Genomic DNA, 56,775 nt, shown 5'->3' on the forward strand with positions numbered 1-56,775 from the left:
CACCATGGGTAAAGGATGTTAAAAAGTGTTCACCATGTCCCCGAACACCTGTCTACCATGTCCCCGGACTGTACACAGGGAGAGGGCCGGGGTGAGGGCACCAGACCGCACCCAATCATGCACCTCATTCCCTTCACACAATCATCATCCCCCTGACCCTTTACTGTCACTTATCTGTAAACAAACAGTTATTTTTCTGTCATTCGAGCATGTCATGTTACCTCGCGAGCATAAAACGCGTGATATCGCGCATCCGGCACAATAAGAGAGATGACAATGACATCGTTACGACACACAGCTTTGGGTCTGGCACTGGGTCTGGCTTTTGCGACGAACGCAATGGCTGTGACCACCATTCCGTTCTGGCATTCCATGGAAGGCGAGTTGGGTAAAGAGGTTGACTCCCTGGCGCAGCGTTTCAACGACACCCACCCGGATTACAAAATTGTGCCGGTGTACAAAGGTAACTACGAGCAGAGCCTGAGCGCGGGCATCGCCGCCTTCCGTACCGGCAACGCGCCTGCGCTGTTGCAGGTTTATGAAGTGGGCACCGCCACCATGATGGCCTCCAAAGCCATCAAGCCGGTGTATGAAGTGTTCAAAGAGGCGGGTATCAACTTCGATGAATCCCAGTTTGTGCCGACCGTAGCGGGTTACTATACCGATTCCAAAACCGGTCACCTGCTGTCCCAGCCGTTTAACAGCTCCACGCCGGTGCTGTACTACAACAAAGACGCCTTCAAAAAAGCCGGTTTAGATCCGGAGCAGCCGCCAAAAACCTGGCAGGACCTGGCCGAATACACCGCGAAGCTGAAAGCGGCGGGCATGAAGTGCGGCTACGCCAGCGGCTGGCAGGGCTGGATCCAGATTGAAAACTTCAGCGCCTGGCACGGCCTGCCGGTGGCGACCAAAAACAATGGCTTCGACGGCACCGATGCGGTACTGGAGTTCAACAAGCCGGAGCAGGTGAAGCACATTGCACTGCTGGAAGCACTGAACAAGAAGGGCGATTTCAGCTACTTCGGGCGGAAAGACGAATCCACCGAGAAGTTCTACAACGGCGACTGCGCCATTACCACCGCCTCGTCCGGCTCGCTGGCGGATATTCGTCACTACGCCAAATTCAACTACGGCGTGGGCATGATGCCGTACGACGCTGACGTGAAGGGCGCGCCGCAGAACGCCATCATCGGCGGGGCGAGCCTGTGGGTTATGCAGGGTAAAGACAAGGGCACCTACAAAGGCGTGGCCGAATTCCTCGACTTCCTGGCGAAGCCGGAAAATGCCGCCGAGTGGCACCAGAAGACCGGCTACCTGCCGATCACCAAAGCCGCGTACGATCTGACCCGCGAGCAGGGCTTCTACAGCAAAAACCCGGGCGCGGACATCGCGACGCGTCAGATGCTGAACAAGCCGCCGCTGCCGTTCACCAAAGGCCTGCGTCTGGGCAACATGCCGCAGATCCGCACCATCGTGGATGAAGAGCTGGAAAGCGTGTGGACCGGGAAGAAAACGCCACAGCAGGCGCTGGATTCCGCAGTAGAGCGCGGGAATCAGCTGCTGCGCCGCTTTGAGCAGTCGACGAAATCGTAATTTGTGATTCGCCCGGTGGCGCTGCGCTTACCGGGCCTACGACGTGCCCCATCCAGGCCGGGTAAGGCGCAGCCGCCACCCGGCATTGTTCAGGAACCCAATCTCCATGTCCTCATCCCGTCCGGTGTTTCGCTCCCGCTGGCTGCCGTACCTGTTGGTCGCGCCTCAGCTGGTCATCACCGTTATCTTCTTTATCTGGCCTGCGGGCGAAGCGCTGTGGTACTCGGTACAAAGCGTCGATCCGTTCGGGCTCTCCAGCCAGTTCGTCGGGCTGGACAACTTTACCGCGCTATTCCATGACAGCTACTACCTGGACTCCTTCTGGACGACGATGAAGTTCAGCGCGCTGGTGACCGTCAGCGGCCTTGTTGCCTCGCTGTTTTTCGCCGCGCTGGTGGACTACGTGGTGCGTGGCAGCCGCCTGTATCAGACCCTGATGCTGCTGCCTTACGCCGTGGCCCCCGCCGTTGCCGCCGTGCTGTGGATCTTCCTGTTTAACCCCGGACGCGGGCTGATTACTCACTTCCTGGCAGAGTTCGGCTACGACTGGAACCACGCCCAGAACAGCGGTCAGGCGATGTTCCTGGTGGTGTTCGCCTCGGTGTGGAAGCAGATCAGCTATAACTTCCTGTTCTTCTTTGCCGCGCTGCAGTCCATTCCGCGCTCGCTGGTGGAGGCCGCCGCGATTGACGGCGCAGGGCCGATTCGGCGCTTCTTCAGGCTGTCCCTGCCGCTGATTGCCCCGGTGAGCTTCTTCCTGCTGGTGGTTAACCTCGTCTACGCCTTTTTCGACACCTTCCCGGTGATCGACGCCGCCACCGCGGGCGGCCCGGTCCAGGCGACCACCACGCTGATTTACAAGATCTACCGCGAAGGTTTTGCGGGGCTGGATCTCTCTGCTTCTGCCGCCCAGTCCGTCGTGCTGATGTTCCTCGTCATCATCCTCACGGTGGTGCAGTTCCGCTATGTTGAAAGTAAGGTGCGCTACCAATGATTGAGAACCGTCGCGGGCTGACGATTTTCAGCCATACCATGCTGATTTTAGGGATTATCGTCATCCTGTTCCCGCTGTACGTGGCCTTTGTCGCCGCCACGCTGGACACCAAAGCGGTGTTCGATACGCCGATGACGCTGATCCCGGGCGGGCATCTTTTCGAGAACATGAAAACCATCTGGACCCAGGGCGTGGGCGCCAATAGCGCGCCGTTCTGGCTGATGATGCTCAACAGCTTCATCATGGCGTTCGGCATTACGGTTGGCAAAATTACGGTGTCGATGCTCTCGGCCTTCGCCATCGTCTGGTTTCGCTTTCCGCTGCGTAACCTGTTCTTCTGGATGATTTTCATCACCCTGATGCTGCCGGTGGAGGTGCGTATCTTCCCGACGGTTGAGGTGATTGCCAACCTGAAGATGCTGGACAGCTACGCGGGCTTAACCCTGCCGCTGATGGCCTCGGCGACCGCCACCTTCCTGTTCCGCCAGTTCTTTATGACCCTGCCGGACGAGCTGATTGAGGCCGCGCGCATCGACGGTGCCTCCCCGATGCGCTTCTTCCGCGACATCGTGCTGCCGCTGTCGAAAACCAACCTTGCGGCGCTGTTTGTGATTACCTTTATCTACGGCTGGAACCAGTACCTGTGGCCACTGCTGATTATTCAGGACGTCAACCTCGGCACCGCCGTGGCGGGCATCAAAGGCATGATTGCCACCGGTGAAGGCACCACCCTCTGGAACCAGGTGATGGCGGCGATGCTGCTCACCCTAATCCCACCCGTAGTCATTGTTTTAGCCATGCAGCGCGCGTTTGTCCGCGGCCTGGTCGATAGCGAGAAATAAGATGGCAGGTTTAAAACTTCAGGCAGTTACCAAAAGCTGGGACGGTAAAACCCAGGTCATTCAGCCGCTGACGCTCGACGTGGCGGACGGTGAATTTATCGTGATGGTCGGCCCGTCCGGCTGCGGGAAGTCCACGCTGCTGCGCATGGTGGCGGGGCTGGAGCGCGTGACCTCGGGGGACATCTGGATTGACCGCCAGCGCGTCACCGAGATGGAGCCGAAAGACAGGGGCATCGCGATGGTGTTCCAGAACTACGCCCTCTATCCGCACATGAGCGTGGAAGAGAACATGGCCTGGGGGCTGAAAATCCGCGGCATGGGCAAAGGCCATATCGAGGAGCGCGTGAAAGAAGCCGCGCGCATTCTGGAACTCGACGGTCTGCTGAAGCGCCGCCCGCGCGAGCTCTCCGGCGGCCAGCGCCAGCGCGTGGCGATGGGGCGCGCCATCGTGCGTGACCCGGCGGTATTCCTGTTCGACGAGCCGCTGTCTAACCTCGACGCCAAGCTGCGCGTGCAGATGCGCCTTGAGCTGCAGCAACTGCACCGTCGTCTGAAAACAACGTCTCTGTACGTGACTCACGATCAGGTCGAAGCCATGACTCTCGCCCAGCGCGTAATGGTGATGAACAAAGGCGTTGCCGAGCAGATTGGCACCCCGGTGGAAGTGTACGAAAAACCGGCCACCCGCTTTGTGGCGAGCTTTATCGGCAGCCCGGCGATGAACCTGCTGGAAGGGCGCATCAGCAGCGCGGGCACCCACTTTGAACTGGAAAGCGGGATGGCGCTGCCGATCAACTGGTACTATCGTGGCTACGCCGGGCGTAAGATGACGCTCGGTATCCGCCCCGAGCATATTGGTTTAACCTCTCAGGCGGACGGCGGCGTGCCGCTGGTGATGGACACGCTGGAGATGTTGGGTGCAGATAACCTGGCGCACGGACGCTGGGGCGAGCAAAAAATTGTGGTGCGCCTGGCGCATCAGGAGCGCCCGAAAGCGGGCAGCACGCTGTGGCTCCACCTGCCGGAAAACCATCTGCACCTTTTTGACGGTGAAACAGGACAACGAGTATGAGCAACTGGCCTTATCCCCACGTCGTCGCCCACCGTGGCGGCGGTAAGCTGGCCCCGGAAAACACCCTGGCGGCGATCGATGTCGGCGCGCGCTACGGCCACACGATGATCGAGTTCGACGCCAAGCTGTCGAAGGACGGCGAAATTTTCCTGCTGCATGACGACAATCTTGAACGCACCAGCAACGGCTGGGGCGTGGCGGGTGAACTGCCGTGGTGCGATCTGCTGAAGGTGGACGCCGGAAGCTGGTATAGCGGCGAGTTCAAAGGCGAACCGCTGCCCCTGCTGGCGGAAGTGGCCGATCGCTGTCGCCAGCACGGCATGATGGCGAACATCGAAATCAAACCGACCACCGGCACCGGGCCGCTGACGGGCAAAGTGATTGCCCTTGCCGCGCGCGAGCTGTGGGAAGGCATGACCGCGCCGCTGCTGTCGTCGTTTGACATCGACGCGCTGGAGGCCGCACAGGCAGCTGTACCTGAGCTGCCGCGCGGGCTGCTGCTGGAAGAGTGGCGTGAGGACTGGCGTGAACTGACGGGCCGCTTAGGCTGCGTCTCGATCCATCTGAACCACAAGCTGCTGGATGAGGCGCGGGTGAAAATGCTGAAAGACGCGGGTCTGCATATTCTGGTCTACACCGTTAACAAACCCCAGCGCGCAGCCGAGCTGCTGCGCTGGGGCGTGGACAGTATCTGTACCGATGCGATTGACCAGATCGGCCCGAAATTTATTTATTGAGCATACTGCCGTTCTGCTGGGTCGGCAGCATATGCTGCTGACCGCTGCTTTGCGACATCCCGCCCCCTAACATCCCGCCGTTTTTATTTGGCAGCGGCTGCTCGCGCACCTGTCCCTGCTGCACGCGCTGGGTGTTGGCGTTCATCTGGTTTTGCAGGCTCTGCTGCTGCATCTGGGTCTGCGTTCTCAGCTGCTGATTGAGCATCCCTTTCTGCTGCTGTTGCTGGCTCATCATCTCGGTCTGCATACGCTGCTGGCTCGGGATGACATAACCCTGCTGGTTCGGGTTGTTCATGGTGTTGAGTGGCTGTGCGAGCGCGGCAAACGGGATCAGCGCCGCAATAATCATCAAGCGTTTCATTGTCATTTCCTCCTCTTGAGGCCTCTCTTAAGTTTACCCTGATTTCACCATGACGATGATTTTTTAGGAGTTGTGAACCAGGCTTAAGCGGGGAATATGGATCCCTTCACCTGGAGAACAATAATCATGAAACCAACCTTCTTGCGCTGGGTCGCCATCGCCGCGCTGATGGCAGGCGGCACATTTACCGTGGCGGCCAACCCGCCCGCCGCTCCTCCCGTCTCTTACGGCGTGGAGGAGGATGTTTTTCACCCCGTGCGGGCCACGCACGGCATGGTGGCCTCGGTTGACGCGCTGGCGACCCAAGTGGGCGTCGATATTCTTAAGCAGGGCGGTAACGCGGTGGATGCGGCGGTCGCGGTCGGCTATGCGCTGGCGGTAACGCATCCGCAGGCGGGGAATCTGGGCGGCGGCGGCTTTATGATGCTGCGCACCAAAGACGGCAAAACCACGGCCATCGACTTCCGCGAAATGGCGCCTTCTCAGGCGTCCCGCGATATGTTCCTCGACGACCAGGGCAACCCGGACAGTAAAAAATCCCTGACCTCGCACCTCGCCTCCGGCACGCCGGGCACCGTTGCGGGCTTCTCGCTGGCGCTGGAAAAATACGGCACGATGCCGCTGAACAAGGTGGTGCAGCCTGCCATCAGGCTGGCGCGGGAGGGTTTTGTGGTCAATGACGCCCTGGCGGACGACCTCAAGACCTACGGCAGTGAAGTCATTCCCAATCACGAAAACAGCAAGGCGATCTTCTGGAAAGACGGTGAACCGCTGAAGAAGGGCGATAAGCTGGTGCAGAAGAATCTCGCCAAAAGCCTGGAGCTGATTGCGGAGCACGGCCCGGACGCGTTCTACAAAGGGGCGATTGCCGACCAGATTGCCGAAGAGATGCAGAAGAACGGGGGGCTTATCACCAAAGCGGATCTGGCGGAATACAGGGCGGTGGAGCGCGAGCCGATTAGCGGCACCTACCGCGGCTACGAGGTGTTCTCCATGCCGCCGCCGTCTTCCGGGGGCATTCACATCGTGCAGATCCTCAATATTCTTGAAAACTTTGATATGCACAAGTTCGGCTTCGGCAGCGCGGATGCCATGCAGGTGATGGCGGAGGCGGAAAAACGCGCCTATGCCGACCGCTCGGAATACCTCGGCGATCCGGACTTCGTGAAGGTGCCGTGGCAGGCGCTGACCAACAAGGCGTATGCAAAATCCATTGCCGATCAGATCGACATCAACAAGGCTAAGCCGTCGAGCGAGATCCGCCCCGGCAAGCTGGCGCCGTATGAAAGCAACCAGACCACGCACTTCTCGGTGGTGGATAAAGACGGCAATGCGGTGGCGGTGACCTACACGCTCAACACCACCTTTGGCACCGGGATTGTGGCGGGCAACAGCGGCATTCTGCTGAACAACGAGATGGATGACTTCTCCGCCAAGCCGGGCGTGCCAAACGTCTACGGGCTGGTCGGCGGCGATGCGAATGCGGTGGGGCCGAAGAAGCGTCCGCTGTCGTCCATGTCGCCAACCATCGTGGTGAAAGACGGGAAAACCTGGCTGGTGACCGGCAGCCCTGGCGGGAGCCGCATCATAACTACCGTGCTACAGATGGTGGTGAACAGCATCGACTTTGGCATGAACGTCGCCGAGGCGACCAATGCGCCGCGTTTCCATCATCAGTGGCTGCCGGATGAACTGCGCGTGGAGAAGGGCTTTAGCCCGGACACCATCAAGCTTCTGGAGCAGCGCGGACAGAAGGTTGCGGTGAAAGAGGCGATGGGCAGCACCCAGAGCATTATGGTGGGGCCAGACGGCGCGCTATTTGGCGCGTCGGATCCGCGTTCGGTGGATGATTTGACGGCGGGGTACTGATTATTCCCCTCACTCTAACCCTCTCCCCAAAGGGGAGAGGGGAGTGTGTCACTTCATTCTCGCCATGAAGTACGCGTCCACATATTCGCCGTTGCGCAGGGCGTAGCGCTTGCCGGTGCCTTCAATTACGAACCCGTGCTTTTTGTACACCGCGATTGCCGGTTCGTTATCAACAAATACCGTTAACTCAATGCGATCGACGCGCAGCCAGTTGTCGCACATATCAATCATGGTTCGCATCAGCGCGCTGGCAACGCCCCGATTTTGCCATTGCGCACCCACACAAATACCGAAATCGGCAACGTGGCTGCGACGCGGGCGTTGTGCGACGGCAATGCACAGGTGCCCGGCGACGGTCCCGTCGATACAAGCCACCAGCTGTTTAATGCCGGGCTGATCGGTTAGCCGGTCATGCCACATCTGCTCTGAGGGATGAGGAACCTGTAGCGTGTTGTGGTACACCTCCGGCTGGGCGTGGATCTGACGAATGGCATCGTAATCTCTCGGTTCAGCGTGGCGTATCACTATCTCACTCATTCCTTGTTCCTCAGTCGGTTAAAAGTCCCCTCCAACATCAATGACTTTAAAATTTGAGTCAACCGCTATTTTTTGCAAAAAGTATTGGACAAGTGCGAATGAGAATGATTATTATTGCTTTGCATTCAGGAGGACCCCTACGGGAACCTGAAAGCACGACATTGCTCACATTGCTTCCAGTATTACTTTAGCCAGCTTCTCGCTGGCTTTTTTTTTGTTATGGTTAGATTCAGTAACCTTCCAAAAGGACTGAGCCATGACACTACATTGCGCATTTATTGGATTTGGCAAAAGCACCACGCGTTACCACCTTCCGTATGTCCTCCACCGTAAAGACACCTGGCATGTGGCCCATATCTACCGCCGCCGCGCGAAGCCGGAAGAGCAATCCCCGCAGTACTCCCACATTCACTTCACCAGCGATCTTGATGAAGTATTGAATGACCCGCAGGTAAAGCTGGTGGTTGTCTGCACCCACGCCGACAGCCATTTTGACTATGCGAAACGCGCGCTCGAAGCGGGCAAGAACGTGCTGGTGGAAAAGCCGTTCACCCCGACCATTGCCGAAGCGAAAGCGCTGTTTACGCTGGCGAAAAGCAAAGGGCTGACCGTCACACCGTATCAGAACCGTCGCTTTGACAGCTGTTTTCTGACGGCGAAAAAGGCGATTGAGAGCGGCAAGCTTGGCGACATTGTGGAAATCGAAAGCCACTTCGATTACTACCGCCCGGTGGCGGAAACCCAGCCCGGCCTGCCGCAGGACGGCTCGTTCTATGGTCTGGGCGTACACACCATGGACCAGATCATCTCCCTGTTTGGCCGCCCGGACCACGTGGCTTACGACATCCGCAGCCTGCGCAACAAAGCCAATCCGGACGACACCTTCGAGGCCCAGCTGTTCTACGGCGACCTTAAGGCTATCGTTAAAACCAGTCATCTGGTGAAAATCGACTACCCGAAATTTATCGTTCATGGCACCAAAGGCTCGTTCATTAAGTACGGCATTGACCAGCAGGAGACCAGCCTGAAGGCCAACATCATGCCGGGCGAACCGGGCTTTGCGGCGGACGATTCCGTGGGCGTGCTGGAGTATGTGAACGATGAGGGGGTGACGGTCAAAGAAGAGCTGAAACCGGAAACCGGCGACTATGGCCGCGTCTATGATGCGCTATATGAAACCCTTACCAGCGGCGCGCCGAATTACGTCAAGGAATCTGACGTTCTGACCAACCTTGAAATCCTTGAACGGGCCTTCGAACAGGCTTCTCCTGCCACGGTAACCCTCGCGAAATAAGCAAAAACGGCTCCTCTGGGCTTGTTCATAATTTTTGAACAGAGGAGTCAATTTTCACCCTCTATGATCCCCGACCGTTTGAGTCCACACTTACTCCATCGAAACGAACTGAGGGTGAAAACAATGATCTACTTACGCAAAGCAAACGAACGCGGTCACGCAAATCATGGCTGGCTGGACTCATGGCATTCATTCTCGTTTGCCGACTACTACGACCCGAACTTCATGGGCTTCTCCGCGCTGCGCGTGATTAACGACGACGTGATTGATGCAGGCCAGGGCTTCGGTACCCACCCGCACAAAGACATGGAAATCCTGACCTATGTGCTGGAAGGGGCGGTTGAGCACCAGGACAGCATGGGCAACAAAGAGCAGGTGCCGGCGGGCGAGTTCCAGATTATGAGCGCGGGTACCGGGGTGCGTCACTCTGAGTACAACCCGAGCAAAACGGAAAAACTGCACCTGTATCAAATCTGGATCATTCCAGAAGAGACCGGCATCACGCCACGCTACGAGCAGCGCCGCTTCGACGCGAAACAGGGCAAACAGCTGGTGCTGTCCCCGGACGCGCGTGAAGGTTCCCTGAAAGTGCATCAGGATATGGAGCTGTACCGCTGGGCGCTGGCGAAAGACGAGCAGTCCGTGCACCAGATTGCCGCCAACCGCCGCGTCTGGATCCAGGTGGTGAAAGGGGAAGTGTCTATCAACGGCACCAAAGCCACCACCGCCGATGGTCTGGCCGTCTGGGATGAGCAGGCGCTCTCCGTGCACGCCGACAGCGAAAGCGAAATCCTGCTGTTTGACCTGCCTCCGGTCTAAATAATTTCTCAACCTTCCCTTTAAACGGGGAAGGTTGAGCTTTGTCCGTGATAAACTGAGCAAATCTCTCACTTCAAGATTTCTCAGGACGATGAAAAAGAAACGCCCCGTACTTCAGGATGTCGCCGATCGCGTCGGTGTGACCAAAATGACGGTCAGCCGTTTTTTACGTAACCCGGAACAGGTTTCCGTGGCGTTGCGTGGCAAGATTGCCGCCGCCCTTGATGAACTGGGTTATATTCCCAACCGCGCCCCCGATATTCTCTCCAATGCGACCAGCCGTGCGGTGGGCGTTCTGCTTCCTTCCCTGACCAACCAGGTTTTCGCTGAAGTTCTGCGCGGCATTGAAAGCGTCACCGATGCGTTTGGCTACCAGACCATGCTCGCTCACTATGGGTACAAGCCGGAACTGGAAGAGGAACGTCTTGAATCAATGCTTTCCTGGAACATTGACGGTCTGATTTTAACCGAACGTACCCACACTGCCCGCACGCTCAAAATGATTGAAGTCGCCGGTATTCCGGTGGTGGAGCTCATGGACAGCCAGTCGCCATGCCTCGACATCGCCGTTGGGTTCGATAACTTTGAAGCGGCTCGTCAGATGACAGCGGCGATCATCGCCCGCGGTCATCGTCATATTGCCTATCTGGGTGCGCGTCTTGATGAACGTACTATCATCAAACAGAAGGGATACGAGCAGGCGATGCTCGACGCAAATTTAACCCCGTACAGCGTGATGGTGGAGCAGTCCTCATCTTACACCTCGGGTATTGAGCTGATGCGTCAGGCACGACGCGAGTATCCGCAACTGGACGGTATTTTCTGTACCAACGATGACCTTGCGGTCGGTGCAGCGTTCGAATGCCAGCGTCTGGGGTTGAAGATCCCTGAGGATATGGCGATTGCCGGCTTCCACGGCCACGATATTGGTCAGGTGATGGAGCCGCGTCTGGCGAGCGTTCTGACACCGCGTGAACGCATGGGCCGCATTGGTGCAGAACGCCTGCTGGCGCGCATTCGTGGAGAGACGGTTACCCCTAAAATGTTAGATTTAGGTTTCACCTTGTCACCGGGTGGATCTATTTGAACTGACAAATTTGAAGTAGCTCACACTTATTCACTTCGCGCACGTTTGGATATTGCTTCTCTTTTGCCCCAGCAGGACAATGTTACCGATAACTGTTACCCGTAACAATTGACTGAGGGACACCCTTTGAGCACGACTAATCACGATCACCACGTTTACGTCCTGATGGGCGTGTCCGGTAGCGGTAAATCTGCCGTGGCGAGCGAAGTGGCGCATCAACTTCAGGCTGCGTTTCTTGATGGTGACTTCCTCCATCCGCGCAGCAACATCATGAAAATGGCCTCCGGCGAACCGCTGAACGATGACGACCGCAAACCGTGGTTGCAGGCGCTGAATGACGCCGCGTTCGCGATGCAGCGCACCAACAAAGTTTCCCTGATCGTCTGCTCCGCGCTGAAAAAAACCTACCGCGACCTGCTGCGCGACGGCAATCCGAACCTCTCGTTCATCTACCTGAAAGGCGATTTCGGGGTGATTGAAAGCCGTCTGAAAGCGCGTAAAGGCCACTTCTTTAAAACCCAGATGCTGGTGACGCAGTTCGAAGCGCTTCAGGAGCCGGGTGAAGATGAAAAAGACGTCTTAGTGGTTGATATCGATCAGCCGCTGGAAGGTGTTGTAGCCAGCACCATCGAGGTCATTAACAAAAGGCAGTAAGTTTTGAGTACATTAACGCTAGTTTTGACAGCAGTGGGTTCGGTATTGCTGCTGCTGTTTTTAGTGATGAAGGCGCGTATGCACGCTTTCGTTGCTTTGATGGTGGTTTCTATTGGTGCAGGTCTCTTTTCCGGTATGCCGCTCGACAAGATCGCCGCGACGATGGAAAAAGGGATGGGAGGCACGCTGGGCTTCCTGGCGATTGTGGTCGCGCTGGGCGCGATGTTTGGCAAGATTCTGCATGAGACGGGCGCGGTCGACCAGATTGCCGTCAAAATGCTCAAATCCTTCGGGCACAGCCGCGCGCACTACGCGATTGGCCTGGCCGGTCTGATTTGCGCACTGCCGCTGTTCTTCGAAGTGGCGGTGGTGCTGCTCATCAGCGTCGCCTTCTCCATGGCGCGCCATACCGGCACTAACCTCGTGAAGCTGGTCATTCCGCTGTTTGCGGGCGTGGCGGCGGCTGCGGCGTTTCTGCTGCCAGGGCCGGCGCCGATGCTGCTGGCCTCCCAGATGCACGCCGACTTTGGCTGGATGATCCTGATTGGCCTGTGTGCGGCCATCCCGGGGATGATTATTGCCGGGCCGCTGTGGGGCAACTTCATCAGCCGTTACGTTGAGCTGCACATCCCGGACGACATCTCCGAGCCGCACCTGGGCGAAGGCAAAATGCCGTCATTCGGCTTTAGCCTTTCTTTGATCCTGCTCCCGCTGGTGCTGGTGGGCCTGAAAACCATCGCCGCGCGCTTTGTGCCGGTCGGTTCTGCCGCGTACGAATGGTTTGAGTTCATTGGTCACCCGTTCACGGCGATTCTGGTGGCGTGTCTGGTGGCGATTTACGGCCTGGCGATGCGCCAGGGTATGCCGAAAGACCGCGTGATGGAGATCTGTGGTGCGGCGTTGCAGCCTGCGGGTATTATCCTGCTGGTGATCGGTGCCGGCGGCGTGTTCAAGCAGGTGCTGGTGGATTCCGGCGTGGGCCCGGCTCTGGGTGAAGCACTGACCGGAATGGGCCTGCCGATTGCGGTAACCTGCTTCGTGCTGGCTGCGGCGGTGCGTATCATTCAGGGGTCTGCAACCGTGGCGTGCTTAACCGCCGTGGGTCTGGTGATGCCGGTGATTGAACAGCTGAACTACTCCGGTGCCCAGATGGCCGCACTGTCTATCTGCATCGCGGGCGGGTCAATTGTGGTCTCTCACGTTAACGACGCTGGCTTCTGGCTGTTCGGCAAGTTTACTGGCGCCACCGAAGCGCAAACGCTGAAAACCTGGACGCTGATGGAAACCATCCTCGGCACCACCGGGGCCATTGTCGGGATGATTGCCTTTACGCTGCTCAGCTAAATGCAATGATTTAACAAGGCAAAAAAGGCCCGGTAGCGTCAGCGCTTACCGGGCCTTTTTTATTATCCAGGGCATCAGGCCGGGCCATAACCCGGCATTGTGTTACTCGCCCTGCGTCGCGCTCTCAATCGTCAAGCGCACATCCGACGTAATCAGTTCAGCCAGCATCTGGTAAACCTTCAGCGTCTCTTCCGGCTCGGCATCGCCCGTATCGCTGATGAAGCCTTCGTCACGCAGCGTCAGCACCAGCGAGCTGAATACCGCCTTGTCGAAGAATTCCGGGGCGTTAATGCCGTGCAGAACGGACAGGCGCTGCGCCAGCGTCCGGCTCTCTTTCTCCAGCGTGCCGCGGTTGATGGACGGGTTCGCGCTCAGCAGCCAGAACGTAATGGCGTAGCGCTGCAGCGTTTCGCGCGCACCGGCCGCCAGCAGTTGCAGGGTACGGGAGCGTGACGGATTGATGTGCAGCTCGTCGTTCGCAACGGTGATCAGCCCCTGACGGCGCAGCTCTTCCGTCAGTTTATCCAGCTCAACGGCCAGCTCTTCCTTGCTCCAACGCAGGAATAGCTCCGCTTTAAGCATCGGGTAGAGCGTCTCAACGTGGCGCAACAGCTCCTGACGTGAAATACGGCGATGCTGGGTGATAATGGCCGCCATGAGCGATGGCAGCATCAGCATATGAGCGATGTTGTTGCGGTAGTACGTCATCAGTACGGCCTGCTCGCGCGGTAGAATGATGATATCGCCGATCGTATCTTTCTCGACTTCGAACTTGTTCATCTGCAGCGCGTGATCGATAAGCTCGCTGGCGGTAGCAGAAGGAGCTGTCGAATCAACTGAGTATGGCACGTTGCGCATCATGTCCAGATAGCAGTCCAGCTGCTCAGTGAGCTGTTCACGGGTCAGGGAACGCTGACGTGAAGCCAGCAGCGCCGTACAGCACAGGTTCATCGCATTGGCCGCACCGGCGTTGTTAATGCGCACCATCAACTCGGACGCGATACCGTTCACCGTTGGCGTCAGCCAGGCCGGACGCACCGCTTCGATAGGATCGATAGACTCGCGCCAATCCGGAACATGATGGTTCAGATACGTCATCAGCGGCATCGGCTCGCCAAAGTTTACGTAGCCCTGACCCAGGTTGCGTAACTTGCTCAGGCCGCGCAGCATCTGCGGCAGGCTCTCTTTTTCTTTGGTCGCGCCGCGCAGTTCTTTGGCGTACGTGCCCACTTCCATCACGTGCTCATAGCCAATGTAAATTGGCACAAGCGTGATTGGACGCGTACCGCCGCGCAGCATCGCCTGAATGGTCATTGACAGCGTGCCGGTCTTCGGATCGAGCAGACGACCGGTACGGGAGCGCCCGCCCTCCACGAAGTACTCTACGGAGTAGCCGCGGCTGAACAACTCGCCGAGATACTCGCGGAACACGGTGGAGTAGAGCTTGTTGCCCTTGAAGGTACGACGAATAAAGAACGCACCCAGGCGGCGGAAAATCGGGCCTGCTGGCCAGAAGTTCAGGTTAATACCGGCGGCAATGTGCGGCGGTACCAGTCCCTGGTGATAGAGCACGTAGGAGAGAAGCAGGTAGTCCATGTGGCTGCGGTGGCAGGGGACATAGACAATCTCATGGCCATCGTGCGCCAGTTGACGTACACGCTCAGCGTTATGCACGTTGATGCCCTGATACAGGCGGTTCCAGGTAAAGCCGAGAATACGATCGGACAGGCGAATCATCTCGTAGGAGAAGTTCGCTGCGATCTCTTCCATCAGCGCAATGGCGTTCTGCTGGGCTTTCTCATGGGAAATTTTCTTGCTGCGCGCTTCGTCTTCAACGGCGCGGGCGATCGCTTTGGAGGCCAGCAGCTTGTTGAACAGGTCCTGACGCGCCGGAAGACGTGGCCCTACGGCCGCCAGGCGCTGACGGGCGAAGTGCATACGCGCCACGCGCGCCAGTTTTTGCGCGATGATCTTGTCAGTGCCGTGCTCGTCCGCCATTCGGCGAAGGGAGACGGAAGGGGAGAAGCGCACAAAGCTGTCGCGTCCCAGCCAGGAGACCGCGAAGAATTTCTGGATGCCGTTAAGCATGCGCAGCGGCGGGTTCTCTTCGCCTTTTTCGCGGCCCGGACGGCGACCAAACATCACCGATACCGGCACCATCTGCACATCCAGGTCAGGATTGCTGCGGTGCAGGTCGAGATAGTCGTGGAACAGCTTGATGGACTCTTCTTTCGGTGTGTAATAGGTAAACACGCGTGGCCCGCCGTGAATGAACACGTAGCGCGGCAGCAAAGTGCCGTCAACTTCCAGTGGTTCAAGCGGATCGGGTAAATCATGCGCCAGACACTGGGCACGGAGCGTTAGCAGGTCTGCCTTAGAGTTATAAGGCAAAACGTACATAATAGGGCGCGACGTATCGAGCCCCAGTTCCAGCGCGGGTTCTGCTGGGATAGACTTGCTTTTTACCAGTATGCTTAATGGTAAATTAAGTAATTTGTAGTAAATTCGTGGCCAGCCGGACATAAACGATGTAAAGCCTCTGGTTAATAATGCAATTGCGGCGCAAGGATAACAGAAAGCGCGCAAAATTTCTGTTGTTACCCGTCATACTTCAGGCGGCAGCGAAACGCGCTGCAGCTCCTGTTACTGACGCTCTTTTTTAAAAAAGGTTCTTTTAATGGCCAATAATACCACTGGGTTGACGCGTATCATCAAAGCCGCCGGCTATTCATGGAAAGGTTTCCGTGCCGCGTGGGTCAATGAAGCTGCTTTTCGCCAGGAAGGTGTCGCCGCTATCGTCGCGGTTATCATCGCCTGTTTCCTTGATGTAGATGCCATTACCCGCGTGCTTCTCATCGGTTCCGTACTTCTGGTGATGATAGTGGAAATTCTCAATAGCGCTATTGAGGCCGTGGTCGACCGGATCGGCTCTGATTTTCACGAGCTCTCTGGCCGCGCGAAAGATATGGGCTCCGCCGCTGTCCTGCTGGCGATTATCACCGCAGCCATTACCTGGGTCACGCTGCTTTGGTCACATTTCCGATGATGCTCGAGGAATAATTAAGTCCCTGGTTTTTTGTGCAGTTTTTGGTTCCAAAATCGCCTTTGACTGTATATACTCACAGCATAACTGTATATACACCCAGGGGGCGGAATGAAAGCATTAACGACCAGGCAGCAAGAGGTGTTTGATCTCATTCGGGATCATATCGGCCAGACGGGTATGCCACCCACGCGTGCGGAAATCGCGCAGCGTCTGGGTTTCCGTTCTCCGAATGCTGCCGAGGAACACCTGAAAGCGCTGGCGCGTAAGGGTGTGATTGAGATTGTGTCAGGCGCGTCGCGTGGTATCCGCCTGCTGGTGGAAGAAGAGACGGGCATTCCGCTGATAGGCCGCGTTGCTGCAGGTGAACCGCTGCTGGCACAACAGCATATTGAAGGTCACTACCAGGTCGATCCTGGTATGTTCAAGCCGAGCGCTGATTTTCTGCTGCGCGTTAGCGGGATGTCGATGAAAGACATCGGCATTCTTGATGGCGACCTTCTGGCCGTTCACAAAACGCAGGATGTGCGAAACGGCCAGGTGGTGGTTGCGCGCATTGATGACGAAGTGACCGTTAAGCGCCTGAAAAAACAGGGTAACACTGTTCAGCTGTTGCCCGAAAACAACGAGTTCACCCCGATTGTGGTCGACCTCCGCGAACAGAGCTTCTCTATTGAAGGTCTGGCTGTTGGCGTGATTCGTAACGGCGAATGGCTGTAATCTCTTCCTGACAGGCTACGCTTTCGCTGTAGCCTGCTTCATTTACCCTTCCCGGTATCTCTCATGTCACTGCTGACGGCATCTGATAAGGCATTGTGGCGTCTTGCCCTGCCGATGATTTTCTCCAATATCACCGTGCCCTTGCTGGGTCTGGTCGATACGGCCGTTATTGGTCATCTCGATTCCCCTGTTTATCTTGGCGGCGTGGCGATTGGCGCGACGGCAACCAGCTTTCTGTTCATGCTGCTGCTCTTTTTGCGTATGAGCACCACCGGGCTCACCGCACAGGCGTATGGTGCGAAAGATCCGTTACGTCTGGCGCGTGCGCTGGTGCAGCCGCTGATCCTGGCGCTTGGCGCGGGGGTACTCATTGTTTTACTGCGCACGCCCCTGATAGACCTTGCGCTCCATGTTGTTGGTGGCAGCGAGGCGGTACTGGAGCAGGCGCGTCGCTTCCTTGAAATCCGCTGGCTCAGCGCGCCCGCTTCGCTGGCAAACCTGGTTCTGCTGGGTTGGTTACTGGGTGTGCAATACGCCCGTGCGCCAGTGATTTTGCTGGTCGTGGGAAACCTTCTCAACATTGTGCTCGATCTCTGGCTGGTGATGGGCCTGCATATGGACGTGCGCGGTGCGGCACTGGCGACGGCGATTGCCGAATACGGAACCTTACTCATTGGGCTGTGGATGGTCTGGCGCGTGCTGGCCCTGCGCGGGATATCCCTTGTAATGCTGAAAAGCGCATGGCGCGGCAATATCCGTAAACTGCTGGCGCTCAACCGTGACATCATGCTGCGCTCGCTTCTGCTACAACTCTGTTTTGGCGCATTGACGGTTTTTGGTGCCCGTCTTGGGCCTGAGATCGTTGCGGTGAATGCGGTCCTGATGACATTGCTGACGTTTACCGCCTACGCGCTGGACGGCTTCGCCTACGCCGTTGAGGCGCATTCCGGGCAGGCGTACGGCGCGCGGGAAAGTGGCCAGCTTAGGGATGTCTGGCGGGCAGCCTGTCGACAAGCGGGACTGGTGGCACTGGCGTTTGCACTCATTTATGCCTGTTTTGGCCGTGACATTATTGCATTACTCACTTCGATCCCGGCTTTACGTGAACTGGCGGACCACTACATCGTCTGGCAGGTGATCTTGCCGGTGGTGGGGGTGTGGTGTTATCTGCTGGACGGCATGTTTATCGGTGCGACGCGCGGAGCGGAAATGCGCAACAGTATGGCGGTTGCGGCGGCGGGGTTTGGTTTGTCGCTGCTGACGCTTCCGTGGCTGGGTAATCACGGTTTGTGGCTGGCGCTTGCGGTCTTTCTCTCCCTGCGCGGCCTCTCGCTTGCCTTTATCTGGCATCGCCACTGGCAAAATAATACCTGGCTTCCTTCCCGTCACGATATATCGTGACGGTTAAAGATTCCGAATATGAAATCAACTGCCGAATCCTCAACTACAATTATTATCACGTCCAGCAGAAAAGAACGTAACGGACGTTACGACCCGACGCTTAACTAAGAGGACACGATGATGAATAAAGACGAAATCGGCGGCAACTGGAAGCAGTTCAAAGGTAAAGCGAAAGAACAGTGGGGTAAGCTGACTGATGACGATATGACCGTCATTGAAGGCAAGCGCGATCAGCTTGTCGGTAAAATTCAGGAACGTTACGGCTACGCGAAAGATCAGGCGGAAAACGAAGTCAAAGACTGGGAAACCCGTAACGACTACCGCTGGTAGCGCTGAATAACCCACAGAGGCGGCTTAAGAGCCGCCTTTCTTTTGCTGCTAACGCGGCTTTTTCTTTATCAGAATTGAGTGGTCGTGCTGACACGCATCCTGATGTCGACAGGCTTCCACCTCAACGCATGCAGAACACAGCCCGTGCGCTTCAATCACGTTATGACGCAGGGCAAAACCCATTTTTGCCGCCAGCGTGTGCATAATGTCCTCTACGCCTTCCGCTCCCTCTTCTTTCACCACGCCGCAACGATCGCAGATAAACATGGCCGATGTATGCGTTGGCTGATCGAAAAGATGGCACAGGACATAACTGTTTGTGGATTCGACTTTATGCACAAACCCTTGTTCCAGCAGGAAATCCAGCGCGCGATACACCGTGGGAGGTTTAGCCTGCGGCTCGCTTTCGCGGAGCAGGTCGAGTAGATCGTAGGCGCTGATCGCCCCCTGTTGCAGGCTCATCAGGCGCAAGACTTCAAGGCGCTGCGGGGTCAGGCGCACATTGCGTTGCGCGCACAGCTTTTCGGCCTGCGCTAACAGCTCTTTTGTGGACTTATCCATTTAGCACCTCGGATGTTCTGGGAGATAAAACCCTCACTTTATCATGTTCTGGCAAAAACACCGATATCCGCCAGGCTGTGCTATACCTGACGCATCGCAAACCGGGAATGTAACAATGAAAAAACCAGACTGTATCAAGCACTGGCGCGACGTAGAAGGGCCAGATGACGCCACCTACCCCGACAGTAACGAGCTTTTTTCCATCGGATCGCCGCTGGCGCGCAGCCTGGGCCTCAGGCGTATAGGCATTCATCATGAACGTTTACCGCCGGGGCGTCGGACGTCCTATCCCCATGCGGAAAGTGACGAAGAAGAGTTTATCTACGTGCTTGAGGGCTATCCTGAAGCCTGGATTAATGGCTATTTGTGGAAACTCGAACCCGGAGACAGCGTGGGCTTTCCCGCCGGAACGGGGGTGTGCCACACCTTTATCAACAACACCGAGGAAGAGGTTCGGCTACTGGTGGTGGGGGAGGCCAACAAGAAGCACAACCGCATCTACTATCCGCTCAATCCGGTTTATGCCGCCACGCGGGAAGATCGCTGGGTAGACCATCCGCCACAGTTTTTTGGGCCGCACGATGGAAAACCTGGGAAAAAATAATTTCCTCTTCTATAAATATTGAGGGCCGTCACAAATTACAACAGGCCGTAAGGAAGTTTTACTTAGGGAATGAATTAGCGGGTCTTTTTATCTTTATTCACAGCAATAGTTCGCGCCTGTTTGGGGGATAACAGACAGGGGTTATTTCATAACAGACTATAAGACGGGCATACTGTGAAAAAACATTTTAAATTTTCGGTGGTTAGCATCGCTGTCTCCTTGTTTATGGCAAATCAGGCGGGAGCAGCCAATACCTGGACAGAATCACGTAGTGACGCGATGGGGGGCACCGGCGTTGCTTCGGGCAATTATGGTAGCGGGGCGTTAATTAACCCCGCGCTGCTGGCAAAGGCAAAACCGGACGATGACGTGACGGTTATTTTGCCATCCGTTGGGGTGCAGGTAACGGATGAGGACAATCTTCAGGATGAGATTGATACCATCAACGACAAAATCAATCACTATAAGGATGTGGTTGATAACCTTACGCCAATCGAGGTTATTACTAATCCGTTAGGCTCCATCAACCAGTTCCAGGGCGCGGCCAAAGATCTGGCCGATGAGCTGGACTATCTCAAGGGCAAAACCGCTCGCGCGACGGCAGGAGCAGGCCTTGCCGTGAGTATCCCTAACGATGTGCTTTCCGTGGCCTTTATGGCGAAAGGGTACGCCCATGGCCGGGTAAGTTCGTCTATCGACCAGCAGGATATTGATTATCTGCGCGGTATTCAAAGAAGCAATCTGGTGGCTGCCGGCGTTGCCCTGGACGCTGCGCTGAACGGCACGGACCAGATCACTAAAAACCTCAACTCAACGGCGTCCGGTCGGGCGGCGATTATCTCCGACTACGGTATTGCCGTTGCCCGCCAGTTTGACCTTGGCGGCGTTCCGGTTTCCGTGGGCGTGACGCCAAAACTGCAAAAAAGTTGGATCTATAACTACACCACCTCGATCTACGATTACGACAGTAATAAGTGGAACGATAGCCGCTACCGTACAGACGATACCGGCTTTAACGTCGATGCCGGTATTGCCGCTGATTTTGGCGAAAACTGGACGGTCGGCGTGAGCGGGCAAAACCTGATGTCGCGCGATATCGACACCAAAGATATCCGCATCCGCAACGGGCGTACGGGGGAAGTGGTGAGCTATAAAGACACCTACCAGATCCGTCCGCTGGTGACCGCGGGCGCTGCCTGGCACAACGATCTGGTGACCCTGACCGCCGATGGCGATCTGACCGAAACCAAAGGCTTTAAGAGCGAAGATACGTCGCAGTATGTTGGGGTCGGTGCTGAAGTGACTCCGCTGAGCTGGCTGGCTGTGCGTGCCGGTTATCGTGCGGATATGAAAGGGAACGACAGCAACGTCTTTACCGGCGGTGTCGGTTTCGCGCCGTTCAATACCGTTCATGTTGACCTGATGGGCCTGTATGGCGAGGACGAAACCTGGGGCGCAGGGGCTCAGCTGAGCATGACGTTCTAAAGTACACCGGAGGCGCTGCGCCTCCGGCTTTTCTTTGTGCTATAGTAGCGCCCCTTTTCCACCAGATGCTTAAAACTTCGCCATGTCGTCAGAACACCAGACCGCTTTTCCTGCACACCGTTTCTCTATTGCGCCAATGCTCGACTGGACGGACAGACACTGCCGCTATTTCCTGCGCCAGCTCTCCCGCCATACGCTGCTGTACACCGAAATGGTGACCACGGGCGCAATTATTCACGGTAAGGGCGACTACCTGGCATACAGTGAAGAAGAGCATCCGGTTGCGCTGCAGCTGGGGGGCAGCGATCCGGTCGCGCTGGCCCAGTGTGCAAAGCTGGCGGAAGAACGCGGCTACGACGAGATCAACCTGAACGTCGGCTGCCCTTCCGACCGCGTGCAAAACGGCATGTTCGGCGCCTGTCTGATGGGCAACGCACAGCTGGTGGCGGACTGCATCAAAGCGATGCGCGATGTGGTCTCCATTCCGGTGACGGTCAAAACCCGTATCGGCATCGACGACCAGGACAGCTACGAATTCCTGTGTGATTTCATCAATACGGTGTCAGGGAAAGGCGAGTGTGCGATGTTTATCATCCACGCCCGCAAAGCCTGGCTTTCAGGCCTTAGCCCGAAAGAGAACCGTGAGATCCCGCCGCTGGACTACCCGCGCGTGTACCAGCTGAAACGTGATTTCCCGCACCTGACGATGTCAATCAACGGCGGTATTACGTCGCTGGAAGAGGCGAAAGCGCACCTTGAGCATATGGATGGCGTGATGATTGGGCGCGAGGCGTATCAAAATCCGGGCATTCTGGCGACGGTCGATCGCGAAATCTTTGGCGTTGCAGGCGCAGACACCGATCCGGTTACCGTCGTGCGTGCCATGTACCCTTACATTGAGCGCGAGTTGAGCAATGGCACCTATCTTGGCCACATCACCCGCCATATGCTTGGCCTGTTCCAGGGTATTCCGGGCGCGCGCCAGTGGCGTCGCTACCTCAGTGAGAACGCGCATAAAGCCGGTGCCGATATTGAGGTGCTGGAACATGCGCTGCGGCTGGTGGCGGATAAGCGATAATTTCGCTAAAAGATCGTCAAATTCACCACGCCCTGCGGATCCTCGCGGGGCGTTTTGATTTAAGAACAATAGGTTAGCTTTGGCATGATTCTTGTAATGATTGCAGCATCATTCGGGAACTCGTGGGAGAGCACCATGCTTGAACTACTTTTTGTGATTGGCTTTTTTGTCATGCTGATGGTCACGGGCGTGTCGCTGCTCGGCATTCTGGCCGCGCTCGTTGTGGCTACGGTAGTTATGTTTATCGGCGGATTATTTGCCCTGACGATCAAACTGCTGCCGTGGCTGCTGCTGGCTATCGCCGTGGTGTGGGTAATACGGGCGATTAAAGCGCCAAAACTGCCGACTTATCAGCGCAATAACCGCTTCCGTTACTAAGGTATTGAGGGGTTCGTCACATACTTGTAACTTTTCCGGCAGCATGGCTTAGAACAGAATAGGATTTACTTATCGAATCTGTCACTATGGCTGCCGCTACAGAATTCATCGAGCTGTACCCTACATACAGCCGAACTAAAAAAAGAAAGGGCTTCCCACGGGAAGCCCAATTTCTTTTTGGGGGTCAGGGAATTAGCAGACTTGAACCCTGCGTCGCCCGGCTTTCCAGCACCTCATGCGCGCGCTGCGCATCGGTTAGCGGGTATTTCTGCGCATCCGCCACATCCACCTTAATCACGCCGCTGGCTATTAGCGAGAACAGCTCGTTGCTGGCTTCCTCCAGTTCTTCCCGGTTGGTGATGTAACCCTGCAAAGAAGGGCGCGTCACGTACAGCGACCCTTTCTGATTCAGAATGCCGAGATTGACGCCGGTGACAGCGCCTGAGGCGTTACCAAAGCTCACCATCAGTCCGCGACGCTGCAGGCAGTCCAGCGACGCTTCCCAGGTGTCTTTCCCCACCGAGTCATACACGACGCGTACTTTTTTGCCGCCGGTGATCTCTTTCAGCCGCTCGACAATGCTCTCTTCCCGGTAGTTGATCACCTGCCACGCGCCCGCGTCCAGCGCACGCTGCGCTTTTTGCGCACTGCCTGTGGTGCCGATCAGCTTCGCGCCTAAGGCTTTCGCCCATTGGCAGGCAATCAGCCCCACGCCACCGGCGGCAGCATGGAACAGGAACTGCTCATCGGGCTTAATTTCGTAGGTTTTGCGCAGCAGGTAATAGACCGTCAGCCCTTTCAGGAATGAGGCGGCCGCCTGCTCAAAGGTGATGGCGTTCGGCAGCAGGGCGGCTTTGTCCGCCGGGACGTTGTGGATGGAGCTATAAGCGCCCAGGGCAGACTGTGCATATACCACACGATCGCCTTCTTTAAAGTGCTTAACCGCACTGCCCACTTTGCTGACGATGCCGGCCGCCTCAGTGCCCAGGCCGCTCGGCATTGACGGAGGCGGGTAGAGACCGCCGCGAATATAGGTATCAATGTAGTTAATGCCGATAGCTCTGTTTTCCACCTGAATTTCGTTCTCGCCAGGCGCAGCGGGGGTAAACTCCACCGCTTTCAGCACTTCAGGACCGCCGTGTTTCTGGAACTCAATGCGCGTTGCCATGCTCCCTCCGTAAGAAAAATATGGTAATCTTTCGACCCACTCTTTATCTCGGTAACTCCATTCACTATGGCAGGAAACAAACCCTTCAACAAACAGACTGAACCTCGCGAGCGTGATTTCCAGGTCGCAGGGTTAAAAGTCCCGCCGCACTCGATTGAAGCGGAACAGTCGGTGTTGGGCGGTTTAATGCTGGATAACGAACGCTGGGACGACGTCGCCGAGCGCGTAGTGTCTGAAGATTTCTACACCCGTCCGCACCGCCATATCTTTACCGAAATGGCGCGCCTGCAGGAGTCCGGCAGCCCGATTGACCTGATCACGCTCGCGGAATCGCTGGAGCGTCAGGGGCAGCTGGACAGCGTCGGCGGCTTTGCCTACCTGGCAGAGCTGTCAAAAAACACGCCAAGTGCGGCGAACATCAGCGCTTACGCCGACATCGTGCGCGAACGTGCCGTCGTTCGCGAGATGATCTCGGTAGCGAACGAAATCGCCGAAGCCGGATTCGACCCGCAGGGCCGCACCAGCGAAGACCTGCTCGACCTTGCTGAGTCCCGCGTCTTTAAAATCGCCGAAAGCCGTGCCAACAAAGATGAAGGCCCGAAAAACATCGCCGACGTGCTCGACGCCACCGTTGCGCGTATAGAGCAGCTTTTCCAGCAGCCGCACGACGGTGTGACCGGGGTGAACACAGGCTATGACGATCTGAACAAAAAAACTGCCGGTTTACAGCCGTCGGATTTAATTATCGTCGCGGCGCGTCCGTCGATGGGTAAAACGACATTTGCGATGAACCTCGTCGAAAATGCGGCGATGCTACAAGATAAGCCCGTACTTATTTTCAGCCTTGAGATGCCCTCTGAGCAGATCATGATGCGTTCTCTGGCATCGCTGTCGCGCGTGGATCAGACCCGCATCCGTACCGGCCAGCTCGACGACGAGGACTGGGCGCGCATCTCCGGCACCATGGGCATTTTGCTGGAAAAACGGAACATCTATATCGATGACTCCTCCGGCCTGACGCCGACGGAAGTGCGCTCCCGCGCGCGCCGCATCGCCCGCGAACACGGCGGTATCGGCCTTATCATGATCGACTACCTTCAGCTGATGCGCGTCCCGTCGCTCTCCGACAACCGTACGCTGGAAATTGCAGAGATTTCCCGCTCGCTCAAGGCGTTAGCTAAAGAGCTGCACGTGCCGGTAGTGGCGCTGTCGCAGCTGAACCGCTCTCTGGAACAACGTGCCGACAAGCGCCCGGTCAACTCCGACCTGCGTGAGTCCGGCTCCATCGAGCAGGATGCCGACTTAATCATGTTTATCTACCGTGATGAGGTTTATCACGAGAACAGCGATCTGAAAGGGATCGCCGAAATTATTATTGGTAAGCAACGTAACGGCCCCATCGGTACGGTACGTCTGACCTTTAACGGCCAGTGGTCGCGTTTCGACAACTATGCCGGTCCTCAATATGATGATGAGTAATTTCTAAGGAATTCAAATGCAAGCGGCAACTGTTGTTATTAACCGCCGCGCTCTGCGACACAACCTGCAACGTCTGCGTGAACTGGCACCTGCCAGCAGGCTCGTTGCAGTCGTGAAAGCGAACGCTTACGGACACGGTCTTCTTGAGACCGCGCGAACGCTCCCCGATGCCGACGCCTTTGGCGTCGCCCGTCTCGAAGAAGCTCTCCGCCTGCGCGCAGGCGGCATTACGCAACCGATTCTGCTCCTCGAAGGCTTTTTTGAAGCCTCGGATCTGCCGACCATTGCAGACCAGCAGCTGCACACGGCGGTACACAACGAAGAACAACTGGCCGCGCTGGAAACGGCTGAACTGAGCGAGCCGGTTACCGTCTGGATGAAGCTCGATACGGGCATGCACAGGCTGGGCGTGCGTCCGGAAAACGCGGAGGCGTTTTATCAGCGTTTGTGCCAGTGCAAAAATGTGCGTCAGCCGGTCAATATCGTCAGCCACTTCGCCCGTGCCGATGAGCCCGAATGCGGCGCAACCGAGCAGCAGCTTGATATCTTCAACACCTTCTGCGAAGGCAAGCCGGGAATGCGCTCCATTGCGGCATCCGGCGGCATTCTGCTGTGGCCGCAGTCCCACTTCGACTGGGCGCGTCCGGGGATTATCCTGTATGGCGTTTCCCCACTAGAGAATAAACCCTGGGGGCCGGACTTAGGCTTTAAGCCGGTGATGTCGCTGGTATCAAAGCTGATTGCCGTGCGGGAGCACAAAGCGGGCGAGCCGGTGGGTTACGGCGGTACCTGGACCAGCGAGCGCGACACGCGGCTTGGCGTGGTGGCGATGGGCTACGGCGACGGCTATCCGCGCGCGGCACCAACGGGCACGCCGGTGCTGGTCAATGGTCGTGAAGTGAAAATTGTCGGCCGCGTGGCGATGGACATGATTTGCGTGGATCTTGGGCCCGGCGCGCAGGATAAAGCGGGCGACGATGCGGTGATGTGGGGTGAAGGTCTGCCCGTTGAACGCATTGCTGAGATTACAAAAGTGAGTGCTTACGAACTTATTACGCGTCTGACGTCGCGGGTGGCGATGAAATACATCGACTGAGCTTTAACGGGATGCGATGCATCCCGCTTCTGTTAACATCCCCTCGATCTTATTCCGCTTCCGGTTTATTGTTGAAAACCCTGCCTCATAATAATCCGGAGAACATCGCGTGTTTCAGAAAGTAGACGCCTACGCCGGCGACCCTATTCTCTCCTTGATGGAGCGTTTCAAAGAAGATCCTCGCAGCGATAAAGTGAACCTCAGCATTGGTCTTTATTACAACGAGGACGGCATCATTCCTCAACTGAAAGCCGTTGCCGAAGCCGAAGCACGTCTTAACGCAACCCCGCACGGTGCTTCGCTTTATCTGCCGATGGAAGGGTTAAACACCTACCGTAATACGATTGCGCCGCTGCTGTTTGGTGCGGACCACGCGGTGCTCGTGCAAAAGCGCGTGGCGACTATCCAGACGCTGGGCGGCTCGGGTGCGCTGAAGGTAGGCGCAGATTTCCTGAAAAAATATTTCCCGGATTCCGGCGTGTGGGTCAGCGACCCGACGTGGGAAAACCACGTGGCCATCTTTGAAGGTGCGGGCTTTAAGGTCGAGACCTATCCGTGGTTCGATAGCGAAACCAATGGCGTGCGCGTCGAAGCGCTGCTGGAAAAACTGAACACCCTGCCGGCGCGCAGCATCGTGCTGCTGCACCCATGCTGCCATAACCCGACCGGGGCGGACCTCACCAATGCCCAGTGGGATGCGGTGATCGAGGTGCTGAAGGCACGTAACCTGATCCCGTTCCTCGACATCGCCTATCAGGGCTTTGGCGCGGGCATGGAAGAAGATGCTTACGCCATCCGCGCCGTTGCCAGCGCCGGGCTGCCAGCGCTGGTCAGCAACTCCTTCTCAAAAATCTTCTCTCTCTACGGCGAGCGCGTTGGTGGTCTGTCCGTGGTGTGTGAAGACGCCGAAGCCGCGGGGCGCGTTCTCGGCCAACTGAAAGCGACGGTCCGCCGTATTTACTCCAGCCCGCCGAACTTTGGTGCGCAGGTGGTGGCGACCGTTCTGGGCGACGAACAGCTGAAAGCTACCTGGCTTGCGGAAGTGGAAGCGATGCGCAAGCGCATTCTGTCGATGCGTCAGGAACTTGTTAACGTGCTGAAAGAGGCGGTGCCGGGGTATAACTTCGACTATCTGCTCAAGCAGCGCGGGATGTTCAGCTATACCGGACTGAGCGCGGCACAGGTCGATCGCCTGCGTGACGAGTTCGGCGTCTACCTGATCGCCAGCGGCCGTATGTGCGTGGCGGGCCTGAATGCCGGCAACGTCCAGCGCGTGGCGCAGGCGTTTGCTGCTGTAATGTAAATGCTCACTAACCCAGCCCTCTCCCACCGGGAGAGGGCTGGGGTGAGGGCATCAGACCGCATAAACACGTCCCCCGGCACTTTGTGATCGTCTTCTTTTTATTCATCTTTATAAGTAAAAACTCCTTTCCTTCCCCTCCCGCTGGGGTTATGGTCGGATAGATTTTTGACCATCCACTCAAAATATAAAGATAACAAACTGAATATTCAGGGGAAAATATGCGCAAGATCACACTGGCGCTCAGCGCCGCCTGCTTATTGTTCTCGCTTAATAGCGCCGTCGTCGCGCGAGCTTCCGCACCGACGCCGCTTTACACCGGTACCACCGCCGCCATCCTTGCCGAGCAGGCACCCATTCACTGGGTTTCCGTGGCCCAAATCGAAAACAGCCTGGTGGGCCGCCCGCCAATGGCCGTGGGCTTCGACATTGACGATACCGTGCTGTTCTCAAGCCCTGGCTTCTGGCGTGGCAAGAAAACATATTCTCCGGACAGCGAAGCGTATCTGAAGAACCCGGAGTTCTGGGAAAAAATGAACAACGGCTGGGATGAGTTCAGCATTCCGAAAGAGGTGGCCCGCGCGCTGATCGCCATGCACGTTAAGCGCGGCGACAGCATTTTCTTTGTCACCGGCCGTAGCCAGACCAAAACGGAGACTGTATCCAAAACCCTGCAGGACGATTTTCAGATCCCGGCAGCCAGCATGAATCCGGTCATTTTTGCCGGTGATAAAGAGGGACAAAACACCAAAACCCAGTGGCTGGAGCAGAAAAACATCAAAGTGTTCTACGGTGATTCGGATAACGACATTACCGCGGCGCAGGATGTGGGAGCCAGAGCGATCCGGGTGCTGCGTGCCTCTAACTCGACCTATCGACCGCTGCCGATGGCAGGCAAGTTTGGCGAGGAGGTGATTGTTAACTCCGAGTATTAGTTCTTGAGCGGCGGGTTTGATTCTTTTTTGAACAAATCCGCCGCTGCGGGTTTTACCTTTCGCCTTCTTGCTGCACACTTAGAAAGATTCATCTTTCAGAACGGAGCAGCTCATGTGGTATCAACAGACCCTGACCTTAAGCGCTAAACCCCGCGGGTTTCACCTTGTGACGGACGAAGTCATCGGGCAACTCCGCGACCTGTCGCGCGTCAAAACGGGTTTACTGCATCTGCTGCTTCAGCACACGTCAGCCTCCCTCACGCTTAATGAAAATTGCGACCCTACCGTCCGGTCTGATATGGAACACCATTTCCTGAAGACGGTTCCGGACAACGCCCCCTACGAGCACGATTATGAAGGCGCAGATGACATGCCTTCGCATATCAAATCTTCTCTGCTGGGCGTATCGCTGATGCTGCCGGTTCATAACGGGCGGCTAATGCTGGGAACGTGGCAAGGGATCTGGCTGGGAGAACATCGCATTCACGGTGGTTCGCGTAAAATTATCGCAACGCTACAAGGGGAATAAAGATGACAATTTCGGAGATACTTCAGTACTGCATGAGCAAGCCTGGCGCGGAACAAAGCGTTCACAGCGACTGGAAAGCCACGCAGATCAAAGTGGGAGACGTGCTGTTTGCGATGGTGAAAGAGGTTGAAGGGCGCCCGGCGGCGTCGCTGAAAACCAGCCCGGAACTGGCGGACCTATTACGTCAGCAGCATGATGATGTGAGGCCGAGCCAGCACCTCAATAAGGCGCACTGGAGTACCGTTTATCTGGACGGCTCGCTGCCCGGCTCGCAAATTTACTATCTGGTGGATGCGTCCTACAAGCAGGCGGTTGAGCTGCTGCCGGAAGCGACCCGACAGCAGCTCTCCGTGTAACAATTACAGCAACGGTTTAAGGAAGCGCGCGGTGTGCGAGGCTTCGCACTCTGCAACGGTCTCTGGCGTACCGGAGACGAGGATTTCACCCCCGCCGCTGCCGCCTTCCGGGCCGAGATCGACAATCCAGTCCGCGGTTTTAATCACGTCCAGATTATGTTCGATGACCACAATCGTGTTGCCCTGATCGCGCAGCTGATGCAGCACCTCAAGCAACTGCTGGATATCCGCAAAGTGCAGGCCGGTGGTCGGCTCATCCAGAATGTAGAGCGTCTGGCCGGTACCACGCTTGGACAGCTCGCGCGCCAGCTTCACGCGCTGCGCCTCACCGCCGGACAGGGTTGTTGCTGACTGCCCCAGGCGAATGTAGGTCAGGCCTACGTCCATCAGCGTCTGCAGCTTACGCGCCAGCGCAGGGACGGCGTCAAAGAACTCGCGCGCCTCTTCGATGGTCATGTCCAGCACTTCGTGGATGGTCTTGCCTTTGTACTTAATCTCCAGCGTTTCTCGGTTATAGCGCTTGCCTTTGCACTGGTCGCACGGCACGTAGATATCCGGCAGGAAGTGCATCTCAACCTTGATCACGCCGTCGCCCTGACACGCTTCACAGCGGCCGCCGCGCACGTTAAAGCTGAAACGTCCTGGCGTATACCCGCGCGAACGCGCTTCCGGTACGCCGGCGAAGAGTTCACGTACGGGCGTGAAGACGCCGGTATAGGTCGCCGGGTTGGAACGCGGCGTACGGCCAATCGGGCTCTGGTCGATGTCGATAACCTTGTCGAAATGCTCCAGCCCCTGAATATCGCGGTACGGTGCAGGCTCGGCCAGCGTCGCGCCGTTCAGCGCCGTCTGCGCAATCGGGAACAGCGTATCGTTGATCAGCGTCGATTTACCGGAACCGGACACGCCGGTAATGCAGGTAAACAGGCCAACCGGCAGCGTCAGGGTGACGTCCTTCAGGTTGTTGCCGCGCGCTCCTGTGAGCTTCAGCACTTTTTCCGGGTTCGCCGCGACGCGCTGTTTTGGCACTTCAATTTTGCGCTTGCCGCTCATGTACTGGCCGGTCAGCGACTCGGGCACCGCCATAATGTCCTTCAGCGTACCTTCCGCCACCACATGGCCGCCGTGCACGCCCGCGCCCGGGCCGATGTCGATCACGTGGTCTGCGGCGCGAATTGCGTCTTCGTCGTGCTCCACCACGATTACCGTGTTGCCGAGATTGCGCAGGTGGATCAGTGTGCCGAGCAGACGCTCGTTGTCGCGCTGGTGCAGGCCGATGGACGGTTCATCCAGCACGTACATCACGCCGACTAAGCCCGCGCCAATCTGGCTCGCCAGACGGATACGCTGGGCTTCACCGCCGGAGAGCGTTTCCGCCGAGCGGGAAAGCGTCAGGTAGTTCAGGCCAACGTTCACGAGAAACTTGAGGCGATCGCCGATCTCTTTCAGCACTTTTTCGGCGATTTTCGCACGCTGGCCGGAAAGCTTCAGGTTGTTGAAGAAGTCCATTGCGTGGCCGATGCTCATGTCTGAGATGGTCGGCAGCGCCGTGTTTTCCACAAACACGTGGCGCGCTTCGCGACGCAGACGCGTGCCCTCGCAGGTGGCGCAGGAGCGGTTGCTGATGAACTTCGCCAGCTCCTCGCGCACCGCGCTGGATTCGGTCTCTTTGTAGCGGCGCTCCATATTGTGCAGCACCCCTTCGAACGGGTGGCGACGCACAGAGGTATCGCCGCGATCGTTCATATATTTGAACTCGATGTTCTCTTTGCCGGAACCGAACAGGATCACTTTGTGCACGTTCGGGCTCAGGCTCGCCCACGGCGCTTCAACGTCGAATTTGTAGTGCTCCGCCAGGGACTTCAGCATCTGGAAGTAGTAGAAGTTACGCTTATCCCAGCCGCGAATCGCACCGCCCGCGAGCGACAGCTCGGGGTTCTGGATCACGCGATCCGGATCGAAATACTGCTGTACGCCCAGACCGTCACAGGTCGGGCACGCGCCCGCCGGGTTGTTGAACGAGAACAGGCGCGGTTCCAGCTCGCGCATGCTGTAGCCGCAAATCGGGCAGGCGAAGTTGGCGGAGAAGAGCAGCTCTTCCGCTTTCGGGTCGTCCATGTCGGAGACCACGGCCGTGCCGCCAGAGAGTTCCAGCGCGGTTTCAAAGGATTCAGCCAGACGCGTGGCGAGATCGTCACGCACCTTAAAGCGGTCAATCACCACTTCGATGGTGTGTTTCTTTTGCAGCTCAAGCTTTGGCGGATCGGACAGGTCACACACTTCGCCGTCGATACGGGCGCGGATATAGCCCTGGCTTGCCAGGTTCTCCAGCGTTTTGGTGTGCTCGCCTTTACGCTCTTTGATGATCGGTGCCAGCAGCATCAGGCGTTTGCCTTCCGGCTGCGACAGCACGTTATCCACCATCTGGCTCACGGTCTGTGCCGCCAGCGGGACATCGTGGTCCGGGCAGCGCGGCTCACCCACGCGGGCATACAGCAGACGCAGGTAGTCGTGAATTTCGGTAATGGTACCGACCGTTGAACGCGGATTATGCGAGGTAGACTTCTGCTCAATAGAGATAGCAGGCGATAACCCTTCAATATGATCGACATCCGGTTTTTCCATCAGCGACAGGAACTGACGCGCGTACGCAGAAAGTGATTCGACGTAACGACGCTGTCCTTCGGCATACAAGGTGTCGAAAGCCAGTGAGGATTTGCCAGACCCCGAAAGCCCGGTCACGACGATGAGTTTGTCGCGAGGGATTATGAGGTTGATATTCTTGAGATTATGGGTGCGGGCGCCCCGAACTTCGATCTTATCCATTCACCTTTCCCGGTTGGAACACGGATTGCCTGGTTTGTTTGAAGGACAAACGGCTGTCAGAAACGGCTAATTATGACACAAAATGACCTGTTTGAATATACAGTATTGGAATGCATTTTCTGATTCACTGTGTAACAATGTTGAGTTCGCGGGAGAACTCTGGAACGTGCTACGCAACTATCAAAGTGCAGCATGGAAATGGTACACTCGCGCGTTTACACTATTAAGAAACGTATTCAGGAGACACGAACATGGCCAGCAGAGGCGTAAACAAGGTGATTCTCGTCGGTAATCTGGGCCAGGACCCGGAAGTACGCTACATGCCGAGTGGTGGCGCAGTTGCCAACATTACGCTGGCTACTTCCGAATCCTGGCGTGATAAAGCGACCGGTGAAATGAAAGAGCAGACCGAATGGCACCGCGTTGTGCTGTTTGGCAAACTGGCAGAAGTAGCCGGTGAGTATCTGCGTAAAGGTTCTCAGGTCTATATCGAAGGCCAGCTGCGTACCCGCAAATGGACCGACCAATCCGGTCAGGAAAAATACACCACGGAAGTGGTGGTGAACGTGGGCGGCACCATGCAAATGCTGGGTGGCCGTCAGGGCGGTGGCGCACCGGCAGGTGGCGGTCAGAACCAGCAGCAGGGTGGTTGGGGTCAGCCTCAGCAGCCGCAGGGCGGCAACCAGTTCAGCGGCGGCGCGCAGTCTCGTCCGCAGCAGCAGTCTGCTCCTGCTCCGTCTAACGAACCGCCAATGGACTTCGACGACGATATCCCGTTCTGATCAACGGATGCTAAAACAAAAAACCCAGACATCGTCTGGGTTTTTTTATTGCTGAAGGGATCAGGTAATCACCATCGGCCAGTCTGGTGGGGTGTGTTTCATCGCCTCAACCATCACCACTTTTATATTTTCCCAGACCGCGGCCATATCCAGCAGGGTAATGCCCAGCAGGCCCGTTGCGAACCAGCAGGCCGCGCCAAGCCCTAACAGGGTACTTATGACGGCAAGACCCGCGTAGTCGGATTTACGAAACTGAATGTTCAGCGTGCTGGCTAAAAACATCAAAACCGCGCTCAACAAGGGCCAGCGCAGGAGAACCATGCTGGTAGTAATGGTTGCCATAAAACCCATCCTCTACAAAACAGACGAACTGAATGAAACAGTGTTTCTCGTTACACAATATGTGTGAACTATATCACATTTGTTGATTTATTAGCCAGTGCCTGCGTAGCCAAAAAAGGGGATTTTATTACCCGAAAAAAAGAGCATGCGGTTCGGGACCGCCTTCGCACAGGGGGAGGCGGATCCACAACGCGCTGAGGTAATCCCGTCGGGTAAGTGGGGAAGAGCATCTGGAGGCAGAGAGACGGCCAGCCGTGCCGTTTTTAGGGGGCGCATTATTTTCTGATAATATTGTGGTGATGTCTGATTATTTATAAAACAACGAACAAAATATACCCGCAGAAATAGGATAAAACGTCACGTTGGTGTTGTACTTTTTTCATGCCGCCAGAAGTTTTGCTTAATCAGCGATCCTCTGTTGTGTTCTCTTCAAACCTCCCGTACGCGATGGATAATTATTTTCCTTAATTAAAACGGAACGAATACTTACAGTTTAGCTTACGGGAAAATATTATCGTCATAACGAAATTTAAGATTTTTAATACTAAAAGTCAGTTGCTAACTTCGCATGATTCATGCAACGTAATCACCTGTTTAACAAAGCATCCGGCCTTCATTACTACAGGCGTACAACATGCAGGGATATAGGGCGGGAAATGAATCGTAGCGCGCGGCGCAAAATGCTCAGAGTGGTAGGGATCATCATGGTAGTTATGCTGCCGGTGATGCTTGCTCTATGGTTTGCCCAGCTACGAGCCGAGTCGGAAACGAGCGCTCAGCTACGGACATTTGCTGAACTGGCTTTAGACAAAACAGAACTGGTAATTCAACAAGTTGAACTGGCCAGGGGCGAGGCAGAAAAATATCAGGGTGAACGTTGTACGCCGGAACATCGTCAATATATGTTGAACGTTGTTCGTGGCCGCCTGTTTGTCGCCGATTTAATTTATGCTGAAGGTCAGAATTTTCTTTGTTCGACCGTTTTTACACCGGATCAACCCTACGTCATTCCGGTCGCTAATTACACGCGTAAACCTGACGTTGCTATCTATTATTTTCGCGATACGCCATTTTATACTGGCTATAAAATGACATATATGCAGCGCGGAAATTATGTCGTGGTGGTCAATCCGCTTTCTTACAGTGAAGTGATGTCTACCGATCATTCCCTCGCATGGGGGGTATACGACACGGTAACTAATGCCTTCTTTTCCGTCAGCCAGAAAGCCAATGCGACTTTATTAAATTCGATGATTCGGGATAAGGAATCGGTATTTCAAAAAGATAACCGTTTCTATACCGTCGTGAAATCGACAAATCGGCCTATTGCCGCCATCGTGTCGACGTCAGATAAACGTTTTTATGAAACGCTCTATCACCAGGCGACGTTGACGCTACCGCTGGGAATGATCTGCAGCATTATTATTTTGCTGGTGTGGTCCCGCACCCATCGTGAGCTTAATTCGCCGGGGCGCTTACTGCACCGGGCGCTGAACAAGCGCCAGCTTTGTGTGCACTATCAGCCGATTATTGATATCAAGAACAACCAGTGTGTGGGGGCAGAGGCGCTGTTGCGTTGGCCTGGTTTCAATGGGCAGGTAATGAGCCCGGCTGAGTTTATTCCGCTTGCGGAAAAAGAGGGAATGAGCGAGCGGATCACGGATTATGTCGTTGAGGAGGTATTCAGCGATCTGGGCCATTTCCTGGCGGCGCATCCGCATCTCTATATTTCGATCAACCTGTCGGCCACGGACTTCCACTCCTCGCGGCTGATCGCCATGATTTCTGACAAGGCCCGGCACTACGCCGTACGCGCCCAGCAAATTAAAATTGAAGTGACGGAACGCGGCTTTATCGATGTGCCAAAAACCACGCCGGTGATTCAGGCCTTCCGTCAGGCGGGCTATGAAGTGGCGATCGATGATTTCGGGACCGGTTATTCCAACCTGCACAACCTCTACTCGTTGAACGTGGATATTCTGAAAATCGATAAATCGTTTATCGACACCTTAACCACCAACAGTACCAGCCACCTGATCGCCGAGCATATTATCGAGATGGCGCAAAGCCTGCGGCTTAAAACCATTGCGGAAGGGGTTGAGACGGCTGAGCAGGTGAGCTGGCTGTTGAAGCGCGGCGTTGAGTTCTGTCAGGGATGGCACTTCGCGAAAGCGATGCCGCCCCAGGAGTTTATGACCTGGCAGCAGCAACCTTTGCACTGATATGCATTAATTCAACTGGTGGCGATAATCGCTCGGCGTACGGTCAAACTCGCGGCGAAACACGCGGGAAAAGGTTTGTTGCGAGACATAGCCAAGATCCATCGCGATATCAAAAATCGGCCGCTGCGTTGAGCGTAACGCCTGCGCCGCCAGCAGGAGCCTGCGCTGGCGAATGTACTCCCCCAGCGTCTGGTGCATGACCGTGCGGAACATTCTCTGTAAATACCATTTCGAATAGCCCGATTTTTTTGCGACCACATCAATGTTCAACGGTTGGTCGATATGATCGTCAATCCATTCAATAAGTGTCTGAATAATTTGCTGATGCGACATAAGGTTGCCCCTCTGTAGATACAACTTTCTCGGTTGATTCGTCGTTTTCTCTGCGGGGGAGTATAATTCCTCAAGTTAACTTGAGGTAAAGAGGTTTTATGGAAAAGAGATTGCCGCGCATTAAAGCGCTTTTAACCCCCGGCGAAGTGGCAAAGCGAAGCGGCGTTGCGGTATCGGCGCTCCACTTCTATGAAAGCAAAGGGTTAATTAAAAGCATCCGTAACGGCGGAAACCAGCGCCGCTACACCCGTGACGTGCTCCGCTACGTGGCGATTATCAAAATTGCGCAACGCATCGGCATTCCCCTGGCGACAATCGGTGAGGCATTCGGCGTGTTGCCGGAAGGGCATACGCTTAGCCCGAAAGAGTGGAAAGAGCTTTCGTCCCAGTGGCGTGAAGAGCTGGACAGGCGTATCCACACGCTGGTGGCGCTGCGTGACGAGCTGGACGGCTGTATCGGCTGCGGCTGCCTGTCCCGTAGCGACTGCCCGCTACGTAACCCTGGCGACAGGCTGGGCGAGCAGGGGACCGGGGCGCGGCTGCTGGAGGAGGATTAAGTTCTTGCGGCAAAAAGCATAATAAAGAACTAAAGCGCCACTAAGGGCGCTTTAGTTTTTCCCGGTCTTTGTCTTTCTCTCTATCCCGCTGGTTCACGGGAGGGTTTCCCCCGACATCAGCACCCCTCGTGTCGAGCTGGTTGGGGAGGTTCCGGATTGTGCTGACACTTTAATTCTATGCAAGACCCGTTTTTTCGCCAGCCGCGCTAGCCGTTTTTTAGACGAAATTTTTTCGCGGTGTTGTTCGATTTTCTATAGTTAAAAAGTATGAATAACAGGAGAAAATCATGCTCACGGTACATCACCTTAACCAGTCGCGCTCGCACCGCGTGATCTGGGCGCTGGAAGAGCTCGCCCTGCCTTATGAGATTGTTCACTACCAGCGCGAAAAGAACATGCTGGCACCCGAGTCCCTCAAAAAGGTGCATCCGTTGGGCAAATCGCCGGTCATTGAAGATAACGGGCTGATCCTTGCGGAGTCAGGCGCCATTCTGGAGTATCTGCAGGAAACCTATGATGCCGAATCGCGGCTGAAGCCTTTAGACCCCGCGCATAAGGTGCAATACCGCTTCTGGCTGCATTACGCAGAAGGGTCGCTGATGCCGCTGCTGCTCATGAAGCTGGTCTTCAGCAGCCTGGGCAAGCCGCCCGTGCCGTTTGGCATCCGAACGCTGGGCAAGGCGCTGGGGCAGGGGGTACAGAAAGCGTATCTCAACCCCCAGCTGGAGACCCATGCGCGCTTTATTGACTCACATCTTGCTAAAAACAGCTGGTTTGCCGGAGAGACGTTAAGCATGGCCGACATTCAGATGAGCTTCCCCCTCTTTGCCCTGCTGGCGCGCGGCGGCATTGCTAATCTGCCGCATATTCAGGCATGGAAGCAAAAAGTGGAAACGAGTCCTGGCTGGCAAAGAACCCTGCAACAAGGTGGCCCGTTAACGATCCCGGGCGAGGATTGAAATGTAAACAAATTGCGCATAGACGATAACGTTTGCGCATCCTCTGTTTATTTCTTCATCGTCATAAGTGAATTTTAGCGAAAAACGACAAAGTTCAGTTGAAAAGGGCGGGTATTAGGCTGGATAATCGTTTGCCTTAATTTGACCACCCGTTTTATAAGCGCGGAGCTAAACGTTTGCTTTTTTTGTGACGCCCTTTCGTCGCAAACGCAACACACGGATTTGACGTTTTAGCTGGCAGCGGTGTCTCCACCACGCTTATGGACGTTCTATAAAAACTCTCAGGGGATGTTTTCTATGTCTACGCCATCTGCGCGTACCGGCGGTTCACTTGACGCCATGTTTAAAATTTCGGCTCGTGGCAGCACCGTGCGCCAGGAAGTCGTTGCCGGTCTGACCACGTTTCTGGCGATGGTTTACTCCGTCATCGTGGTGCCGGGCATGCTGGGCAAGGCGGGCTTCCCGCCTGCGGCTGTCTTTGTCGCCACCTGCCTGGTGGCTGGCGTGGGCTCCATCGTAATGGGCCTGTGGGCGAACCTGCCGCTGGCGATTGGTTGCGCCATCTCTTTGACCGCCTTTACCGCGTTCAGTCTGGTGCTGGGCCAGCAGATCAGCGTACCGGTTGCCCTCGGCGCCGTGTTCCTGATGGGCGTACTGTTTACCGTTATTTCTGCCACCGGCATCCGTAGCTGGATTTTGCGCAACCTGCCGCAGGGCGTGGCGCACGGCACCGGTATCGGTATCGGCCTGTTCCTGCTGCTGATCGCTGCCAACGGCGTGGGTCTGGTCATCAAGAACCCGCTGGACGGCCTGCCGGTAGCGCTCGGTCATTTCGCGAGCTTCCCGGTCATTATGTCGCTCATCGGTCTGGCGGTGATTATCGGCCTGGAAAAACTGAAGGTGCCGGGCGGCATTTTGCTGACCATTATTGGCATTTCCATCGTCGGCCTGATTTTCGATCCGACCGTTCACTTCTCCGGTATTTTCGCCATGCCGTCGCTGAGCGATGACAAAGGCAACTCCCTGATCGGCAGCCTGGATATCGTCGGCGCGCTGAACCCGGTGATCCTGCCAAGCGTGCTGGCGCTGGTGATGACCGCGGTATTTGACGCCACCGGTACCATTCGCGCGGTGGCCGGTCAGGCCAACCTGCTGGATAAAGACGGTCAGATTATTGATGGCGGCAAAGCGCTGACCACCGACTCCCTGAGCAGCGTCTTCTCTGGTCTGGTGGGGGCGGCGCCTGCGGCGGTGTACATCGAATCTGCAGCGGGTACGGCGGCAGGCGGTAAAACCGGCCTGACGGCCATCACCGTCGGCGTGCTGTTCCTGCTGATCCTGTTCCTCTCTCCGCTCTCCTACCTGGTGCCTGCGTATGCGACCGCGCCAGCGCTGATGTACGTCGGCCTGCTGATGCTGAGCAACGTGGCGAAAATCGATTTTGCGGACTTCGTGGATGCGATGTCCGGCCTGATTACCGCAGTGTTTATCGTCCTGACCTGTAACATCGTGACCGGCATCATGATCGGCTTCGCCTCGCTGGTGATTGGCCGCCTGGTCTCCGGTGAGTGGCGCAAGCTGAACATCGGCACCGTGGTGATCGCCGTTGCGCTGGTCGCGTTCTACGCGGGCGGCTGGGCAATCTAAATTATCCATTGATGCGAAAACGGGTGGCTCAGGCCGCCCGTTTTTATTTTCAGGACTCATCCCGTTGCCTTTTGCGTTACTCTGGAGAGGATAGAATAAGAGGCACGACGCCTCAGGTTTGGCTTAAAAAGAAACACAGCAAACAGGGAACGCATGGAAATTTTCTTCACAATACTCATCATGACCCTTGTGGTCTCATTATCCGGGGTGGTTACACGCGTACTGCCCTTCCAGGTCCCCCTGCCTTTAATGCAAATAGCCATCGGCGCGCTGCTGGCGTGGCCGACGTTCGGTCTGCACGTGGAGTTCGATCCGGAACTTTTCCTCGTGCTGTTTATCCCGCCGCTGCTGTTTGCCGATGGGTGGAAAACGCCGACGCGCGAATTTCTTGAGCACGGGCGAGAGATCTTCGGCCTGGCGCTGGCGCTGGTGGTCGTTACCGTGGTCGGGATTGGTTTCCTGATCTACTGGGCCGTACCGGGTATCCCGTTAATTCCCGCCTTTGCGCTGGCCGCCGTGCTGTCGCCGACCGACGCCGTGGCCCTTTCCGGCATTGTGGGTGAAGGGCGCATTCCGAAGAAAATAATGGGCATTTTGCAGGGCGAGGCGTTGATGAACGACGCTTCCGGCCTGGTGGCCCTGAAGTTTGCCGTGGCGGTAGCCATGGGCACCATGGTCTTTACCATTGGTGGCGCGACCCTGGAATTCTTCAAGGTGGCGATTGGCGGTATTCTCGCGGGCTTCGTGGTGAGCTGGCTGTACGGTCGTTCGCTGCGCTTCCTCAGCCGCTGGGGCGGCGATGAACCGGCGACACAAATCGTTCTGCTGTTCCTGCTGCCGTTTGCCTCTTACCTTATCGCTGAACATATCGGCGTCTCGGGCATTCTGGCGGCGGTAGCGGCGGGGATGACCATCACCCGTTCCGGCGTGATGCGCCGCGCGCCACTGGCGATGCGCCTGCGCGCCAACAGCACCTGGGCGATGCTGGAGTTTGTCTTTAACGGCATGGTCTTCCTGCTGCTGGGCCTGCAACTGCCGGGCATTATGGAATCCTCGCTGATCGCGGCGGAGGCGGATCCAAACGTTGAAGTCTGGATGCTGTTTACCGATATCGTGCTGATCTACATGGCATTAATGTTGGTGCGTTTCGGCTGGCTGTGGACGATGAAAAAGTTCAGCGTCCGCTTCCTGACGAAAAAGCCGATGGAGTTCGGCTCCTGGACCACGCGCGAGCTGCTGATTGCCTCCTTCGCGGGCGTACGCGGGGCGATAACCCTCGCCGGTGTGCTCTCTATTCCGCTGCTGCTGCCGACGGGCGACGTCTTCCCGGCGCGCTACGAACTGGTGTTCCTGGCGGCGGGCGTGATTCTCTTCTCGCTGTTTGTCGGCGTGATTATGCTGCCGATTTTACTCCAGCACATTGATGCCGGTGACTCGACCCAACAGCACAAAGAGGAGCGGATAGCCCGTGCGGCGACGGCAGAAGTCGCGATTGTCGCCATTGAGAAGATGGAGGAGCGTCTGGCTGCCGATGCCGAAGAGAACATTGATAACCAGCTGCTGAAGGAAGTCAGTTCACGCGTGATTGGTAATTTGCGCCGTCGTGCTGACGGACGTAACGACGTGGAAAGTTCGTTGCAGGAAGAGAACCTCGAGCGTCGTTTCCGTCTGGCGGCGCTGCGCTCCGAGCGTGCCGAGCTGTATCACCTGCGCGCGACGCGTCAGATCAGCAACGAGACGCTGCAAAAGCTGCTGCACGATCTGGACCTGTTAGAAGCGCTGTTAATAGAGAATCAGTAGCGCGTTGTTGCCCGGTGGCGCTACGCTTACCGGGCCTACGTTTGAACCGTAGGCCGGGTAAGGCGAAGCCGCCACCCGGCACTATTCAGACCGCACCCAAAACCCCTCACAACATTGCAGCCACGCCTGTGCGCTGTGCGAAAGATACACTCCTTCACGCCAAATCATCCCCAACTGCCAGTGCAGGTCACTCTCCAGCGGGATCCAGCGGAGCGTGTTTTTATCAAGCCGCTCGCAGATCGGCTGCGGCAGAATGGCAATTCCCACGCCCGCCTGCACCATTGCCGCCAGGAAATCCCACTGGCCGCTGCGTACCGCAATGCGCGGCTTCACGTTATGGTGGTTAAACAGAGTCATCAACTGGCGGCTTAAGGCGAAGTCTTCGTTGTAGATCAGCAGCGGGTGTTCGCCGAGCAGATCGGGCTTCACTGAGTCTATCTTCAGCCAGTCGCCGGAGCGGGGCACCAGCACGCACAGCGGATGGCTGAACAGCGGCAGCGTTGCCAGCCCGCTCTCTTCCTCCACGGGAAGGGCCGTCATCGCCACGTCCAGCTCGCCGTTGATCACCGCCTGCTGCACGGTCAGGCCGCCAAACTCAGATATTTTAAGCTCAACGCCGGGGTAGCGCTGGCGGAACAGGCTTATCGGCCCGGCCATCATCATGCCAACCATCGGCGGAATGCCGAGCCGCAGCAGACCTTTCGTCAGGTGGTTGATGTCCGCAAGCTCGGCCTCAAGCTGGCGGAACTCCGCCAGGATCGCCAGCCCGCGCTCGAACACCACGCGTCCGGTATCGGTCAGCAGCAGCTTGCGTCCGTCGCGGATCAGCAGGGTACAGTTCAGCTCGTCTTCGAGGTTTTTCAGCATTTTGCTGATGGTTGGCTGGGTAACGAACAACTTCTCCGCTGCGCGGGTAAAACTTTGCTGGCGAACCACCTCGACAAAATAGCGCAGCGTTCTTATGTCCATGATTATTCCTCGAAACTATACCTTCGATGATTTTAATTCATTTCAGTCGATGACGTACGCTCACTATACTGGCGCCTCGTCTCAATTCTGAGGAAAAAACCCATGGCCGTGGCGTTAAGCCGTGTTACGCCTGCCGTTGTGCAACGACTCCAGGTCCCGGTTCAGGTACTGCTCTACGCGGGACTGTTTGTTTTTGCGGAATATCTTGTCGACTGGCTGCACCTGCCTTTACCCGCCAACCTGGTAGGGATGGTGCTGATGCTGGCGCTGATCCTCTGCCGCGCGTTGCCCCTCAGCTGGGTGCGCGCCGGCGCGCGCTGGCTGCTGGCGGAGATGCTGCTGTTCTTCGTTCCGGCCGTGGTGGCGGTGGTGAACTATGCGCAGCTGCTGATGGTCGACGGCTGGCGCATCTTCACGGTTATTGCCCTGAGCACGCTGATGGTGCTGGGTGCCACCGCCTGGGTGGTGGATAAGGTGTACCGGTTCGAAATCAGCAGGCAAAAGCATGACTAACTTTCAGATAAGCGTGCTGTGCCTGATCGTGACGGTCGCCATCTACTTTGCCAACAAGCGCCTGTATCGCCGCTTTCGCACGCTGCCGCTGATGCCGCTGGTCTTCACGCCCATCCTGCTGGTGCTGATGCTAGTCTTCGGCCATATCTCCTGGCAGAACTACATTGGTGAATCCCACTGGCTGCTGTGGCTGCTCGGCCCGGCGACTATCGCCTTTGCGGTGCCGGTGTATGACAACCTGGCGATTATCAAACGCCACTGGATGTCGCTCAGCGCGGGCGTCGTCACCGCGACGGTGGTGGCGGTCTGTAGCTCCGTCTGGCTGGCGCGGCTGTTTACCCTCTCCGATGAAATTCAGCGCAGCCTGGCCGTGCGCTCGGTGACCACGCCGTTTGCGCTGGCGGCCGCCAAACCGCTCGGCGGGCAGCCGGACCTGGTGGCGCTGTTTGTGGTGGTGACGGGCGTCTTTGGCATGGCGGTGGGGGATGTGCTGTTTCTGCGGCTGTCCATTCGGGAAGGGATGGCGAAAGGAGCAGGGTTTGGCGCGGCATCTCACGGGGCAGGCACGGCGCGTTCGTATGAGCTGGGTCAGCAGGAAGGGGTCGTTGCAAGCCTGGTGATGATGCTCTCGGGCGTAACGATGGTGCTGATTGCGCCGCTGGTGGCGTGGGTGATGTTTTAAGCTCCCCGGCCAGAGCAACCGGGGAGAAAGGCTTAGTGTGCGCGGCCCTGCTCAACGCCGAGGCCGGTTTGTGAGCGGATAAACTGGGCGCGGAATTTCTCACGCTCCAGGTTACCCTCCGGCGAGTTGTCGGTAGCCGAGAAGACCCAGATACCGATAAACGCCACGGCAATGGAGAACAGCGCCGGGTACTCGTACGGGAAGATAGCGCTTTCGTGACCGAGGATCTGCACCCAGATGGTCGGGCCGAGGATCATCAGAATTACCGCTGTCAGCAGGCCGAGCCAGCCGCCTATCATCGCCCCACGGGTGGTCAGTTTGGACCAGTACATGGAGAGCAGAATGATTGGGAAGTTACAGCTTGCCGCAATTGAGAAGGCCAGCCCCACCATGAAGGCGATGTTCTGCTTCTCAAACAGGATCCCCAGCAGAATAGCGACCACGCCCAGCACCAGCACGGTGATTTTGGAAACCTTCAGCTCGTCGCGCTCGCTCGCGCCTTTACGGAAGACGTTGGCGTAGAGGTCGTGCGATACCGCAGACGCGCCCGCCAGCGTCAGCCCGGCGACCACCGCAAGGATGGTGGCGAAGGCCACGGCGGAGATAAAGCCGAGGAACAGGTTGCCGCCCACCGCGTCGGCCAGGTGCACCGCCGCCATGTTGTTACCACCAATCAGCGCACCCGCCGCGTCTTTAAACGCCGGGTTCGCGCCCACCAGCATGATCGCGCCGAAGCCGATGATAAAGGTCAGGATGTAGAAGTAACCCATAAAGCCGGTGGCGTAGAAGACGCTCTTACGCGCTTCACGCGCGTCTGACACCGTGAAGAAACGCATCAGAATGTGCGGCAGGCCAGCGGTACCAAACATCAGGCCGAGACCGAGAGAGAGCGCGGAGATCGGATCTTTCACCAGCCCGCCCGGGCTCATGATCGCTTCTCCTTTCGGGTGGACAGCCATCGCTTCGGTGAACAGGTTATTGAAGCTGAAGCCGACGTGTTTCATCACCATAAAGGCCATAAAGCTCGCGCCGAACAGCAGCAGTACGGCTTTGATGATCTGCACCCAGGTGGTGGCCAGCATGCCGCCGAACAGAACGTACATCACCATCAGCACGCCCACCAGCACCACCGCGACGTGGTAGTTCAGGCCAAACAGCAGTTCGATAAGCTTGCCCGCGCCCACCATCTGGGCGATCAGATACAGCGCCACCACCACCAGCGAGCCGCAGGCGGAGAGGGTACGAATCGGCCCCTGCTTCAGGCGATAGGATGCCACGTCAGCGAAGGTGTAACGTCCCAGGTTGCGCAAGCGTTCGGCAATCAGGAACAGAATGATCGGCCAGCCGACGAGGAAGCCGAGGGAGTAGATCAGGCCGTCATAGCCGGAGGTGTACACCAGCGCGGAGATCCCGAGGAACGAGGCGGCGGACATAAAGTCACCCGCAATCGCCAGGCCGTTCTGGAAGCCGGTAATGTTGCCGCCCGCAGTGTAGTAATCGTTACGGGAGCGAACGCGTTTCGACGCCCAGTACGTAATGTACAGCGTCAGCACCACGAAAATCAGGAACATGATAATCGCCTGCCAGTTGGTTGGCTGGCGCTGTACCTCGCCGGTAATGGCATCCGCCGCGTGGGCGGCAAAGGGAAGTGTGGCGGCTAGCGCCGTCAGGATTCGCTTCATGATGCTTTTACCTCTTGCAGCACTGCTTTATTAAGACGATCGAATTCACCGTTCGCGCGCCAGACGTAGACGCCGGTCAGCACAAACGAAATCACGATCACGCCAATGCCAATGGGGATACCGCGCGTCACGCTGGTGCCCTCATGTAACGGGGTGCCCAGCCAGTGCGGCGCAAAGGCGATCAGCAGAATAAAGCCGACGTAGATAATCAGCATGATGATGGAAAGGGTGAAGGCAAACCGTTGCCGCTTATCGACGAGCTCCCTGTAGTGCGCACTATTCTCTATCTGCTGACAAATATCGTTATTCATCACAGAAATCTCCAGAGGTAAGGTTGGTTTGTTTTATCCCCTCTCCCCTATGGGGAGAGGGTTAGGGTGAGGGGAGGAAGGTGCGGTCTGATGCCCTCACCCCGGCCCTCTCCCACGGGGAGAGGGAGAAAACATTACGATGGCATCGCGATGGCCTGCTTCTCTTCGAGCAGTTTGTCCACCACGCCAGGATCGGCAAGCGTTGAGGTATCGCCGAGGTTGCTTGTATCGCCTGCCGCGATTTTGCGCAGGATACGGCGCATAATCTTGCCGGAACGGGTTTTCGGCAGCGAGTCTGTCCAGTGCAGTACGTCCGGCGTGGCAAGCGGGCCAATCTCTTTACGTACCCAGTTGCGCACCTCGGTATACAGCTCCGGCGACGGCTCTTCACCGTGGTTCAGGGTGACGTAGGCGTAGATCGCCTGGCCCTTGATGTTGTGAGGAATGCCGACCACCGCCGCTTCGGCAATCTTCGGATGCGACACCAGCGCGGACTCAATCTCTGCCGTACCCAGACGGTGGCCGGAAACGTTCAGCACGTCGTCCACGCGTCCGGTGATCCAGTAATAACCGTCTTCATCCCGGCGTGCGCCGTCGCCGCTGAAGTACATGTTTTTAAAGGTCGAGAAGTAGGTCTGCTCGAAGCGCTCGTGATCGCCAAACAGCGTGCGCGCCTGGCCCGGCCAGGAGTCTGTGATCACCAGGTTACCCTCGGTGGCGCCTTCCTGCGGATTACCTTCGTTATCCACCAGCGCAGGCTGCACGCCGAAGAACGGACGGGTTGCCGAGCCGGCCTTCAGCTGCGTGGCACCCGGCATTGGGGTGATCATGAAGCCGCCGGTTTCGGTCTGCCACCAGGTGTCCATCACCGGGCACTTCTCGTTACCGATTTTCTTCCAGTACCACTCCCAGGCTTCCGGGTTGATGGGCTCGCCCACGGAGCCGAGGATGCGCAATGAGGAGCGGTCAGTGCCCTCGATGGCCTTATCGCCTTCCGCCATTAACGCGCGGATCGCCGTTGGCGCGGTGTAAAGAATGTTGACCTGGTGCTTATCGACCACCTGACACATGCGCGCCGGGGTCGGCCAGTTCGGTACGCCCTCAAACATCAGCGTCGTTGCGCCGCAGGCCAGCGGGCCGTACAGCAGGTAGCTGTGTCCGGTGACCCAGCCCACGTCGGCGGTACACCAGTAGATGTCGCCCGGATGGTAGTCGAAGACGTATTTGAAGGTGGTGGCCGCATACACCAGATAGCCGCCGGTGGTGTGCAGTACGCCTTTCGGTTTACCGGTTGAGCCGGAGGTGTAAAGAATAAACAGCGGATCTTCCGCATTCATCTCTTCCGGCTGATGCTGGTCGCTCGCTTTTTCAATCAGGTCGCTCCACCACAGGTCACGCCCCTCGTGCCAGTCGATCTTGCCGCCGGTACGCTTGAGGACAATGACGTTATTGATGGATTTGACGTTCGGGTTTTTCAGCGCTTCATCGACGTTTTTCTTCAGCGGAATACCGCGCCCGGCGCGTACGCCCTCGTCGGCGGTGATCACCAGCTTCGAGTTCGAGTCAACGATGCGCCCGGCAACCGCTTCAGGGGAGAAGCCGCCGAAGATGACGGAGTGGATCGCGCCGATACGCGCGCAGGCGAGCATAGCTACTGCCGCTTCCGGCACCATCGGCATGTAGATCGCCACCACGTCGCCTTTTTTAATCCCCTGGTCCAGCAGCACGTTAGCGAAGCGGCAGACGTCGCGGTGCAGCTCTTTATAAGAGATATGTTTGCTCTGAGAGGCATCGTCGCCTTCCCAGATAATGGCCGTTTCGTTGCCGCGTTCGGCAAGATGGCGGTCCAGGCAGTTCGCCGCCAGGTTCAGCGTGCCGTCTTGATACCATTTAATGGAGACGTTGCCTGGCGCGAAAGAGGTATTCTTCACCTTCTGATAAGGTTTGATCCAGTCAAGGATGTGACCCTGCTCGCCCCAGAAGGCGTCCGGGTTGGTAACAGATTGCTGATATTTCTCGTGGTACTGCTCCGGGGTGATCAGGCAACGGTCCGCAATGTTTGCGGGAATGTCGTGTTTGTGTATTTGGCTCATGGCTTTTTTTCTCCTTGTAAGATGTTAATAATATGTCGCAAAAACGTTAATAGTAGGGGGCTTTACAAGCTTTGTTTAGTATTTGGGCGACAGATCACGCATTGTTTGAACAGGTTGAAAATTGAGCGAATGAAACTTTGAAGGGAAATAATTCACGATGCCGATTATTCACAATTCTTTATAAAAAAGCGTTTTTATAACAAAAGGTTATTTATCAGAATTATGACAAACTCGCGTCATAACCGCTTTTGATAGTGAAATGCGTCGTTCTTTAAGGCTTGCGCAACAGGTCGTGCAAATGATACTCATACGCCGCGTTAAAAAATCCCATAAACCAACGCAACACAATTCATACCCTTTCAGTATGTCTCCATATTCATGCAGTTTTGCTGGTGCGGAGATTTCATTGAGGAAGTCAGTTTCTATGAAAAATTTGAAAGTCAGCCTGGCCTGGCAGATCCTGCTGGCCCTTGTGCTGGGCATCTTGCTGGGCAGTTATCTTCATTATCATAGCGACAGCCGCGAGTGGCTGATTGCGAACCTGCTCTCTCCGGCAGGCGATATTTTTATTCATCTGATTAAGATGATTGTGGTGCCCATTGTGATCTCGACGCTGGTGGTCGGTATCGCGGGCGTCGGCGATGCGAAGCAGTTAGGTCGCATTGGCGCGAAAACTATTCTCTATTTCGAAGTGATCACCACGGTTGCGATTATCCTCGGCATAACGCTGGCGAACGTATTTCAGCCAGGCTCCGGGATCGATATGTCACAGCTGGCGACGGTGGATATTTCGAAATACCAAAGCACCACCGCTGACGTGCAGAGCCATTCCCACGGTCTGATGGGGACTATCCTGTCGCTGGTGCCGACCAACATCATTGCTTCCATGGCGAAAGGCGAGATGCTGCCGATCATCTTCTTCTCGGTGCTGTTTGGTCTGGGGCTCTCCTCCCTGCCGGCAACGCACCGTGAGCCGCTGGTGACCGTGTTCCGCTCTATCTCCGAAACCATGTTCAAAGTGACCCACATGGTGATGCGCTACGCGCCGGTTGGGGTGTTCGCGCTTATCGCCGTGACCGTGGCGAACTTTGGTTTTGCCTCCCTGTGGCCGCTGGCGAAGCTGGTGATCCTGGTGCACTTCGCCATTCTGTTCTTCGCGCTGGTGGTGCTGGGGATTGTGGCGCGCCTGTGCGGGCTGAGTATCTGGATCCTGATCCGCATCCTGAAGGATGAACTGATTCTGGCGTACTCCACCGCAAGCTCTGAGAGCGTGCTGCCGCGCATTATTGAGAAGATGGAAGCGTACGGTGCGCCAGCGTCGATAACGAGCTTCGTGGTGCCGACCGGCTACTCCTTTAACCTGGATGGCTCGACGTTGTACCAGAGTATTGCGGCGATCTTTATCGCGCAGCTGTACGGCATTGACCTGTCGCTGTGGCAGGAGATCGTACTGGTTCTGACGCTGATGGTGACCTCAAAGGGCATCGCAGGCGTGCCGGGCGTCTCCTTCGTGGTGCTGCTGGCGACGCTGGGCAGCGTGGGTATACCGCTGGAAGGCCTGGCGTTCATCGCCGGTGTGGACCGTATCCTCGATATGGCGCGTACGGCGCTGAACGTGGTGGGTAACGCGCTAGCGGTGCTGGTTATCGCCAAGTGGGAACACAAATTCGACCGTAAAAAAGCGCTGGCGTATGAACGCGAAGTGCTGGGTCGTTTTGATAAGACGGCTGACCAGTAACATCCTAAGCCCGGTGGCGCTGCGCTTACCGGGCCTACGGGTTTTGTAGGCCGGGTAAGGCGAAGCCGCCACCCGGCACGTTATTCTCCGCTCAACGCATCAAACTCCTCACACCCCGTATCAAACCCTTCGGTACAGCTCAGGTTTAGCCAGTAGAGCGCTTTCTGCTTATTCGGCGTAATAAAGCCTTTCTCACCCTGCTGGAACAGCATTCCTGCCCAGTATTCCGCATAGCCCGTACGTGACAGGGACGAGCTGCGCTTAAACCATGACGCCGCCTGTACGTCATCCTGCGGCACCTCTACGCCGTTGGCATAAATCAGCCCCAGCAGCAGTTGCGCATCGACCGCCGAGTCGTTGTCGATATCTTCGGCCGCCGTTTGCAGGAGCTTGATGGCCTGAGGATAGTCGGTTTTACCCGCCTGCGTGTTCACCATAATACGCGCCAGCATAATCGTGCCGCGCTTGCTGCCGGCGATGGTGGCCTGCTGCGCCAGCGCTTTAGCCTGAGCGTAATCCCCCTGCGTAAAGAGGATCTGCGAGAGTAACCCCATGGCGTCGACATCACCGCCTTTCGCGGCTTTCTCGGCCCACAGCGCTGCCTGCTTTCTGTCACCGGAGCTGAAGTAGGTATCGGCGAGATAATACTGGGCGCGGGCATCGCCGGCTTCCGCCTGCTTCTGATACTGGCTGCCTATCTCATCCGCGCGGGCGAACGACGTAAAAAATAACAACAACAGAAAAATGGCTTTCATGGATTCTTATCATCTGGGTACACGCCGCGCAGTATAATCGCGGTAGCAAAAGAAAAAAATGGGTGCATTAAGACCTCAACATCCTACAAGCCGGGCGAAACCGTGGTTTCGCCCGTAGAGGTTAGCCTGCCACGCAGGCTAATTTCGCCGCCACCTCCTGATGTTCACTCTTTATTGAAAACTCGCACAGTCTACCGCGAGTAATAAAGGTAAATATCACTATCGTCAGGCAGATAATAAAGACGATGCCTAACGCAGTTTTTAATGGCGTCATGCCTTTTACTCCTTGTCAAAAAAAGAAGAAGAGGCTACTCTCAACCTGTTGGTAGTTGAGGGGTAGCCTCGGGTGAATGAAAATTTCCCGGGGCTTTCCACTTTCTGTCCCTCAACAATGCTCAAGACAGAAAGTCTTAAGCACCCGCCGCACATCTTATCCTTCTGAATTAAAATGCAAAGATGTAATTCTGTTCTGCGCGAATTACATTATTTTGCGAGTCGCTTTCCAGAATAATAATTTATATTTTTAATGTTTTAAGCGGAAATAAAAAGGGAGTGAATAACTCACTCCCTTTATTCAACGATTAATTAACGGCTTCAACCCATTGCGCTTTCACGCAGCCGTGCTTTCAGCTTGTTATATTCGTCGATCACATACTGTTCCGCCGCGTGCTGATCCGCAATCGGCTCAACGTTGACGGCGCAGTATTTATACTCCGGCGTTTTGGTTATCGGGCTGAGGTTCTCCGTCACCAGCTCGTTACAGGCACCAATCCACCACTGGTAGGTCATATAGACAGCCCCTTTGTTTGGACGGTCGCTGACCTGCGCGCGGGTAATGATGCGGCCTTTGCGCGAATTCACCCACACCAGCGCTTCATCCTCAATGCCGAGGCGCTCCGCATCGGCGGTGTTGATCTGCGCGTAGCCCGGTTCGTCCGCCAGCGCCGCCAGCGCGGCGCAGTTGCCGGTCATTGAACGGCAGGAGTAGTGACCTACTTCACGCACGGTCGAGAGCACCATCGGGTACTCCTCGGTGAGTTTATCGATCGGCGCAACCCAGTCGCAGGTGAAGAACTGCGCCAGCCCGTTCGGGGTGTCAAATTTCTCTTTAAAGAGATACGACGTCCCCTGGTCGGCCTCCGACACGTCCCGGCACGGCCACTGGATGTAGCCCAGCTCACCCATTTTTTCATAGGTTGCCCCATAAAAGTCCGGGCACAGATGCCGCAGCTCGTCCCAAATCTCCTGGGTGTTGTTGTAGTGCATCGGGTAGCCCATGCGGGTGGCGATTTCGCTGATGATCTGCCAGTCCGTTTTCAAATCCCACTTCGGCTCGACCGCCTTAAAGAAGCGCTGGAAGCCGCGGTCCGCCGCCGTATAGACGCCTTCATGCTCGCCCCAGGAGGTCGATGGGAGAATCACATCCGCCGCCGCCGCGGTTTTGGTCATGAAGATATCCTGGACAATCACCAGCTCCAGATCCTCAAAGCCTTTGCGCACCGCAGACAGCTCGGCGTCGGTCTGGAGCGGATCTTCACCCATGATGTAGGCCGCCCGCACTTCACCGTGCGCCGCGCGGTGCGGCAGCTCGCTGATGCGATAGCCGGTATGTGCCGGCAGGCTCTCCACGCCCCAGGCCTTCGCGAACTTCTCGCGGTTTTCCGGGTACTTCACGTACTGGTAGCCCGGATACGTGTCCGGCAGCGCGCCCATGTCGCAGGCACCCTGGACATTATTCTGGCCGCGAACCGGGTTAACGCCGACGTGCGCTTTGCCCAGATTCCCGGTTAGCATCGCGAGGCTGGTCAGGGAGCGCACGGTTTCCACGCCCTGGTAGAACTGGGTCACGCCCATGCCCCACAGGATGGCGGCGGTTTTCGCTCCGGCATACATCCGTGCCGCCTGGCGGATCTCCTGCGCGCTCACGCCGGTTATCGCCTCTACCGACTCCGGCGTGTAGCCTTCGACAATTTTCCGGTACTCTTCAAACCCTTCCGTACGCGTGGCGACAAACGCCTGGTCGTACAGGTTTTCCTCGATAATGACGTGCCCCATCGCATTCAAAAGCGCGATATTCGAGCCGTTTTTCAGCGCAATGTGCATATCCGCAATGCGCGCGGTTTCGATTTTGCGCGGATCGCAGACGATAATTTTCGCCCCGTTCTGTTTAGCGCGAATCACGTGGTTCGCGACGATAGGGTGAGAATCCGCTGGGTTATAACCGAAGATAAACACCAGATCGGTGTTATCTATCTCATTGATAGCATTACTCATTGCGCCGTTACCGACCGACTGGTGCAGACCTGCAACCGATGGGCCGTGTCAGACGCGAGCGCAGCAGTCGACGTTATTGGTACCAATAACGGCGCGCGCGAATTTTTGCATCACGTAGTTGGTTTCATTCCCGGTCCCGCGTGAGGAGCCGGTGGTCTGAATGGCATCCGGGCCATACTTGGCCTTAATGGCACTCAGGCGCGTGGCGACGTAATCCAGCGCCTCGTTCCAGGAGACGGCTTCCAGCTTGCCGCCGCGCTCGCGGCGGATCATAGGGTTTTTCAGGCGCGGGGTGAGGATTTGTGTATCGTTAATAAAATCCCAGCCGTAATACCCCTTCAGGCACAGCGTGCCCTGGTTGGTTTTCCCCTGCGCGGCCTCCGCCCGGACGATTTTGCCGTTATCGACCACCAGGTGGATCTTGCAACCTGAGGCACAATAAGGGCAAACCGTGACGACTTTTTTCATCAGTCTGCTCCAGTTAATCAAATCTTTCGCACCGACTAATGCAGCTTCTATGCCATGTTTTTAGTGGGGTTACTCACCGGCTTTACGGTGCATTCCCGACGAAATCCCTGACGAAAAGCAGACAATCGTCAAAATTGACGTGTCGAATGAGCGGCGGATGTGACATGGGTTGAATTTCCGTCACGGAAAAATTCATTTCACTGGAGCCGACGGCAGAATGGTTCAGACTTAACATAATCCCCTGACGGAAGCATATGATGAAACCGGCGATTCTGGTGGTTGATGACGATATGGCAGTGTGTGAACTGCTGCAGGATGTGCTGAGCGAGCACGTCTTTAGCGTGCTTGTCTGCCACAACGGCCAGGATGCGCTGCGGCAGGTCCAACGGGAGCCGGCTATCGCCCTTGTTCTGCTGGATATGATGCTGCCGGACATCAACGGCCTGCAGGTTTTGCTGCAGCTGCAAAAGCAGCGCCCGGCGCTACCGGTGATCATGTTAACCGGGCTGGGCAGTGAATCAGACGTGGTAGTGGGGCTGGAGATGGGGGCTGACGATTATATTGGCAAACCGTTTAATCCACGCGTGGTGGTGGCCCGCGTTAAGGCCGTGCTGCGTCGTACCGGAGCGCTGGCAGCCGAAGCGCCGATGCCACGTGCGGCGGGGATAACCTTCAACGACTGGACGCTGGACACCGCCCGCTGTGAACTGATTGATCCGCAGCGTAACGCCGTGCCACTGACTCAGGGTGAATATGGCCTGCTGCTGGCGCTCACGCAAAATGCCCGCCGGGTACTGAGCCGCGAGCAGCTGCTTGAGCTCACCCACAGCGAAAGTACCGAGGTATTCGACCGCACGATTGACGTGTTGATCATGCGCCTGCGGCGAAAAATCGAGGTCAACCCGCATCAGCCTAAGCTCATCAAAACCATGCGCGGTCTGGGCTACGTTTTTGCCGCCGATGTGTCTCATAGCGAGAAAGCGGCCTAAGTATTCTCTTTAATAAACAGCTGCAGCTCGGCCAGCGTTTTCGCGCCGTCAATCGCATTGGCCGCCAGCAGGCTTGCCCGCGCGCAGGCGTGCGCCAGATAAATACTTTCTGTCAGCGGCAGCGATTCATGGCAGCCGTATAAAAAGCCCGCGCAAAAGGCATCGCCCGCGCCGACGCTGCCGATAATCTCGTTCTGCTCCAGCTTCCAGGACGGAACCCATCGGCCTGCTTCTCCCGGTGTTTCACCCCATGCCCCTTCCGGGCAGTGGATTACCACCCGCTGACGAACGCCTGCCGCCAGCAGCTGCGCCGCGGCATCGGCGATATGGACGATGTTCAGGGCATCGTTGCCGTCGCGCATCTCCAGCCCGCTAAATTCACCGGCCTCGAGTTCATTAATCACCAGATAATCCAGATGGCGCAGGGCAGGGAGCACCAGCGGCTGGTAGCGCGGGTCGCCCTTGCGGGACACCAGGTCAAGGGAGGTTTCATACCCCTGCTCGCGCATCTGCGCCAGCAGCCGCGCGCTGCGGGTGCCAAACTCGTCATCCGGCATATCCAGGCTGTCGAGCAGCAGCAGGTAGCCGAGATGGAAGATCTTCATCGATCCATCGAGACGATCGAAGGCGGGAAGATCCAGCAGACGGTTGGCCCCCGGCGAGTGGAAAAAGGTGCGCTGCCCGCTGGGATCGGTCATCACCTGCGACATGGAGGTTGGGGCGAAGGTGGTGCGCTGCACGCGCTGGCGGTTGACGTGGTACTGGTCGAGCATCGCCAGAATGTAATCCCCGTCGCCGTCTTCCCCGATCAGCCCCACCGCCTGCAGCGGCAGGCCGGCGTGCATTTTCGCCAGCGTCAGCAGGACGTTGAGCGGCGCGCCGCCGGTTGAGCGTTCGCTGTGGGTGATTTCCGCCAGCCAGCCGCGCTCCGGCCACTGCACGATCTGGTGAACGTGATCCACCAGCATATTGCCTGCGGCGATGATGCCTTTGCGTTCCATTATGCCTGCCCCGCGCTGCCGAAGATGCGCATCTGCTCGGCGACCGTATCGGTTATCGCCTCTTCTATCCCCAGCAGCAGTTCGGCAAACTCATCGTACAGCGGCTGGCGGTTCGCCATACGCTGCTCAACGGCGGCGAGCGCGGCCTGCGACATGCCGGTGTAGAAGTTGATTTTATGAATGCCCAGCTCGATGGCGCGGCGGAAGTCTGCATCGCTAATCCCGGAGCCGCCGTGCAGCACCAGCGGCAGCCCCGTCTGCTGACGAATGGCGTCCAGGCGCGGGAAATCGAGCTTCGGTTCGCCTTTGTATTTGCCGTGCGCGTTGCCGATGGCGACCGCCAGCGCGTCGATGCCGGTCTTATCGACAAACTCCCGCGCCAGCTGCGGGTCGGTAAAGAACGCTTCATCCGCATGTCCGTACAGCGCGCCGCCTTCATCCCCGCCGACCGCGCCCAGCTCCGCCTCCACCGAGACGCCCACCGCGTGGCACATCTTCACCACTTCCCGGGTCTGGCGAATGTTCTCCTCGTAGCTCAGCGTCGAGCCGTCGAACATCACCGAGCTAAACCCCAGGCGCAGGGCGCGCACGACGGCCTCGAAATGCAGACCGTGGTCGAGATTCAGCACCACGGGAATATCGTGACGGGCGGCTTCGAACTTGACCGCTTCGACCAGCGAATCCAGGGAAACATACTTAAAGTGCACTTCAGCGATGTTGATGATAAACGGCGAGCGTTCCTGCTTTGCGGCGGCAAACAGCGCGCGCAGGAAATGGGAGTCGAGCACGTTGAACGCGCCCAGCGCGTAGCGGTGTTTCCTGGCGTGCTCAAGACCGTCGGCAAGAGAAATCAGTGGCATCATTCACTCCTTATCTCCGAAACAGGTTGTACTCGTTGCACAGCACCAGCACCGCCGGTTCGTCTTCTTCGATGTTGTTATAGCGGGCAACGGGCTGCAAAAAGTGGTTGTCGTGCTCGTCGTCATTCACCGACGACACTTCGCCCACCAGCACGTCGCCAAAGCCGCGTTCGCCCCAGAAGCTGTGATACAGGCCGGGCGTGAGACAGATGCTTTCCCCTGGTGTGAGGCGCAGCTGGCTGCCGGGAGCGTGGGTTTGCCGACAGCCGTCAATCGTGACGGTCACGTCGGTGTTTTCGGTCTCCTCATGCATCCCGGCATTCCATAACTCAATGATCAGGTTCCCGCCGCCCCGGTTAATGATGTCCTCCCGCTTGCGCCAGTGAAAATGCATCGGCGTCACCTGGCCGTCGCGCACGTGCATGATTTTTTCGGCGTAGCATTTCTCATACGGCACGCCGTTGGGGGAGCCGTTGCGCAGGGTAAACAGCGTCAGACCCTGTGCGGCGAAATTGTTGCCGCCGAAAGCGGTCACGTCCCAGCCGAGCTTGAGGTCAAACACTTCCTGCCACGCGGCCTGGTCAAGCTGCTGCCATTTTGTAGGTGGAAAGCTGGCAAACGGCGGGAGATGCACGTCGTGCATGGAAAAGAACTGCCGCGTGTGGCCGAGGATTTCGTTAATGTCGGAGCGTTTCATGGGGACTCCTTGAAAACAGTTCCCTCTCCCATGGGGAGAGGGAAAAGGATCATTTAACCGTCCACCCCTTATACGTGCCGACGTTCTTTTTATCGATCATCGTCACCGGGATCAGCACAGGCGCTTTCGGCGCAGGTTTGCCCTGCAGAATGTCATAGCCGATCTCCACCGCCTTCGCCGCCATCACCTGCGGATCCTGCGCCGGGGTCGCCACAAACAGGGAGTTTTCGCGCTTCAGCGCCTCTTCACCGTCCGGGGAACCGTCCACGCCGACGATAAAGAACTCGTTGCGCTGGGCCTGTTTCGCCGCCAGATCGGCGCCGATCGCGGTCGGATCGTTAATCGCGAATACGCCGTCGATCTTCGGATTGGCCGCCAGCAGGGAGGTCATCACTTCCAGCCCGCCTTCACGACTGCCTTTGGCATTCTGGTTGTCCGAGAGCACCTTGATGTCCGGATGTTTTTTGAATTCCGTCTGGCAGCCTTCCACGCGGTTCTGCACCGCGGAGACCGGCGGTCCGTTGATGATCACCACGTTGCCTTTGCCTTTCAGGCGGTCGGTAATGTACTTACAGGCCATTTCCCCCGCCTGGGTATTATCGGAGGTGA

The 56,775-nt window shown here is 56.9% G+C and carries 54 protein-coding genes and 1 pseudogene (1 of these 55 only partly in view); 36 read left to right on the forward strand and 19 right to left on the reverse strand.

The window, feature by feature from the left end:
- Positions 1-276: 276 nt before the first annotated feature.
- The 5 genes from ugpB to ugpQ all read left to right on the forward strand — a co-directional run bounded on the left by ugpB (position 277) and on the right by ugpQ (position 5,238).
- A complete protein-coding gene (gene ugpB / locus IM294_RS19445; RefSeq protein ID WP_023326491.1) occupies positions 277-1,593 on the forward strand; it encodes a sn-glycerol-3-phosphate ABC transporter substrate-binding protein UgpB in 1,317 nt (438 codons plus the stop codon).
- Between the two features lie 106 nt (positions 1,594-1,699).
- The gene (gene ugpA, locus IM294_RS19450; RefSeq protein ID WP_023618241.1) at positions 1,700-2,587 is read left to right on the forward strand and encodes a sn-glycerol-3-phosphate ABC transporter permease UgpA; all 888 of its coding nucleotides are present in this window, start codon (positions 1,700-1,702) and stop codon (positions 2,585-2,587) included.
- On the forward strand, positions 2,584-3,429 hold the full coding sequence (gene ugpE / locus IM294_RS19455) for a sn-glycerol-3-phosphate ABC transporter permease UgpE (RefSeq protein WP_028015153.1): 846 nt from the start codon (positions 2,584-2,586) through the stop codon (positions 3,427-3,429). Before ugpA ends, ugpE begins: the two co-directional genes overlap by 4 nt.
- Before the next feature lies 1 nt (position 3,430).
- The gene (locus IM294_RS19460) at positions 3,431-4,501 is read left to right on the forward strand and encodes a sn-glycerol-3-phosphate import ATP-binding protein UgpC (protein ID WP_048957463.1); all 1,071 of its coding nucleotides are present in this window, start codon (positions 3,431-3,433) and stop codon (positions 4,499-4,501) included.
- Positions 4,498-5,238 (forward strand): glycerophosphodiester phosphodiesterase, encoded by a 741-nt coding sequence (gene ugpQ, locus IM294_RS19465; RefSeq protein ID WP_126818749.1) that lies wholly within the window; start codon positions 4,498-4,500, stop codon positions 5,236-5,238. The genes IM294_RS19460 and ugpQ overlap by 4 nt, the downstream gene beginning before the upstream one ends.
- On the opposite strand, the gene IM294_RS19470 is transcribed toward ugpQ, so the two are convergent.
- Positions 5,228-5,599 carry a DUF2756 family protein gene (locus IM294_RS19470; RefSeq protein ID WP_045260950.1) on the reverse strand — a complete coding sequence of 124 codons (372 nt, stop codon included), beginning with the start codon at positions 5,597-5,599 and terminating at the stop codon, positions 5,228-5,230. The genes ugpQ and IM294_RS19470 overlap by 11 nt on opposite strands.
- Before the next feature lie 126 nt (positions 5,600-5,725).
- Between IM294_RS19470 and ggt the strand changes: the two genes are divergently transcribed.
- On the forward strand, positions 5,726-7,468 hold the full coding sequence (ggt, locus tag IM294_RS19475) for a gamma-glutamyltransferase (RefSeq protein WP_041911549.1): 1,743 nt from the start codon (positions 5,726-5,728) through the stop codon (positions 7,466-7,468).
- A 48-nt stretch (positions 7,469-7,516) separates the two neighbouring features.
- Here ggt and yhhY read toward each other — a convergent pair whose 3' ends face one another.
- Positions 7,517-8,005 (reverse strand): N-acetyltransferase, encoded by a 489-nt coding sequence (gene yhhY / locus IM294_RS19480; protein ID WP_063155548.1) that lies wholly within the window; start codon positions 8,003-8,005, stop codon positions 7,517-7,519.
- 256 nt (positions 8,006-8,261) lie between these two features.
- On the opposite strand from yhhY, the gene IM294_RS19485 reads away from it, so the two are divergent.
- From IM294_RS19485 to gntU, 5 genes are all read left to right on the forward strand, one after another.
- Positions 8,262-9,299, forward strand: coding sequence for an oxidoreductase (locus tag IM294_RS19485; protein WP_028015159.1), 1,038 nt, complete (start codon positions 8,262-8,264; stop codon positions 9,297-9,299).
- Positions 9,300-9,422: 123 nt separating this feature from the next.
- Entirely contained in the window at positions 9,423-10,118 is a 696-nt protein-coding gene (locus IM294_RS19490) for a pirin family protein (protein WP_003861565.1), read from the forward strand.
- Between the two features lie 91 nt (positions 10,119-10,209).
- Positions 10,210-11,205 (forward strand): gluconate operon transcriptional repressor GntR, encoded by a 996-nt coding sequence (gene gntR, locus IM294_RS19495; protein ID WP_014882133.1) that lies wholly within the window; start codon positions 10,210-10,212, stop codon positions 11,203-11,205.
- 126 nt (positions 11,206-11,331) lie between these two features.
- Positions 11,332-11,859, forward strand: coding sequence for a gluconokinase (gene gntK / locus IM294_RS19500; protein ID WP_045260947.1), 528 nt, complete (start codon positions 11,332-11,334; stop codon positions 11,857-11,859).
- Positions 11,860-11,862: 3 nt separating this feature from the next.
- Positions 11,863-13,203 (forward strand): gluconate transporter, encoded by a 1,341-nt coding sequence (gene gntU / locus IM294_RS19505; RefSeq protein WP_126346023.1) that lies wholly within the window; start codon positions 11,863-11,865, stop codon positions 13,201-13,203.
- 102 nt (positions 13,204-13,305) lie between these two features.
- Here gntU and plsB read toward each other — a convergent pair whose 3' ends face one another.
- On the reverse strand, positions 13,306-15,726 hold the full coding sequence (gene plsB, locus IM294_RS19510; protein ID WP_028015161.1) for a glycerol-3-phosphate 1-O-acyltransferase PlsB: 2,421 nt from the start codon (positions 15,724-15,726) through the stop codon (positions 13,306-13,308).
- A 154-nt stretch (positions 15,727-15,880) separates the two neighbouring features.
- Here plsB and IM294_RS19515 point away from each other — a divergent pair, with 154 nt between their 5' ends.
- The 5 genes and pseudogenes from IM294_RS19515 (at position 15,881) to IM294_RS19530 (ending at position 18,697) form a co-directional block, all read left to right on the forward strand.
- Positions 15,881-16,249 (forward strand): diacylglycerol kinase, encoded by a 369-nt coding sequence (locus tag IM294_RS19515; RefSeq protein ID WP_014830281.1) that lies wholly within the window; start codon positions 15,881-15,883, stop codon positions 16,247-16,249.
- 108 nt (positions 16,250-16,357) lie between these two features.
- Complete coding sequence (gene lexA, locus IM294_RS19520) at positions 16,358-16,966, forward strand: transcriptional repressor LexA (protein WP_028015162.1); 609 nt, start codon at positions 16,358-16,360, stop codon at positions 16,964-16,966.
- 63 nt (positions 16,967-17,029) lie between these two features.
- On the forward strand, positions 17,030-18,367 hold the full coding sequence (gene dinF, locus IM294_RS19525; RefSeq protein ID WP_126818750.1) for an MATE family efflux transporter DinF: 1,338 nt from the start codon (positions 17,030-17,032) through the stop codon (positions 18,365-18,367).
- Positions 18,364-18,438, forward strand: a pseudogene (locus tag IM294_RS22275) (hypothetical protein); the annotation flags it as partial. The gene dinF and the pseudogene IM294_RS22275, both read left to right, overlap by 4 nt.
- 49 nt (positions 18,439-18,487) lie before the next feature.
- A complete protein-coding gene (locus IM294_RS19530; RefSeq protein ID WP_014882139.1) occupies positions 18,488-18,697 on the forward strand; it encodes a CsbD family protein in 210 nt (69 codons plus the stop codon).
- A gap of 48 nt (positions 18,698-18,745) precedes the next feature.
- Here IM294_RS19530 and zur read toward each other — a convergent pair whose 3' ends face one another.
- Entirely contained in the window at positions 18,746-19,258 is a 513-nt protein-coding gene (gene zur, locus IM294_RS19535; RefSeq protein ID WP_028015164.1) for a zinc uptake transcriptional repressor Zur, read from the reverse strand.
- Positions 19,259-19,373: 115 nt separating this feature from the next.
- On the opposite strand from zur, the gene IM294_RS19540 reads away from it, so the two are divergent.
- The 4 genes from IM294_RS19540 to pspG all read left to right on the forward strand — a co-directional run bounded on the left by IM294_RS19540 (position 19,374) and on the right by pspG (position 22,803).
- Entirely contained in the window at positions 19,374-19,862 is a 489-nt protein-coding gene (locus IM294_RS19540; protein WP_045260944.1) for a cupin domain-containing protein, read from the forward strand.
- A 225-nt stretch (positions 19,863-20,087) separates the two neighbouring features.
- Positions 20,088-21,347, forward strand: a complete 1,260-nt coding sequence (traF, locus tag IM294_RS19545; RefSeq protein WP_153657273.1) for a conjugal transfer protein TraF — start codon at positions 20,088-20,090, stop codon at positions 21,345-21,347.
- Between the two features lie 82 nt (positions 21,348-21,429).
- Positions 21,430-22,425: a tRNA dihydrouridine(20/20a) synthase DusA gene (gene dusA / locus IM294_RS19550; RefSeq protein ID WP_126818751.1), complete on the forward strand. Its 996-nt coding sequence runs from the start codon at positions 21,430-21,432 to the stop codon at positions 22,423-22,425.
- Positions 22,426-22,560: 135 nt separating this feature from the next.
- Positions 22,561-22,803 (forward strand): envelope stress response protein PspG, encoded by a 243-nt coding sequence (pspG, locus tag IM294_RS19555; RefSeq protein ID WP_028015168.1) that lies wholly within the window; start codon positions 22,561-22,563, stop codon positions 22,801-22,803.
- 184 nt (positions 22,804-22,987) lie between these two features.
- Here pspG and IM294_RS19560 read toward each other — a convergent pair whose 3' ends face one another.
- Positions 22,988-23,971 carry a quinone oxidoreductase gene (locus IM294_RS19560; RefSeq protein ID WP_126818752.1) on the reverse strand — a complete coding sequence of 328 codons (984 nt, stop codon included), beginning with the start codon at positions 23,969-23,971 and terminating at the stop codon, positions 22,988-22,990.
- Positions 23,972-24,037: 66 nt separating this feature from the next.
- Here IM294_RS19560 and dnaB point away from each other — a divergent pair, with 66 nt between their 5' ends.
- The 6 genes from dnaB to IM294_RS19590 all read left to right on the forward strand — a co-directional run bounded on the left by dnaB (position 24,038) and on the right by IM294_RS19590 (position 29,666).
- Positions 24,038-25,450, forward strand: a complete 1,413-nt coding sequence (gene dnaB / locus IM294_RS19565; protein ID WP_008503375.1) for a replicative DNA helicase — start codon at positions 24,038-24,040, stop codon at positions 25,448-25,450.
- 16 nt (positions 25,451-25,466) lie between these two features.
- Positions 25,467-26,546: an alanine racemase gene (gene alr / locus IM294_RS19570; RefSeq protein WP_028015170.1), complete on the forward strand. Its 1,080-nt coding sequence runs from the start codon at positions 25,467-25,469 to the stop codon at positions 26,544-26,546.
- A gap of 109 nt (positions 26,547-26,655) precedes the next feature.
- Positions 26,656-27,849, forward strand: a complete 1,194-nt coding sequence (gene tyrB, locus IM294_RS19575) for an aromatic amino acid transaminase (protein WP_126818753.1) — start codon at positions 26,656-26,658, stop codon at positions 27,847-27,849.
- A gap of 218 nt (positions 27,850-28,067) precedes the next feature.
- On the forward strand, positions 28,068-28,781 hold the full coding sequence (gene aphA, locus IM294_RS19580; protein WP_126818754.1) for an acid phosphatase AphA: 714 nt from the start codon (positions 28,068-28,070) through the stop codon (positions 28,779-28,781).
- Positions 28,782-28,893: 112 nt separating this feature from the next.
- Positions 28,894-29,310 carry a secondary thiamine-phosphate synthase enzyme YjbQ gene (locus IM294_RS19585; RefSeq protein WP_041911536.1) on the forward strand — a complete coding sequence of 139 codons (417 nt, stop codon included), beginning with the start codon at positions 28,894-28,896 and terminating at the stop codon, positions 29,308-29,310.
- Positions 29,311-29,312: 2 nt separating this feature from the next.
- A complete protein-coding gene (locus tag IM294_RS19590; RefSeq protein ID WP_028015174.1) occupies positions 29,313-29,666 on the forward strand; it encodes an MmcQ/YjbR family DNA-binding protein in 354 nt (117 codons plus the stop codon).
- 3 nt (positions 29,667-29,669) lie between these two features.
- Here the strand turns inward: IM294_RS19590 and uvrA are convergent, their stop codons facing one another.
- A complete protein-coding gene (gene uvrA, locus IM294_RS19595) occupies positions 29,670-32,492 on the reverse strand; it encodes an excinuclease ABC subunit UvrA (protein ID WP_126818755.1) in 2,823 nt (940 codons plus the stop codon).
- 251 nt (positions 32,493-32,743) lie between these two features.
- Here uvrA and ssb1 point away from each other — a divergent pair, with 251 nt between their 5' ends.
- Positions 32,744-33,274, forward strand: a complete 531-nt coding sequence (gene ssb1 / locus IM294_RS19600; RefSeq protein ID WP_006810470.1) for a single-stranded DNA-binding protein SSB1 — start codon at positions 32,744-32,746, stop codon at positions 33,272-33,274.
- Positions 33,275-33,334: 60 nt separating this feature from the next.
- Here the strand turns inward: ssb1 and IM294_RS19605 are convergent, their stop codons facing one another.
- A complete protein-coding gene (locus IM294_RS19605) occupies positions 33,335-33,616 on the reverse strand; it encodes a YjcB family protein (RefSeq protein ID WP_126818756.1) in 282 nt (93 codons plus the stop codon).
- A 656-nt stretch (positions 33,617-34,272) separates the two neighbouring features.
- Here IM294_RS19605 and IM294_RS19610 point away from each other — a divergent pair.
- Positions 34,273-35,838, forward strand: coding sequence for an EAL domain-containing protein (locus tag IM294_RS19610; RefSeq protein WP_028015177.1), 1,566 nt, complete (start codon positions 34,273-34,275; stop codon positions 35,836-35,838).
- 6 nt (positions 35,839-35,844) lie between these two features.
- Here IM294_RS19610 and soxS read toward each other — a convergent pair whose 3' ends face one another.
- Positions 35,845-36,171 (reverse strand): superoxide response transcriptional regulator SoxS, encoded by a 327-nt coding sequence (soxS, locus tag IM294_RS19615; protein WP_008503387.1) that lies wholly within the window; start codon positions 36,169-36,171, stop codon positions 35,845-35,847.
- Positions 36,172-36,269: 98 nt separating this feature from the next.
- On the opposite strand from soxS, the gene soxR reads away from it, so the two are divergent.
- The 4 genes from soxR to IM294_RS19635 all read left to right on the forward strand — a co-directional run bounded on the left by soxR (position 36,270) and on the right by IM294_RS19635 (position 41,134).
- Positions 36,270-36,728 (forward strand): redox-sensitive transcriptional activator SoxR, encoded by a 459-nt coding sequence (gene soxR, locus IM294_RS19620; protein WP_023331806.1) that lies wholly within the window; start codon positions 36,270-36,272, stop codon positions 36,726-36,728.
- Between the two features lie 287 nt (positions 36,729-37,015).
- Positions 37,016-37,687, forward strand: coding sequence for a glutathione S-transferase family protein (locus IM294_RS19625; protein ID WP_028015178.1), 672 nt, complete (start codon positions 37,016-37,018; stop codon positions 37,685-37,687).
- Between the two features lie 297 nt (positions 37,688-37,984).
- Positions 37,985-39,334, forward strand: a complete 1,350-nt coding sequence (gene ghxP / locus IM294_RS19630) for a guanine/hypoxanthine transporter GhxP (protein WP_028015179.1) — start codon at positions 37,985-37,987, stop codon at positions 39,332-39,334.
- 153 nt (positions 39,335-39,487) lie between these two features.
- On the forward strand, positions 39,488-41,134 hold the full coding sequence (locus IM294_RS19635; RefSeq protein ID WP_028015180.1) for a Na+/H+ antiporter: 1,647 nt from the start codon (positions 39,488-39,490) through the stop codon (positions 41,132-41,134).
- A gap of 81 nt (positions 41,135-41,215) precedes the next feature.
- Here the strand turns inward: IM294_RS19635 and IM294_RS19640 are convergent, their stop codons facing one another.
- Positions 41,216-42,103 (reverse strand): LysR family transcriptional regulator, encoded by an 888-nt coding sequence (locus IM294_RS19640; protein ID WP_041911529.1) that lies wholly within the window; start codon positions 42,101-42,103, stop codon positions 41,216-41,218.
- Between the two features lie 102 nt (positions 42,104-42,205).
- On the opposite strand from IM294_RS19640, the gene IM294_RS19645 reads away from it, so the two are divergent.
- Positions 42,206-42,616, forward strand: coding sequence for a CidA/LrgA family protein (locus IM294_RS19645; RefSeq protein WP_126818757.1), 411 nt, complete (start codon positions 42,206-42,208; stop codon positions 42,614-42,616).
- Complete coding sequence (locus tag IM294_RS19650; protein WP_045630755.1) at positions 42,609-43,298, forward strand: LrgB family protein; 690 nt, start codon at positions 42,609-42,611, stop codon at positions 43,296-43,298. The genes IM294_RS19645 and IM294_RS19650 overlap by 8 nt, the downstream gene beginning before the upstream one ends.
- 32 nt (positions 43,299-43,330) lie before the next feature.
- Here the strand turns inward: IM294_RS19650 and actP are convergent, their stop codons facing one another.
- The 3 genes from actP to acs all read right to left on the reverse strand — a co-directional run bounded on the left by actP (position 43,331) and on the right by acs (position 47,384).
- Entirely contained in the window at positions 43,331-44,980 is a 1,650-nt protein-coding gene (gene actP / locus IM294_RS19655; RefSeq protein ID WP_047366862.1) for a cation/acetate symporter ActP, read from the reverse strand.
- On the reverse strand, positions 44,977-45,291 hold the full coding sequence (locus IM294_RS19660; protein WP_028015185.1) for a DUF485 domain-containing protein: 315 nt from the start codon (positions 45,289-45,291) through the stop codon (positions 44,977-44,979). The genes actP and IM294_RS19660 overlap by 4 nt, the downstream gene beginning before the upstream one ends.
- A 134-nt stretch (positions 45,292-45,425) precedes the next feature.
- Positions 45,426-47,384 carry an acetate--CoA ligase gene (acs, locus tag IM294_RS19665; protein WP_126818758.1) on the reverse strand — a complete coding sequence of 653 codons (1,959 nt, stop codon included), beginning with the start codon at positions 47,382-47,384 and terminating at the stop codon, positions 45,426-45,428.
- 424 nt (positions 47,385-47,808) lie between these two features.
- On the opposite strand from acs, the gene gltP reads away from it, so the two are divergent.
- A complete protein-coding gene (gene gltP, locus IM294_RS19670) occupies positions 47,809-49,122 on the forward strand; it encodes a glutamate/aspartate:proton symporter GltP (protein ID WP_028015187.1) in 1,314 nt (437 codons plus the stop codon).
- An 80-nt stretch (positions 49,123-49,202) separates the two neighbouring features.
- Here the strand turns inward: gltP and IM294_RS19675 are convergent, their stop codons facing one another.
- From IM294_RS19675 to fdhF, 3 genes are all read right to left on the reverse strand, one after another.
- Positions 49,203-49,877, reverse strand: a complete 675-nt coding sequence (locus IM294_RS19675) for a tetratricopeptide repeat protein (RefSeq protein WP_045261055.1) — start codon at positions 49,875-49,877, stop codon at positions 49,203-49,205.
- Positions 49,878-49,998: 121 nt separating this feature from the next.
- The gene (locus IM294_RS19680; RefSeq protein WP_028015189.1) at positions 49,999-50,151 is read right to left on the reverse strand and encodes a Hok/Gef family protein; all 153 of its coding nucleotides are present in this window, start codon (positions 50,149-50,151) and stop codon (positions 49,999-50,001) included.
- Between the two features lie 320 nt (positions 50,152-50,471).
- The gene (gene fdhF, locus IM294_RS19685) at positions 50,472-52,619 is read right to left on the reverse strand and encodes a formate dehydrogenase subunit alpha (protein ID WP_126818759.1); all 2,148 of its coding nucleotides are present in this window, start codon (positions 52,617-52,619) and stop codon (positions 50,472-50,474) included.
- A 257-nt stretch (positions 52,620-52,876) separates the two neighbouring features.
- Between fdhF and IM294_RS19690 the strand changes: the two genes are divergently transcribed.
- Positions 52,877-53,608, forward strand: coding sequence for a response regulator (locus IM294_RS19690; protein ID WP_126818767.1), 732 nt, complete (start codon positions 52,877-52,879; stop codon positions 53,606-53,608).
- Here the strand turns inward: IM294_RS19690 and IM294_RS19695 are convergent.
- The 4 genes in view from IM294_RS19695 to IM294_RS19710 are tightly spaced (at most 49 nt apart) and all read right to left on the reverse strand, a layout consistent with a single transcriptional unit that may run on beyond the window.
- Positions 53,605-54,612 (reverse strand): carbohydrate kinase family protein, encoded by a 1,008-nt coding sequence (locus tag IM294_RS19695; RefSeq protein WP_126818760.1) that lies wholly within the window; start codon positions 54,610-54,612, stop codon positions 53,605-53,607. The two genes, IM294_RS19690 and IM294_RS19695, sit on opposite strands and share 4 nt — an antisense overlap.
- Positions 54,609-55,469 (reverse strand): ketose 1,6-bisphosphate aldolase, encoded by an 861-nt coding sequence (locus IM294_RS19700; protein WP_028015195.1) that lies wholly within the window; start codon positions 55,467-55,469, stop codon positions 54,609-54,611. Before IM294_RS19700 ends, IM294_RS19695 begins: the two co-directional genes overlap by 4 nt.
- Before the next feature lie 10 nt (positions 55,470-55,479).
- On the reverse strand, positions 55,480-56,166 hold the full coding sequence (locus IM294_RS19705) for a D-lyxose/D-mannose family sugar isomerase (RefSeq protein ID WP_088204512.1): 687 nt from the start codon (positions 56,164-56,166) through the stop codon (positions 55,480-55,482).
- 49 nt (positions 56,167-56,215) lie between these two features.
- A protein-coding gene (locus tag IM294_RS19710; RefSeq protein ID WP_045261060.1) for an ABC transporter substrate-binding protein crosses the window boundary here: on the reverse strand, positions 56,216-56,775 show its 3' portion. The gene runs 382 nt beyond the window's last position; 560 of the gene's 942 nt are visible here — the last part of the coding sequence; its start codon lies off the right edge, out of view — the gene reads right to left on this strand; the stop codon is at positions 56,216-56,218.

The sequence above is a fragment of the Enterobacter cloacae complex sp. P43RS genome (assembly GCF_014930585.1).
GTDB lineage: Bacteria > Pseudomonadota > Gammaproteobacteria > Enterobacterales > Enterobacteriaceae > Enterobacter > Enterobacter bugandensis.

What these genes read in the sequence shown, in the direction of transcription:
- ugpB (WP_023326491.1), top strand. Translation starts at nt 277, where the DNA reads ATGACATCGTTACGACACACAGCTTTGGGTCTGGCACTGGGTCTGGCT.
- ugpA (WP_023618241.1), top strand. Translation starts at nt 1,700, where the DNA reads ATGTCCTCATCCCGTCCGGTGTTTCGCTCCCGCTGGCTGCCGTACCTG.
- ugpE (WP_028015153.1), top strand. Translation starts at nt 2,584, where the DNA reads ATGATTGAGAACCGTCGCGGGCTGACGATTTTCAGCCATACCATGCTG.
- IM294_RS19460 (WP_048957463.1), top strand. Translation starts at nt 3,431, where the DNA reads ATGGCAGGTTTAAAACTTCAGGCAGTTACCAAAAGCTGGGACGGTAAA.
- ugpQ (WP_126818749.1), top strand. Translation starts at nt 4,498, where the DNA reads ATGAGCAACTGGCCTTATCCCCACGTCGTCGCCCACCGTGGCGGCGGT.
- IM294_RS19470 (WP_045260950.1), bottom strand. Translation starts at nt 5,599, where the DNA reads ATGAAACGCTTGATGATTATTGCGGCGCTGATCCCGTTTGCCGCGCTC.
- ggt (WP_041911549.1), top strand. Translation starts at nt 5,726, where the DNA reads ATGAAACCAACCTTCTTGCGCTGGGTCGCCATCGCCGCGCTGATGGCA.
- yhhY (WP_063155548.1), bottom strand. Translation starts at nt 8,005, where the DNA reads ATGAGTGAGATAGTGATACGCCACGCTGAACCGAGAGATTACGATGCC.
- IM294_RS19485 (WP_028015159.1), top strand. Translation starts at nt 8,262, where the DNA reads ATGACACTACATTGCGCATTTATTGGATTTGGCAAAAGCACCACGCGT.
- IM294_RS19490 (WP_003861565.1), top strand. Translation starts at nt 9,423, where the DNA reads ATGATCTACTTACGCAAAGCAAACGAACGCGGTCACGCAAATCATGGC.
- gntR (WP_014882133.1), top strand. Translation starts at nt 10,210, where the DNA reads ATGAAAAAGAAACGCCCCGTACTTCAGGATGTCGCCGATCGCGTCGGT.
- plsB (WP_028015161.1), bottom strand. Translation starts at nt 15,726, where the DNA reads ATGTCCGGCTGGCCACGAATTTACTACAAATTACTTAATTTACCATTA.
- IM294_RS19515 (WP_014830281.1), top strand. Translation starts at nt 15,881, where the DNA reads ATGGCCAATAATACCACTGGGTTGACGCGTATCATCAAAGCCGCCGGC.
- lexA (WP_028015162.1), top strand. Translation starts at nt 16,358, where the DNA reads ATGAAAGCATTAACGACCAGGCAGCAAGAGGTGTTTGATCTCATTCGG.
- dinF (WP_126818750.1), top strand. Translation starts at nt 17,030, where the DNA reads ATGTCACTGCTGACGGCATCTGATAAGGCATTGTGGCGTCTTGCCCTG.
- IM294_RS19530 (WP_014882139.1), top strand. Translation starts at nt 18,488, where the DNA reads ATGAATAAAGACGAAATCGGCGGCAACTGGAAGCAGTTCAAAGGTAAA.
- zur (WP_028015164.1), bottom strand. Translation starts at nt 19,258, where the DNA reads ATGGATAAGTCCACAAAAGAGCTGTTAGCGCAGGCCGAAAAGCTGTGC.
- IM294_RS19540 (WP_045260944.1), top strand. Translation starts at nt 19,374, where the DNA reads ATGAAAAAACCAGACTGTATCAAGCACTGGCGCGACGTAGAAGGGCCA.
- traF (WP_153657273.1), top strand. Translation starts at nt 20,088, where the DNA reads ATGGCAAATCAGGCGGGAGCAGCCAATACCTGGACAGAATCACGTAGT.
- dusA (WP_126818751.1), top strand. Translation starts at nt 21,430, where the DNA reads ATGTCGTCAGAACACCAGACCGCTTTTCCTGCACACCGTTTCTCTATT.
- pspG (WP_028015168.1), top strand. Translation starts at nt 22,561, where the DNA reads ATGCTTGAACTACTTTTTGTGATTGGCTTTTTTGTCATGCTGATGGTC.
- IM294_RS19560 (WP_126818752.1), bottom strand. Translation starts at nt 23,971, where the DNA reads ATGGCAACGCGCATTGAGTTCCAGAAACACGGCGGTCCTGAAGTGCTG.
- dnaB (WP_008503375.1), top strand. Translation starts at nt 24,038, where the DNA reads ATGGCAGGAAACAAACCCTTCAACAAACAGACTGAACCTCGCGAGCGT.
- alr (WP_028015170.1), top strand. Translation starts at nt 25,467, where the DNA reads ATGCAAGCGGCAACTGTTGTTATTAACCGCCGCGCTCTGCGACACAAC.
- aphA (WP_126818754.1), top strand. Translation starts at nt 28,068, where the DNA reads ATGCGCAAGATCACACTGGCGCTCAGCGCCGCCTGCTTATTGTTCTCG.
- IM294_RS19585 (WP_041911536.1), top strand. Translation starts at nt 28,894, where the DNA reads ATGTGGTATCAACAGACCCTGACCTTAAGCGCTAAACCCCGCGGGTTT.
- IM294_RS19590 (WP_028015174.1), top strand. Translation starts at nt 29,313, where the DNA reads ATGACAATTTCGGAGATACTTCAGTACTGCATGAGCAAGCCTGGCGCG.
- uvrA (WP_126818755.1), bottom strand. Translation starts at nt 32,492, where the DNA reads ATGGATAAGATCGAAGTTCGGGGCGCCCGCACCCATAATCTCAAGAAT.
- ssb1 (WP_006810470.1), top strand. Translation starts at nt 32,744, where the DNA reads ATGGCCAGCAGAGGCGTAAACAAGGTGATTCTCGTCGGTAATCTGGGC.
- IM294_RS19605 (WP_126818756.1), bottom strand. Translation starts at nt 33,616, where the DNA reads ATGGCAACCATTACTACCAGCATGGTTCTCCTGCGCTGGCCCTTGTTG.
- IM294_RS19610 (WP_028015177.1), top strand. Translation starts at nt 34,273, where the DNA reads ATGAATCGTAGCGCGCGGCGCAAAATGCTCAGAGTGGTAGGGATCATC.
- soxS (WP_008503387.1), bottom strand. Translation starts at nt 36,171, where the DNA reads ATGTCGCATCAGCAAATTATTCAGACACTTATTGAATGGATTGACGAT.
- soxR (WP_023331806.1), top strand. Translation starts at nt 36,270, where the DNA reads ATGGAAAAGAGATTGCCGCGCATTAAAGCGCTTTTAACCCCCGGCGAA.
- IM294_RS19625 (WP_028015178.1), top strand. Translation starts at nt 37,016, where the DNA reads ATGCTCACGGTACATCACCTTAACCAGTCGCGCTCGCACCGCGTGATC.
- ghxP (WP_028015179.1), top strand. Translation starts at nt 37,985, where the DNA reads ATGTCTACGCCATCTGCGCGTACCGGCGGTTCACTTGACGCCATGTTT.
- IM294_RS19635 (WP_028015180.1), top strand. Translation starts at nt 39,488, where the DNA reads ATGGAAATTTTCTTCACAATACTCATCATGACCCTTGTGGTCTCATTA.
- IM294_RS19640 (WP_041911529.1), bottom strand. Translation starts at nt 42,103, where the DNA reads ATGGACATAAGAACGCTGCGCTATTTTGTCGAGGTGGTTCGCCAGCAA.
- IM294_RS19645 (WP_126818757.1), top strand. Translation starts at nt 42,206, where the DNA reads ATGGCCGTGGCGTTAAGCCGTGTTACGCCTGCCGTTGTGCAACGACTC.
- IM294_RS19650 (WP_045630755.1), top strand. Translation starts at nt 42,609, where the DNA reads ATGACTAACTTTCAGATAAGCGTGCTGTGCCTGATCGTGACGGTCGCC.
- actP (WP_047366862.1), bottom strand. Translation starts at nt 44,980, where the DNA reads ATGAAGCGAATCCTGACGGCGCTAGCCGCCACACTTCCCTTTGCCGCC.
- IM294_RS19660 (WP_028015185.1), bottom strand. Translation starts at nt 45,291, where the DNA reads ATGAATAACGATATTTGTCAGCAGATAGAGAATAGTGCGCACTACAGG.
- acs (WP_126818758.1), bottom strand. Translation starts at nt 47,384, where the DNA reads ATGAGCCAAATACACAAACACGACATTCCCGCAAACATTGCGGACCGT.
- gltP (WP_028015187.1), top strand. Translation starts at nt 47,809, where the DNA reads ATGAAAAATTTGAAAGTCAGCCTGGCCTGGCAGATCCTGCTGGCCCTT.
- IM294_RS19675 (WP_045261055.1), bottom strand. Translation starts at nt 49,877, where the DNA reads ATGAAAGCCATTTTTCTGTTGTTGTTATTTTTTACGTCGTTCGCCCGC.
- IM294_RS19680 (WP_028015189.1), bottom strand. Translation starts at nt 50,151, where the DNA reads ATGACGCCATTAAAAACTGCGTTAGGCATCGTCTTTATTATCTGCCTG.
- IM294_RS19690 (WP_126818767.1), top strand. Translation starts at nt 52,877, where the DNA reads ATGAAACCGGCGATTCTGGTGGTTGATGACGATATGGCAGTGTGTGAA.
- IM294_RS19700 (WP_028015195.1), bottom strand. Translation starts at nt 55,469, where the DNA reads ATGCCACTGATTTCTCTTGCCGACGGTCTTGAGCACGCCAGGAAACAC.
- IM294_RS19705 (WP_088204512.1), bottom strand. Translation starts at nt 56,166, where the DNA reads ATGAAACGCTCCGACATTAACGAAATCCTCGGCCACACGCGGCAGTTC.